General features: G+C 33.6%; 60 protein-coding genes (2 of these 60 cut by a window edge). 23 read left to right on the forward strand and 37 right to left on the reverse strand.

Annotated elements, in window-relative coordinates:
- The 7 genes from AST99_RS11650 to AST99_RS11680 form a co-directional block, all read right to left on the reverse strand.
- A protein-coding gene (locus AST99_RS11650) for an Lcl domain-containing protein (RefSeq protein WP_198151508.1) crosses the window boundary here: on the reverse strand, window positions 1–1,012 show its 5' portion. 344 nt of this gene lie to the left of the window's left edge; 1,012 of the gene's 1,356 nt are visible here — the first part of the coding sequence; the start codon lies at window positions 1,010–1,012; its stop codon lies off the left edge, out of view.
- Between the two features lie 23 nt (window positions 1,013–1,035).
- Window positions 1,036–2,232, reverse strand: a complete 1,197-nt coding sequence (locus tag AST99_RS11655) for an Lcl C-terminal domain-containing protein (RefSeq protein WP_057782011.1) — start codon at window positions 2,230–2,232, stop codon at window positions 1,036–1,038.
- A 45-nt stretch (window positions 2,233–2,277) separates the two neighbouring features.
- The gene (locus tag AST99_RS11660; RefSeq protein ID WP_057782012.1) at window positions 2,278–3,498 is read right to left on the reverse strand and encodes an ABC transporter permease; all 1,221 of its coding nucleotides are present in this window, start codon (window positions 3,496–3,498) and stop codon (window positions 2,278–2,280) included.
- Window positions 3,499–3,500: 2 nt separating this feature from the next.
- Window positions 3,501–4,244 carry an ABC transporter ATP-binding protein gene (locus tag AST99_RS11665; RefSeq protein WP_057782013.1) on the reverse strand — a complete coding sequence of 248 codons (744 nt, stop codon included), beginning with the start codon at window positions 4,242–4,244 and terminating at the stop codon, window positions 3,501–3,503.
- Between the two features lie 2 nt (window positions 4,245–4,246).
- Entirely contained in the window at window positions 4,247–5,488 is a 1,242-nt protein-coding gene (locus AST99_RS11670) for an efflux RND transporter periplasmic adaptor subunit (RefSeq protein WP_057782014.1), read from the reverse strand.
- Window positions 5,489–5,493: 5 nt separating this feature from the next.
- Complete coding sequence (locus AST99_RS11675) at window positions 5,494–6,825, reverse strand: TolC family protein (RefSeq protein ID WP_057782015.1); 1,332 nt, start codon at window positions 6,823–6,825, stop codon at window positions 5,494–5,496.
- 252 nt (window positions 6,826–7,077) lie between these two features.
- Window positions 7,078–8,574, reverse strand: coding sequence for a BCCT family transporter (locus AST99_RS11680; RefSeq protein WP_232301618.1), 1,497 nt, complete (start codon window positions 8,572–8,574; stop codon window positions 7,078–7,080).
- A gap of 341 nt (window positions 8,575–8,915) precedes the next feature.
- Here AST99_RS11680 and AST99_RS11685 point away from each other — a divergent pair, with 341 nt between their 5' ends.
- The 4 genes from AST99_RS11685 (at window position 8,916) to manD (ending at window position 14,105) form a co-directional block, all read left to right on the forward strand.
- Window positions 8,916–10,055, forward strand: coding sequence for a Gfo/Idh/MocA family protein (locus AST99_RS11685; protein WP_057782016.1), 1,140 nt, complete (start codon window positions 8,916–8,918; stop codon window positions 10,053–10,055).
- Between the two features lie 8 nt (window positions 10,056–10,063).
- Entirely contained in the window at window positions 10,064–11,821 is a 1,758-nt protein-coding gene (locus tag AST99_RS11690; RefSeq protein WP_198151510.1) for a sodium:solute symporter family transporter, read from the forward strand.
- A 2-nt stretch (window positions 11,822–11,823) separates the two neighbouring features.
- Window positions 11,824–12,660: a hypothetical protein gene (locus tag AST99_RS11695; protein WP_057782017.1), complete on the forward strand. Its 837-nt coding sequence runs from the start codon at window positions 11,824–11,826 to the stop codon at window positions 12,658–12,660.
- A 227-nt stretch (window positions 12,661–12,887) separates the two neighbouring features.
- Window positions 12,888–14,105, forward strand: a complete 1,218-nt coding sequence (gene manD / locus AST99_RS11700) for a D-mannonate dehydratase ManD (protein WP_057782018.1) — start codon at window positions 12,888–12,890, stop codon at window positions 14,103–14,105.
- 350 nt (window positions 14,106–14,455) lie between these two features.
- On the opposite strand, the gene AST99_RS11705 is transcribed toward manD, so the two are convergent.
- The 3 genes from AST99_RS11705 to AST99_RS11715 all read right to left on the reverse strand — a co-directional run bounded on the left by AST99_RS11705 (window position 14,456) and on the right by AST99_RS11715 (window position 17,681).
- Window positions 14,456–14,902 carry a KTSC domain-containing protein gene (locus AST99_RS11705; protein ID WP_057782019.1) on the reverse strand — a complete coding sequence of 149 codons (447 nt, stop codon included), beginning with the start codon at window positions 14,900–14,902 and terminating at the stop codon, window positions 14,456–14,458.
- Between the two features lie 119 nt (window positions 14,903–15,021).
- On the reverse strand, window positions 15,022–16,335 hold the full coding sequence (locus tag AST99_RS11710; RefSeq protein WP_057782020.1) for a DEAD/DEAH box helicase: 1,314 nt from the start codon (window positions 16,333–16,335) through the stop codon (window positions 15,022–15,024).
- 5 nt (window positions 16,336–16,340) lie between these two features.
- On the reverse strand, window positions 16,341–17,681 hold the full coding sequence (locus AST99_RS11715; RefSeq protein ID WP_057782106.1) for a DEAD/DEAH box helicase: 1,341 nt from the start codon (window positions 17,679–17,681) through the stop codon (window positions 16,341–16,343).
- Window positions 17,682–18,205: 524 nt separating this feature from the next.
- Here AST99_RS11715 and AST99_RS11720 point away from each other — a divergent pair.
- Complete coding sequence (locus AST99_RS11720; protein WP_057782021.1) at window positions 18,206–19,243, forward strand: sensor histidine kinase; 1,038 nt, start codon at window positions 18,206–18,208, stop codon at window positions 19,241–19,243.
- Window positions 19,236–19,907 (forward strand): LytR/AlgR family response regulator transcription factor, encoded by a 672-nt coding sequence (locus AST99_RS11725; protein WP_057782022.1) that lies wholly within the window; start codon window positions 19,236–19,238, stop codon window positions 19,905–19,907. Before AST99_RS11720 ends, AST99_RS11725 begins: the two co-directional genes overlap by 8 nt.
- Window positions 19,908–19,929: 22 nt before the next feature.
- Here the strand turns inward: AST99_RS11725 and AST99_RS11730 are convergent, their stop codons facing one another.
- The gene (locus AST99_RS11730) at window positions 19,930–20,859 is read right to left on the reverse strand and encodes an EamA family transporter (RefSeq protein WP_057782023.1); all 930 of its coding nucleotides are present in this window, start codon (window positions 20,857–20,859) and stop codon (window positions 19,930–19,932) included.
- Between the two features lie 230 nt (window positions 20,860–21,089).
- Here AST99_RS11730 and AST99_RS11735 point away from each other — a divergent pair, with 230 nt between their 5' ends.
- The 7 genes from AST99_RS11735 (at window position 21,090) to AST99_RS11760 (ending at window position 26,395) form a co-directional block, all read left to right on the forward strand.
- Window positions 21,090–22,181, forward strand: a complete 1,092-nt coding sequence (locus AST99_RS11735; protein ID WP_057782024.1) for a sensor histidine kinase — start codon at window positions 21,090–21,092, stop codon at window positions 22,179–22,181.
- Between the two features lie 3 nt (window positions 22,182–22,184).
- Window positions 22,185–23,507 (forward strand): sigma-54-dependent transcriptional regulator, encoded by a 1,323-nt coding sequence (locus tag AST99_RS11740; RefSeq protein WP_057782025.1) that lies wholly within the window; start codon window positions 22,185–22,187, stop codon window positions 23,505–23,507.
- 198 nt (window positions 23,508–23,705) lie between these two features.
- The gene (locus tag AST99_RS18615; RefSeq protein ID WP_157486374.1) at window positions 23,706–23,876 is read left to right on the forward strand and encodes a hypothetical protein; all 171 of its coding nucleotides are present in this window, start codon (window positions 23,706–23,708) and stop codon (window positions 23,874–23,876) included.
- 22 nt (window positions 23,877–23,898) lie between these two features.
- Complete coding sequence (locus AST99_RS11745; RefSeq protein ID WP_057782026.1) at window positions 23,899–25,194, forward strand: Glu/Leu/Phe/Val family dehydrogenase; 1,296 nt, start codon at window positions 23,899–23,901, stop codon at window positions 25,192–25,194.
- 13 nt (window positions 25,195–25,207) lie between these two features.
- Window positions 25,208–25,624 (forward strand): GreA/GreB family elongation factor, encoded by a 417-nt coding sequence (locus AST99_RS11750; protein ID WP_057782027.1) that lies wholly within the window; start codon window positions 25,208–25,210, stop codon window positions 25,622–25,624.
- Window positions 25,625–25,629: 5 nt separating this feature from the next.
- Window positions 25,630–25,983 carry a hypothetical protein gene (locus AST99_RS11755; protein WP_057782028.1) on the forward strand — a complete coding sequence of 118 codons (354 nt, stop codon included), beginning with the start codon at window positions 25,630–25,632 and terminating at the stop codon, window positions 25,981–25,983.
- A gap of 4 nt (window positions 25,984–25,987) precedes the next feature.
- Entirely contained in the window at window positions 25,988–26,395 is a 408-nt protein-coding gene (locus tag AST99_RS11760; protein WP_057782029.1) for a hypothetical protein, read from the forward strand.
- Between the two features lie 15 nt (window positions 26,396–26,410).
- On the opposite strand, the gene AST99_RS11765 is transcribed toward AST99_RS11760, so the two are convergent.
- The 7 genes from AST99_RS11765 to AST99_RS11795 form a co-directional block, all read right to left on the reverse strand.
- On the reverse strand, window positions 26,411–27,283 hold the full coding sequence (locus tag AST99_RS11765; protein ID WP_057782107.1) for a DMT family transporter: 873 nt from the start codon (window positions 27,281–27,283) through the stop codon (window positions 26,411–26,413).
- A gap of 126 nt (window positions 27,284–27,409) precedes the next feature.
- Window positions 27,410–28,534, reverse strand: coding sequence for an MBL fold metallo-hydrolase (locus AST99_RS11770; RefSeq protein ID WP_083495674.1), 1,125 nt, complete (start codon window positions 28,532–28,534; stop codon window positions 27,410–27,412).
- 51 nt (window positions 28,535–28,585) lie between these two features.
- On the reverse strand, window positions 28,586–29,158 hold the full coding sequence (locus AST99_RS11775; RefSeq protein WP_057782030.1) for a TetR/AcrR family transcriptional regulator: 573 nt from the start codon (window positions 29,156–29,158) through the stop codon (window positions 28,586–28,588).
- 98 nt (window positions 29,159–29,256) lie between these two features.
- Window positions 29,257–29,874, reverse strand: coding sequence for a fumarylacetoacetate hydrolase family protein (locus AST99_RS11780; protein ID WP_057782031.1), 618 nt, complete (start codon window positions 29,872–29,874; stop codon window positions 29,257–29,259).
- A 34-nt stretch (window positions 29,875–29,908) separates the two neighbouring features.
- Window positions 29,909–31,177 carry a DUF2130 domain-containing protein gene (locus AST99_RS11785; RefSeq protein WP_057782032.1) on the reverse strand — a complete coding sequence of 423 codons (1,269 nt, stop codon included), beginning with the start codon at window positions 31,175–31,177 and terminating at the stop codon, window positions 29,909–29,911.
- Window positions 31,178–31,379: 202 nt separating this feature from the next.
- Complete coding sequence (locus AST99_RS11790; RefSeq protein ID WP_057782033.1) at window positions 31,380–32,234, reverse strand: universal stress protein; 855 nt, start codon at window positions 32,232–32,234, stop codon at window positions 31,380–31,382.
- Between the two features lie 114 nt (window positions 32,235–32,348).
- Window positions 32,349–33,200, reverse strand: a complete 852-nt coding sequence (locus AST99_RS11795; RefSeq protein WP_057782034.1) for a universal stress protein — start codon at window positions 33,198–33,200, stop codon at window positions 32,349–32,351.
- Window positions 33,201–33,388: 188 nt separating this feature from the next.
- Between AST99_RS11795 and AST99_RS11800 the strand changes: the two genes are divergently transcribed.
- The 5 genes from AST99_RS11800 (at window position 33,389) to nhaA (ending at window position 39,253) form a co-directional block, all read left to right on the forward strand.
- Window positions 33,389–34,087, forward strand: a complete 699-nt coding sequence (locus AST99_RS11800; RefSeq protein WP_057782035.1) for a response regulator transcription factor — start codon at window positions 33,389–33,391, stop codon at window positions 34,085–34,087.
- Window positions 34,077–35,465: a sensor histidine kinase gene (locus AST99_RS11805; protein ID WP_057782036.1), complete on the forward strand. Its 1,389-nt coding sequence runs from the start codon at window positions 34,077–34,079 to the stop codon at window positions 35,463–35,465. The genes AST99_RS11800 and AST99_RS11805 overlap by 11 nt, the downstream gene beginning before the upstream one ends.
- A 161-nt stretch (window positions 35,466–35,626) precedes the next feature.
- Window positions 35,627–36,112 (forward strand): hypothetical protein, encoded by a 486-nt coding sequence (locus AST99_RS11810; RefSeq protein WP_057782037.1) that lies wholly within the window; start codon window positions 35,627–35,629, stop codon window positions 36,110–36,112.
- Between the two features lie 38 nt (window positions 36,113–36,150).
- Window positions 36,151–37,830, forward strand: a complete 1,680-nt coding sequence (locus AST99_RS11815; RefSeq protein WP_057782038.1) for a SulP family inorganic anion transporter — start codon at window positions 36,151–36,153, stop codon at window positions 37,828–37,830.
- 91 nt (window positions 37,831–37,921) lie between these two features.
- Window positions 37,922–39,253, forward strand: a complete 1,332-nt coding sequence (gene nhaA, locus AST99_RS11820; protein ID WP_057782039.1) for a Na+/H+ antiporter NhaA — start codon at window positions 37,922–37,924, stop codon at window positions 39,251–39,253.
- 77 nt (window positions 39,254–39,330) lie between these two features.
- Here the strand turns inward: nhaA and AST99_RS11825 are convergent, their stop codons facing one another.
- From AST99_RS11825 to AST99_RS11860, 8 genes are all read right to left on the reverse strand, one after another.
- Entirely contained in the window at window positions 39,331–40,371 is a 1,041-nt protein-coding gene (locus AST99_RS11825; protein ID WP_057782040.1) for an agmatine deiminase family protein, read from the reverse strand.
- Window positions 40,372–40,373: 2 nt separating this feature from the next.
- Entirely contained in the window at window positions 40,374–41,261 is an 888-nt protein-coding gene (locus tag AST99_RS11830; RefSeq protein ID WP_057782041.1) for a carbon-nitrogen hydrolase, read from the reverse strand.
- 58 nt (window positions 41,262–41,319) lie between these two features.
- Entirely contained in the window at window positions 41,320–42,375 is a 1,056-nt protein-coding gene (gene arsB, locus AST99_RS11835) for an ACR3 family arsenite efflux transporter (RefSeq protein WP_157486376.1), read from the reverse strand.
- An 11-nt stretch (window positions 42,376–42,386) separates the two neighbouring features.
- Window positions 42,387–42,995: an arsenate-mycothiol transferase ArsC gene (locus AST99_RS11840; protein WP_198151512.1), complete on the reverse strand. Its 609-nt coding sequence runs from the start codon at window positions 42,993–42,995 to the stop codon at window positions 42,387–42,389.
- Between the two features lie 10 nt (window positions 42,996–43,005).
- On the reverse strand, window positions 43,006–43,479 hold the full coding sequence (locus AST99_RS11845; protein WP_057782044.1) for a DUF6428 family protein: 474 nt from the start codon (window positions 43,477–43,479) through the stop codon (window positions 43,006–43,008).
- A 49-nt stretch (window positions 43,480–43,528) separates the two neighbouring features.
- Window positions 43,529–43,864, reverse strand: a complete 336-nt coding sequence (locus AST99_RS11850; RefSeq protein ID WP_057782045.1) for an ArsR/SmtB family transcription factor — start codon at window positions 43,862–43,864, stop codon at window positions 43,529–43,531.
- A 104-nt stretch (window positions 43,865–43,968) separates the two neighbouring features.
- Window positions 43,969–45,516: an SDR family NAD(P)-dependent oxidoreductase gene (locus tag AST99_RS11855; RefSeq protein WP_057782046.1), complete on the reverse strand. Its 1,548-nt coding sequence runs from the start codon at window positions 45,514–45,516 to the stop codon at window positions 43,969–43,971.
- Window positions 45,517–45,675: 159 nt separating this feature from the next.
- On the reverse strand, window positions 45,676–46,392 hold the full coding sequence (locus AST99_RS11860; RefSeq protein WP_057782047.1) for a 3-ketoacyl-ACP reductase: 717 nt from the start codon (window positions 46,390–46,392) through the stop codon (window positions 45,676–45,678).
- A 325-nt stretch (window positions 46,393–46,717) separates the two neighbouring features.
- On the opposite strand from AST99_RS11860, the gene AST99_RS11865 reads away from it, so the two are divergent.
- From AST99_RS11865 to AST99_RS11875, 3 genes are all read left to right on the forward strand, one after another.
- Entirely contained in the window at window positions 46,718–47,551 is an 834-nt protein-coding gene (locus tag AST99_RS11865) for an OmpA/MotB family protein (RefSeq protein ID WP_057782048.1), read from the forward strand.
- A 144-nt stretch (window positions 47,552–47,695) separates the two neighbouring features.
- Window positions 47,696–47,986, forward strand: a complete 291-nt coding sequence (locus AST99_RS11870; protein WP_057782049.1) for a DUF3817 domain-containing protein — start codon at window positions 47,696–47,698, stop codon at window positions 47,984–47,986.
- Window positions 47,987–49,225, forward strand: coding sequence for a mechanosensitive ion channel family protein (locus tag AST99_RS11875; RefSeq protein ID WP_057782050.1), 1,239 nt, complete (start codon window positions 47,987–47,989; stop codon window positions 49,223–49,225).
- A 76-nt stretch (window positions 49,226–49,301) separates the two neighbouring features.
- On the opposite strand, the gene AST99_RS11880 is transcribed toward AST99_RS11875, so the two are convergent.
- From AST99_RS11880 to AST99_RS11890, 3 genes are all read right to left on the reverse strand, one after another.
- The gene (locus AST99_RS11880; RefSeq protein WP_057782051.1) at window positions 49,302–49,976 is read right to left on the reverse strand and encodes a YiaD family glycine zipper/OmpA-like lipoprotein; all 675 of its coding nucleotides are present in this window, start codon (window positions 49,974–49,976) and stop codon (window positions 49,302–49,304) included.
- A 12-nt stretch (window positions 49,977–49,988) separates the two neighbouring features.
- The gene (locus AST99_RS11885) at window positions 49,989–50,492 is read right to left on the reverse strand and encodes a lipocalin family protein (protein WP_057782052.1); all 504 of its coding nucleotides are present in this window, start codon (window positions 50,490–50,492) and stop codon (window positions 49,989–49,991) included.
- A gap of 87 nt (window positions 50,493–50,579) precedes the next feature.
- A complete protein-coding gene (locus AST99_RS11890; protein WP_057782053.1) occupies window positions 50,580–50,969 on the reverse strand; it encodes an acyl-CoA thioesterase in 390 nt (129 codons plus the stop codon).
- Between the two features lie 120 nt (window positions 50,970–51,089).
- Here AST99_RS11890 and AST99_RS11895 point away from each other — a divergent pair, with 120 nt between their 5' ends.
- Window positions 51,090–51,503: a hypothetical protein gene (locus AST99_RS11895; protein WP_057782109.1), complete on the forward strand. Its 414-nt coding sequence runs from the start codon at window positions 51,090–51,092 to the stop codon at window positions 51,501–51,503.
- 18 nt (window positions 51,504–51,521) lie between these two features.
- On the opposite strand, the gene AST99_RS11900 is transcribed toward AST99_RS11895, so the two are convergent.
- From AST99_RS11900 to AST99_RS11915, 4 genes are all read right to left on the reverse strand, one after another.
- Window positions 51,522–52,190 carry a DUF2461 domain-containing protein gene (locus tag AST99_RS11900; protein WP_057782054.1) on the reverse strand — a complete coding sequence of 223 codons (669 nt, stop codon included), beginning with the start codon at window positions 52,188–52,190 and terminating at the stop codon, window positions 51,522–51,524.
- Window positions 52,191–52,268: 78 nt separating this feature from the next.
- The gene (locus AST99_RS11905; protein ID WP_057782055.1) at window positions 52,269–52,808 is read right to left on the reverse strand and encodes a hypothetical protein; all 540 of its coding nucleotides are present in this window, start codon (window positions 52,806–52,808) and stop codon (window positions 52,269–52,271) included.
- Between the two features lie 95 nt (window positions 52,809–52,903).
- Entirely contained in the window at window positions 52,904–53,404 is a 501-nt protein-coding gene (locus tag AST99_RS11910; RefSeq protein ID WP_057782056.1) for a Dps family protein, read from the reverse strand.
- A 183-nt stretch (window positions 53,405–53,587) separates the two neighbouring features.
- A complete protein-coding gene (locus tag AST99_RS11915; protein WP_057782057.1) occupies window positions 53,588–54,370 on the reverse strand; it encodes a tRNA pseudouridine synthase A in 783 nt (260 codons plus the stop codon).
- Between the two features lie 103 nt (window positions 54,371–54,473).
- Between AST99_RS11915 and AST99_RS11920 the strand changes: the two genes are divergently transcribed.
- Window positions 54,474–54,887 (forward strand): hypothetical protein, encoded by a 414-nt coding sequence (locus AST99_RS11920; RefSeq protein WP_057782058.1) that lies wholly within the window; start codon window positions 54,474–54,476, stop codon window positions 54,885–54,887.
- 58 nt (window positions 54,888–54,945) lie between these two features.
- Here the strand turns inward: AST99_RS11920 and hisIE are convergent, their stop codons facing one another.
- The 4 genes in view from hisIE to hisH are tightly spaced (at most 25 nt apart) and all read right to left on the reverse strand, a layout consistent with a single transcriptional unit that may run on beyond the window.
- A complete protein-coding gene (gene hisIE / locus AST99_RS11925) occupies window positions 54,946–55,545 on the reverse strand; it encodes a bifunctional phosphoribosyl-AMP cyclohydrolase/phosphoribosyl-ATP diphosphatase HisIE (protein ID WP_057782059.1) in 600 nt (199 codons plus the stop codon).
- 25 nt (window positions 55,546–55,570) lie between these two features.
- Entirely contained in the window at window positions 55,571–56,326 is a 756-nt protein-coding gene (gene hisF, locus AST99_RS11930; protein ID WP_057782060.1) for an imidazole glycerol phosphate synthase subunit HisF, read from the reverse strand.
- A gap of 6 nt (window positions 56,327–56,332) precedes the next feature.
- The gene (gene hisA, locus AST99_RS11935) at window positions 56,333–57,061 is read right to left on the reverse strand and encodes a 1-(5-phosphoribosyl)-5-[(5-phosphoribosylamino)methylideneamino]imidazole-4-carboxamide isomerase (RefSeq protein ID WP_057782061.1); all 729 of its coding nucleotides are present in this window, start codon (window positions 57,059–57,061) and stop codon (window positions 56,333–56,335) included.
- A gap of 24 nt (window positions 57,062–57,085) precedes the next feature.
- Window positions 57,086–57,671, reverse strand: the 3' portion of a protein-coding gene (gene hisH, locus AST99_RS11940; RefSeq protein ID WP_057782110.1) for an imidazole glycerol phosphate synthase subunit HisH. Its footprint extends 2 nt past the window's final position; only the last 586 of its 588 coding nucleotides appear in the window; only part of the start codon is in view: it crosses the right edge, with 1 base visible at window position 57,671; the stop codon is at window positions 57,086–57,088.

Raw genomic sequence — 57,671 nt, forward strand, 5'->3', positions numbered from 1 at the left:
TAACATTAGGTAAACGCCAATCTGAATAACCTGCCAATTCTGAACCTTCAGCATACATTAAAGCATGTTTCCAATCTAAACCTTTTTGACTATCATTTTTAGACCACATTAATCCTGTAGCGTTATCTGTAATAGTTTCATCTCCATTATCATGAAAATCGTTAGTTCCATATACTGCACCACGAACAGCACGCACATGTTTTAACATTGGATTTCCTGATGGTCGTTCTCCATTACCTGGTGGCGGTGGTCTATTCTCATCGCGTTGTTCTCCTTCTTGACCTTGAGGTTTTTCTTGGTCTCTATCGTTATTTGTATCTGCAGATTCTCCTTCAGGTTTTTGATTTCCTGGTGGTGGACCTTTTCGATCTCCATGTCCTTTTGGTTCTTCTCCAGGATATGCTTTAATATGTCCCGTAGCATGATTTACTCCAAATGCCGCAGCATATTGTCCTTCTTCTGTGTGACCAACATAAGTATTACTAACCCAATATTGTTCACTTTTATCGACATGCTCGTTATCAACTAACGAGAAATAAGTAGTGTCTATATATGGCCAACCCTGACTGAAATCACTAATAGAGTATAATTCTTTAGCTGTTGGTAATCTCCAATCGTTATAACCTCCCAATTCTAGATTTTCAGCATAATCTTTGGCTCCTTGCCAATCAAACCCTTCAGATGTAGGAATTTCTTCCCACATTAATCCTGTGTTTTTGTCTGAAATGGTCCCATCATTGTTTTTAGTATACGCCATGGTTTCGCCTTTTAAATAATTGGCATCCTGACCAAAAAGAGAATCTCCTGGCTGTAGTCCCTCTAAAACTTCACCATCTTCACCGTAAGTCGCTATCTGTCCTGTAGCAACTTGCACATAGTTATTAGAACTCGTACTGGTATTTACTTCTTCTTTACTTTCTGTTTTTTTATCCTTACACGATTGTATAATAAACCCACATAACATGGCAAAAACAAATACGCGTGTCATGGTACTTATTTTTAATGTTTTCATAATTTTATGTTTTAACATTGATTTTAATTTACGTTTCTAACTAATCTCACATAATTATTAATTCTAATTGAGTCTGCAGCATTTACAGATTCTAAGACATAATCTTCAACTTGCCCAGATTTAGGATCTGAACGCTGTGCTCCTGCACCATGCCAATCGTAATACGTAGTCGCTGCACTATTATCTTTACTATAGGCTTTTCCAAATGCGATATAACAGGCAGTATATTTAAAATCGCCTTGTGTAGTACTGGTCCAAAACCAACTGTCTTTATTTGTACACGTAAACACACTCTCATCTATCGCCGGAATTGTTTTTTTATCGTAATCCACAATACTTTGTAACTCCTTAGTATTCGGTAAACGCCAGTCTGAATAACCTGCTAGTGTACTATTTTTAGCATAATTTAATGCCGCTTTCCAATTGTATGTTTGTCCGTTATCTGTTTGTTGCCACATTAAGCCTGTGGCCTTATCGGTTACTGTGCCGTCGGTATTCGCTTCAAAATCGTTAACACCATATACCTTTTCTTTTCCACGGACAGCTCTAATTAAATTACCAGGATTTCTAACGCCACCTTCCCCATTATAATATAAGCCCGTTTCATATGCTTTTATATGTCCGTCTGCAAAATTAAACCCGAAAGCACCTTCAATTTCTATATTCTGAATCGGACCTTTTACATATTTAGTACTTGACCAGTATTGACCTGCATATGGCATTCTTTTATCATATTTAAAATCGAAGTAATTGGTATCTATATACGGTTTTGACTCCGATAAATCTTTAGGATTAAGTTCGCCATTAGAATTAACTAAAGAATACAATTCCTTAATTGTTGGTAATCTCCAATCTGTATAACCTCCTATTTCTAATTCGTCTACATATGTAAATGCATCGTAAAAATTATGACGATTATTATCGGGGGTTTTCTGCCACATTAAGCCCGTATTTAAATCGGTAACAGTGCCATCTTCATTATCTTTATATGCTGAAGAAACACCTGTATATTGTGCATCTTGACCGTAATATTCTTCGTCTTTCTCTGGTTTAGAAATCACTTCTCCATCATCATCATAAAAGACATCTTGCCCCGTATCTGACAACACAAAATGAACATCTGTATTTGGTGTATTATCACTGCTTTTTTTAGAGCTATTACAGCCCATTACAACCAATAAAACACCACTACTCCAAACTTTAATGATACTTGTCTTCATAAGGTTAAATTTTATATTTCTAAAATGAAATTAAACTCTTAAAATTTACTCGTAACGCAAGGCGGTAATAGGATCTAAAGCCGCTGCTTTTCTTGCTGGATACCAGCCAAAAAATATTCCGGTTACGGCACAAACTGCAAATGAAATAATAATAGAATACATCGCTACACTTGTAGGCCAGTGAAGAAACTTCTCTATAAATACTGTGGCGCTCAATCCGAGGATTACCCCGAGCACACCTCCAGTAATACTAATTAAAATGGCTTCAATTAAAAACTGCATTAATATATCTGAGCCTTTACCACCCACAGCCATTCGCAATCCGATTTCTTTAGTACGCTCTTTGACCGACACGTACATAATATTCATAATTCCAATCCCTCCAATTAACAACGAAATACTCGCTACTGCCACTAAAAGGATGGTTAACATTTCACTGGTAGAACTAAAGGTTGAGATTAGTTCTTCCATAGAACGTACAGAGAAATCATCGTCTTCACTGTCTGCTAATTTGTGCTGATCTCGCAAAATAGCAGTAACCTGTGTTACCGCTTCTGGAGCATCTTCTTCACTTATAGCAGATGCCATAATTTGGTTTAAATACGTTATGGCTAAAATACGTTTTTGTACAGTTGTATAGGGTGCGATAACCACATCGTCCTGATCTTGCCCAAAGGTATTCTCTCCTTTTTCCTCCAATACACCAATCACTTTAAAAGGAATATTATTAAAACGAATCATTTGCCCTACAGGTTCTTCGCCATCAGGAAATACATTGTCTACAACAGTTTGTCCAATAAGTACAACTTTAGAAGCCGATTTTACCTCAGCATCTGTAAACATGCTTCCGCTTTGTAAGCCTAAAACCTTAATATCTAAATATTCTGGATTAACACCATAAATGGTAGACGGCCAGTTGTTAGCCCCACTAATAACTTGACCACTACCATTTACCATTGGTGTTATATAACTTAAGGTTGTTGCTTGTTCTTTTATCGCTAAATAATCGTCGAACTTTAAGCTTTCCATTGTACTTGCATCTTGTCTTACTCCTCCACGAACATCTGCACCTGGACGGATTGTAATCATATTAGATCCCATACTTGAAATAGTAGTTCTAATGCTTTCTTTAGATCCTTCACCAATAGCCAACATGGCAATTACTGAAGCCACACCTATTATGATTCCTAACATGGTTAATAAGGTTCGTACTTTATTAAGTACGATTGCCTTATACGCGATTTTTAATAAGTTTAATAATCTCATAATTAATGATCTTCTTTAGGTAATTTAGCTAACTCTGATGCTGCAGACTGAATATTAGTATTCATATAATCCTTAATAATATGACCGTCTTTCAATACTACCGTCCTACTACTAAACGTAGCGATATCTGGTTCGTGCGTTACAAACGTAATCGTAATGCCCTTTTTATTTAACTCCTGAAACAACGACATAATCTCGTAAGAGGTTCGTGTATCTAAATTTCCGGTGGCTTCATCGGCGAGAATCATAACCGGATTATTTACTAAGGATCTTGCTATGGCCACACGTTGTTGTTGCCCTCCCGATAATTGAGATGGTGTATGATGAATTCTATCTGCCAAACCAACCATTTCTAAGGCATTTAAGGCACGCTTTCTACGTTCTTCTGTAGATACTTTACTGTTGTATAACAAGGGTAATTCTACATTTTCTATAGCCGATGTTCTTGCTAATAAATTATACGATTGAAAAATGAAACCTATTTTTTCATTCCGAATAGTCGCCAATTCATTTTTACTTAAATCTTTTACAGATACGCCATCAATTTCATACAGTCCAGAAGTGGGCTGGTCTAAACATCCTAAAATATTTAGCATGGTACTTTTACCAGAACCACTAGACCCCATTATTGTTACAAACTGTCCTTCTTCAATAGTAAACGAAATGCCTTTAAGCGCATGGACCGTTTCCGTACCCATGGTAAACTCTCGTTTTAAATCTTGAATTTTTATAATCTCTTTAGCCATAATTATTTCTTTTTAGCTCCAGGTGGTTTTGGCATAAACGGACTCTCTGATGATCCGCCACCTTCTGGTAACTCTGCATTATTTTCAGCTTTTAAGCTATAAACTAATTGATCACCTTCATTTATGCCTTCAAGAATTTGCACATTTACACCATCGCTAGCGCCTAATTTTACGGGTTTTGGAGAAATCATGCCATTATCTTGTAATACCCAAACCTCAGCAGTACCATCATCTTCATCTTCTATTGGTGCTGGTCTTGGTCCCTCTTTATCTTCAGGATGTACCATTACAATTTTATTTTGTGCATCGTAAGCTTCCATAACTGGCGGAGACGGTTTAAAATTAATGGCTTTAGCTTCTGCTGTTAACACATCATTTAATTCTAATGTGTAAATAGAAATGGTTGTTGTAAGTCCTGGCTTTAATTTTAAATCTGGATTATCGGCTTTAATAATTACAGTATATGTAATTACGTTAGACGATTCTGTATAATCTAAACGCACTTGAGTTACGGTACCTTCAAAGGTTTTTCCGATATAAGCATCTACAGTAAAAGTTACACGTTGTCCTTCGGTAACGTTTCCTATATCGGCTTCATCTACGTCGGCTTCAACTTGCATTTCTTTTAAATCTTGTGCGATAGTAAATAATGTTGGTGTACTATAACTTGAAGCTACAGTTTGCCCTTCATCTATCTCTCTAGATAATACCACACCATCTATAGGTGAATAAATGTTTGCATATCCTAAATTGGTTTTAGCAGATTGTAAGTCTGATAAACGTTGGGTTACCGTTCCTTTTGCAGTTTCGTAATTGTATGTTGCATCATCAAAATCGGATTTACTAATCACTTTATTGTCAAACAATGTTTTTTGTCTGTTATAAATGGTTTGCATGTAATTTCTCTGACTTACTGCATTGTCGTAAGACGCTTGTGCTTGAGTTAATGCAGCTCTTAAATTTGTTTTGTCTAGCTCAGCTATAAGTTGACCTTCTTTAACTTCGCTATTATAGTCTACATATATTTTTTCTACAACTCCAGATACTTGTGTCCCAACATCTACCTGATTAATAGGTTCTATAGTTCCTGTTGCTGTAACCATAGTGGTCACATCTCCTTTTTTAGCAGCTACTGTTTTAGCTTCTATTAAAACGGTTTTATCACTACCTATAAAACTATAAGCAGCTATAGCAATTACGACAGCAAGAATGCTAATTATTATGATTTTGTTTTTAGTTTTCATTGTGTTTATAGTTTAATGTCGTTTCCTTGATAAAATTGAAGTAATTGGTGATATAAAATGTTTAAGTATTTGGCTTGAATATAATTTTGTTGCGCAGCTGTATAAGTGTTCTGATTTATAATTAAATCTGTTGTACTTAGCTCACCCAGTTCATATTTAATTTTAGCTAAATTATAAGATTGTAAAGCGGCTTCTTGAGAGGCTTCTGCAGCTATGATTTGCTCTTGAGCCGATAAGGCATTCTGATAAGCAGTTTCTACCTTTTTATAAATCTCTTTCTCTGTAGATTGTTTTTGTATTTGAGAGCGTTCAATATTTAACTCTGCTGTTTTTACAGCCGATTTCGTAATATTTCTATTAAAAATTGGCACTGATAAACTTAAACCAATACTCTGATTAAAGTTAATATCTAACTGTCTTGTAAAATCGATATTAGAAATACTAGTATATCCAGATCCCACACTTCCTACTAAAGATAAGGTTGGTAAATAAGCGCCTTTAGCAACATCTAATTCCTTTTCGTTTATAGCAATATCCAAATCGCTTGCACTCATTTCTGGCAAGATATTTAAGGCTTTATGGTAAATATTCATCTTGTCCATTTCTAAGTTTATCAACTGAATATTATCGTCAATAACCTCTACTTCTAAGGTGTCTTCAGGAGTTAATTCTAATAACTGTTTAAGCGCAATGATGTATTGTTGGTAATCGTTTTTAGCTGTAATTACAGCATATTTATTTGTAGCAGCCTGCGATTGTGCTTCGGTATAATCATTTAACGCAATTGAACCTGCTTCTAATCGTGCTTTTGCGCGAGCCACTTCTGTTTCAGAGGCTTTTAAATTATTTTCTGCTATGGTAATCCCTTCCTTAGAATATAATAACTGAAGATAATTTTCTAAAATACTGATGATGATATCGTTTTTCGCTTCTTCAACTAAGAATGAATTCTGATCTACAAGTAATTTACTTTGTTTGATTTGATTTGAAATCTGACTGCCTTGATAAAGCGTCATAGCACTAGAAATTCCCAAATTTGTGGAGTAAATCTGATCGGTAACATAATCGCTTGTAATAGGGTCTACTGTATTTCCATTTGAAAAACTTTCAGATGCACTCCCAAATAAATTAGGTAATCTAGAAGACTTTGTTTTATCGTAATCGACTTCAGCAATATTTTTTACTAAATCGGCATCTTTAACCGTAATGTTATTAGCTATGGCATAATTTATACAATCTTCTAGAGACCATATTTTAGGTGTATTAATAGAATCGTTTGTTTGACCCGATGCCACTAGCACACTAAAAAAGCATAGTATTTGTAAGACTATTTTCATTATTTTGAATGTGTTATTGATTTACAGTTCAAAATTGATGCTTTACACTTAGTATATAGAACGGAATAGAAGTTTACGCCTTTTGACTATACCAAACCGATGGTTTTATCGATGAAAATTTTTAAAAATTTCACATATAAATTATAGCACATGAAACCCGTTTTAAAACAATGATTTCTAATTATTTCACTAAAAAACACACATAGAACAAGACGTTAAGATCTATCTATTTTAACACTTTTAAATTGAATTTTATAAAGGTGTTTTCGTTTGAATACAGTCTTTTAAAAAGGCTACTATCATGACTAATATAAATAGTGCAAAGGGTAAAGATGTAATTATAAGTAGTTTTTGTACGGCGTCCAAAACATCTACATCAGCATTAACATTACCTAATAAAACTAAAGACATTGTGGCGAGTAATATAAATACAGACCAAATAAAACGGTGTTTTTTGTTCGGATTTTTAGAGCCATTATCTGTAAACATACTCAGTACAAAAACGGCAGAATCTACAGACGTGACTAAAAAACTAATGAGTAATAAAATGGTAGTGATATTTAATACTGTGGCCAACGGATAGTTTTGAAAAAACACAAATATGGAAGAAAAGACATTTCCAAACTCGTTATTATATACACCCCAATTTTCTATTAGCTGAAATGCGGAAGAACCAAAAACCGAAAACCAGAAGAATGTTCCTAAAGACGGTATAATTAACACACCCAAAAGTAACTGGCGTAAGGTTCGGCCTTTAGAAATGCGAGCTATAAAAATTCCTGTAAAAGGCGCCCAAGCCAACCAAAATGCCCAATAATAAAACGTCCATCCGGTTAAAAAATCTATACCTGGATTATAGTCGCCTAAAGCTAAACTCATCGGAATGAAATCTAACACATAATGAACTGTGCTTACAGCGAATAGTTTTAAAATATGTAACATATCACTGCTAATAAATATAAATAATAAAATTAAAAGCGTGAGAATGATATTGAGTTTAGAAAATAATTTTATACCTTTATTGACACCTTGCCAAGCCGAATAACAAGCTATAGTACAAATAAGCACACATAATGCTAGGGTTGTTAACACCCCGAATTGAGTGTGGAATACATGGTTTAATCCGCCATTAATTTGCGTTGTTCCTAAACCAATAGCTGCTATAAGTCCGAAAACAGTCGTTATTATTGTCACAACATCAACAGTGTTTTTAAGGGTTTTACTTTTAACGTGGTCTTCAATAGTGGCGCTTACACGTACATGTTTTTGTTTTACAAATAAGGCGTACCCTACAATCATGGCAAACAATCCGTAAAACGCCCAAGCGGTTAATCCCCATTGATAAAAGGTAAATTCTAAAGCTAATACATCTGCACTTAAAGAAGAAGCATATGGCGGATGTTGTTGCATAAACACAGGTTCCTGCACCGCACGTAATAAAATACCAGATCCCATACCTGCACTATACAGCATTGCCGTCCACGCCCAAAGGGAATGTTCGGGTTTAACATCTGGTGTGCCTAATTTAATTCTGCCAAGAGGCGACATCGCTACTGCTAATAATAAAAGCACACAGCCTAACCCCAGATATAAATAAAAATATCCAAAGTAATTTCTAACCCACAAAGAGGCTTGCTCAATAGCATTATAACTAGATGTTGTGGCAAAAAAAACGGTTAATGTACAGATGAATATTATTCCAATGGAAGCGAATAAAACGGCATGTTTTTGTATAGACTTTAAGATCAAACTCGATTGTTTTTTTACTAAAAATAGGCAATTGTTTTCATATCCAAAATTCGAATCAAATTGGTTAAATTATGAGTAATCAAAAAGATTACTGATTTGAGACTCCATTTGTTTACTTATTACGAATTTTATATGAATAAAAATAGATTTGATTTTAGTTCTACTATAGCGACTTCTTATAGTCTAGTTAATTAACCGAAAATCATTTGGAATGTTAACCTATAAAATTGGTTTACCAGATTGTTTTTTATTAAATTAACACTTTTAATATCTAAATATTTTCAAACCATTAATTTTTTAACTTCTAGAAGTTAATTTGATAACAAACATTAACTACTCATATGAATAATACATTAAAAGTTTTAGTCTCTGGAACAGGATTCGCTGGACAAGGTCATACAGATGCCTTTCGTGCTGTAGGTGCCGAAGTCGTCGGTATTGTTGGAAGAACACCAAGTATTGTAGAAGACGTCGCAAAGAAAATGAACATCCCCTACTTCGGTACAGATTGGCAACAAGCCCTCAAAGATTGTCAGCCAGATATTGTGTCAATTGCCACACCTGGAGGTGCACATTACGATGCCATTACCCAAGCAATAGAATTTGGTTGTCATGTGTTTAGCGACAAACCTTTAACTGTAGATGGTGATTTAGCAAAAAAACTATATGAGTTAGCCAAAGCAAAACATGTAAAAACGGCTTTCGCTTCCAGTTTCCGTTATATGCCTTGTATTATACATGCAAAGCAATTAGTAGCAGAAGGTCTTATTGGCCAACCTACTGAAGCTGAATTTATATCTCATTTCAATTTAGAACGTGATATTCCTTTCGGGTGGTCACATAGAAAAGAAGATGGTGGCGGACGCTTAAATAATAATTTCACGCACATGATGTCTATTGCAACTTCTGTGATTGGTGAAAACATTCTGTCGTTAATTGGTGAAGTCCGAGACGATTTAGGAAAAGCACCTATTGTAGAAGGTGTACATAATTTTAAAACCAGAAGAGATCATATTCCAAAAGATTTAAACGACCCCAACTTAAAATGGGGAAACAGTAATGTAGAATGGTCGTATACTGTACTTGCTAAATTAGAAAGTGAGTTGGCAACACAACCGGTTTCTGTATTATTCAAACATGGTGGATTAAACCCCAGATTTAACGAAGACCATATTGTATTCTATGGTACAAAAGGTGCGATTTATATTAAAGGGCATTATGGTATGGGCCCCCTTTATATTTGGGATGAAGATAAAACCTGGAAAGAATTGCCGTTACCACAAGCGATAATAGACGACCAACCTAAAATTGAAGGCGATACAGAACGCAATTGGCAATATTTAGCTAGAGAGTTTACAAGAGATATTAAAGGTGAAGATTTCAAAGCCTACCAATCCTTTAAAGAAGGAAGTTTATATCAACAACTTATCGATTTAATTCGAAAAAATAATAACTGGACAGATGTAAGCCAACTTCAATAAAATAACCTATGGAACATAATGCTATGACTTACGAGTACTTGGTTATTGCTGGGTACTTTTTGCTCATTATCGGAATTGGGTTTACCTTTAAAAATATGGCTAGTAAGTCCACCAGTGATTACTTTCGTGGCGGAGGAAAAATGCTTTGGTGGATGGTGGGTTCTACTGCCTTTATGATGCAATTTTCAGCGTGGACCTTTACAGGGGCCGCAGGAAAAGCGTTTACCGATGGATTTACCGTTTGCTTAGTCTTTTTAGCAAACACCTTTGCTTACTTCTGTGGTTGGGCCTATTTTGCCCAACGCTTTCGGCAAATGCGAGTTGATACACCCACCGAAGCGATAAAAGGTCGTTTTGGTGTACAAAATGAAACGTTTTTCTCTTACGCACTAGTTGTTTTTACGTTAATAAATGCTGGTATTTGGCTTAATGCACTTGGTGTATTTACAAGTGCTGTTTTTGATGCGGATATTGGTACAACAATAATCGTTACGGGATTAACAGTGGTTTTCGTTTCCGTATTATCGGGAGCATGGGGTGTTGTCGCATCAGACTTTATGCAAACCTTAGTGGTTGCTGTTATTTCTATTGCCTGCGCTGTAGTGGCCTTGGTAAAAGTAGGCGGACCAGTAGCATTGGTGTCTAAATATCCTTCAGATTTTATAATGGGTCCAGATATGAATTACGGACTCATATTAGTGGGAACCTTTGTGTTCTTTTTAGCCAAGCAATTAATTACCATCATGAACATGCATGATGCGTTTCGTTTTTTAAACGCTAAAGATTCAAAAAATGCGAAAAAAGCATCTTTATTAGCTATGATTCTTATGGGATTAGGAAGTATAATTTGGTTCATTCCACCTTGGGCTTCTGCCATTTTGTATCCCGAAGCCGCTTCTGCTTACCCTGAATTTGGAAGCAAAGCTGGAGATGCCATTTACCTTATATTTACGCGGAATGTAATGCCGGTTGGTACTGTAGGTTTATTACTCGCTGGATTATTTGCAGCGACTATGTCTTCTATGGATTCAGCCTTAAACAAAAACACGGGAATATTGGTTCGTAGTATATATCAACCTTTTCTAAGAAAAAGAGGAAAAGAAGTAGACGATAAAAAACTATTACGACTGAGTATGATTTTAAGTTTTATCAGTGGGATTTTAGTCATCGCTATGGCCCTATTCTTTAAATCGCTTAAGGAACACAGTCTTTTCGATTTAATGATGTCGCTTTCAGCTATGATACAAGTGCCTTTATTAATTCCGCTTCTCCTTGGTCTATTCATAAAGAAAACACCAAAATGGGCGCCTTGGGCAACTGTAATACTTGGTTTATTTATATCGTGGTTAATGACTTACATCATCACACCTAACGTATTTGCCAATTGGATAGGAATCCCTGAATTTACAGCACGAGAAGCCACAGATATGAATCTGATTCTCACGCTAGGTGCACACGTATTTATTACGGGAGGTTTTTTCTGTTTAACATCACTTTTTTATAAAAAAGCTAAAGATGATAATAAAGTAGAAACTAAGGAATTTTTCAGATTGTTCGAAACCCCTGTTATTGCTGCAGACGATCAAGATAAATTTGATCAACAACAACGAAATAAGTTGGGTACGATGGTCATGATTATGGGAGCTGGTATTTTTCTAATGATACTAATTCCTAATCCGTTATGGGGAAAACTCATTTTTGTATGTTGTGCTCTCATCATTTCAGGTATAGGTTATGTATTAAAACGAAGTTCAAAAATAACTTAGATATGACGCTCAACCTTAAAACATGGAACTTGTTAATATGGCTTTTGATGTCGTTGCATCTTTTTGCTCAAAATACGGGCACTACAGTGCAACTGACTTCAGGACCTGACGAATCGGCTGGTGGTGCAGAATCTTATATCATTACAACAGCTTTGGCCACATATTATTTAGATAAATCTGGAGGTGGATTATCGAGTATGATAGATAAAGACGGCGTAGATTGGATCGGATTTCATAATAAAAAAGGATCTGGACATAAAGGAGAATATAGAGGGTTTCCAAATGCTATACATAAGCAAGATGGCGATTATTTTCATGCCATGAATTCAGGAACGGAGCCTTCTCATGCTATGGCAGATAATGAACAAGCGTCACATATTCGAATTACATTTACGTCTGAAAATAAACAATGGGAAGGTCAATGGGATTTTTATCCAGAACGTTGCGATTTCACGATGACCAAAATTAGTAAAGGGTGTCACTATTGGGTGCAATATGAAGGTGTTCCGAATGGGACTATGGATACTACCGATTTTTGGTACGCTTCTGCAGATACAAAAAAACACCCCATAGAAGAACCCTTCTTAGGAGATTTACCAGAACCTGAATGGATGGCTTTTGGAGATAAACAGGCAACCCGCATTCTCTATCTTTTACATCATGAAAATGATGAACATCCCGATAATTATGTGAGCAGACCAGATATGACGGTTCTTGGCTTTGGAAGACAACATAAAGATAAGTTTCTAGATACCGTACAAACCTTTTCCATTGGTTTCATAGAATCTACAGACTATGCTGTTATTAGCGAAACCATCAACAAAACATTAGAAAAATAATAAAATTTAAATACGTGAAAGTTATATTTGTAGTGATTGATTTATGTTTAATTCACAATACGTTTTCAAACGTCATGCTGAATGTGTTTCAGCATCTCGTGACTGTTAAAATTTACACCATTACCAATGTGGCACTCAACTAAATTCAGTCTGACTAAACGTTTAAAATGAATAAAAAATCAAACTACATCATAAGCCAATTATGATACTCTAAAAAAATTATACTCATGAAAATAGTTGATATAAAAATATTTGTCAGTAATCCTGGACGTAATTTCGTTACTGTTAAAATAGAAACAGACGAAGGTGTTTTTGGTTTGGGAGATGCTACTTTAAATGGTCGAGAACTGGCAGTTGTTGCCTATTTAGAGGAACATATAAAGCCCTGCCTAATCGGTAGAGATCCGCATAAAATTGAAGATATCTGGCAATATTTATACAAAGGCTGTTATTGGAGACGTGGCCCTATTACCATGACTGCTATTGCGGGCATAGATATGGCACTATGGGATATTAAAGGAAAAGTAGCAGGTTTACCTGTTTATGAATTATTAGGCGGAAAAAGCCGTGAAAAAATTAGAGTGTATGGTCATGCAAATGGTCAAGATATTGATGATACTTTGCATCATTTAGACCAACTCATTTCTGAAGGTTTTACTGCGGTAAGATTACAATGTGCGATTCCTGGTTTGGAAGGCACTTACGGAACATTAGCCGGTAAAAAGGATTATTTTGAATTACAAAGCGACAGACCTTTACCGCCGGAGCAACTTTGGGACACCAAAGCCTATTTAGACTTCGTGCCAGAATTATTTAAGAAAGCGCGAGAAAAATATGGTAATAGTGTCGATTTATTACACGATACACATAGCCGTTTAACACCTATAGAAGCCGCGCGATTAGGTAAAATTCTGGAACCTTATAATCTTTTATTTTTAGAAGATAGCGTTACCGCAGAAAACCAAAGCGGTTATAAATATGTGCGCGAACATACCACGACGCCACTTGCGGTTGGTGAAATTTTTAATTCTATTTGGGATGCCAAGGAATTGATAGAAAATCAGTGGATAGATTATTTGCGAACAGCAGCCACACATTCCGGAGGGATAACACCTATGAGACGTATGACCGATTTTGCCTCACTGTACCATGTGAGAACGGCACCTCACGGTCCGCCAGATATTTCTCCTATCGGACATGCCGCTCATGCGCATTTAAATTCATGGACACCAAACTTTGGTATACAAGAATTTATCGGATTTGGAGGCGAAGCATTAAATCGTGTTTTTAAACATCCCATGACATTTGAAAACGGCCATTTACTTGTGAATAATAAGCCAGGATTAGGAGTGGAATTTGACGAAGAAGCGGCTTCTCAATTTCCATATAAACGCTCTTATTTACCTGTGAGTCGTTTAAAAGACGGCACACTGTGGAATTGGTAGATAGTTGTTAGTGAAAATAGGATAAATAGCCTTTAAGTTTGACCTCTTACTTAATGTGGCTGTTTAAAAAGCTTCCGACTCCGTTCAAACATCCTATTATCGTAATATAACATGCCTGATGGTTTACACTAAATTTAGTATAGGCTTGGCTTGCTTTATCTATATCTCATAAACTAAATAGTTGGACTAGTTGTGATATGCTAAAACACGTTAAGTATATCGAATATTTTATAACCTATCACAGGCGATCAATAACATAAATCACTCAAATTACCCTATGAAAAAAGCACGAACCTCAATTGAGATTCGTGCTTTATTATATTTTAAATAACATTCTTAAAACGGACTAATTATGCCGTTTCAACTGTACGTTTTGATTTTCTATAAATGTATTTTGGAAAGATGTTACGCTTCGCAAAACGACTCACTTTATCACTATTAATCATTTTAATATAGATTGGTTTTGTAACCCCGAAGTATTCGTAAGTCGAACCATCTACAAATGTAATTTCTAAAACTAAACTGTTCCACTGAAAATCGGCTACACCAGAATTAATAGTTTCATTGTAAGTGTCTTTATTTGCTTCTCTAGTTTCAGGAGCAATGCTCACTAGAAAATGGTAACCATCTGTAATTTTACGTGTTTTAGCTTCAGCTTCTTCCACTAACGGATCTCCAGCTTGAAATTTATCTGGATGCCATTCCTTTGCAAGATTGCGATACTGTTTCTTTAAAGTCTTTAAATCGGCATCTTTATCAACTTCGAAAAGTTTTCTGTATTCCGTTATGCGTTTCATATTCAATTATTTTTTGAAGCGGCGAAAGTACATCTTAATTTTATAGTAAACATCATCTTTTCAAAATAAAAAACAACTATAAATCAACACGTTACCAAATCGTTAGCTGCAAATTAAATTTACAATACGTAAATACGCACTTTTTTCTTTTTTAAGCGTGAATTATTTAAGGTTGAAACCAAGTTGTCTGCCATACTTTTAGGCACCGCAACAAAAGCACAATCTTGTTTTAGCTCAATAGCTCCCAACTGATCTTTATTTAATCCACCTTGTTTAAAAAACAACCCTGCAATATCTCCTTTCGAAATTTTATCTTTTCGTCCACCCGAGATGAATAAAGTCTCCCAAAACTGGGGTTTAAACGGTACTTTTTTAGAAATATCTATCGCCTTATCTTTCTCAATAAATTCAGGTAATTGCTCGTTACTCCCTTTTAAAATATAGGCTGTCCCTTTTGCGTTTACACGTGCTGTTCGTCCGTTTCTATGTGTAAATTCTTCTACAGCGTACGGCAATTCATAATGAATAATAAAATTAAGTTCAGGGATATCTATACCACGAGCGGCTAAGTCGGTTGCCAATAATACTTGACTGGTTCCGTTTCTAAACGTAATTAAAGCCCGTTCGCGATCTTTTTGTTCCATACCTCCTGAAAAGCAAGAATGACTAATCCGTTTTTTCCTTAGCGCTTCACTTACATTTTCTATACTATCTCTTAAATTACAGAATACAATACCTTGTTTATGTCCGATATGCAACAATAAATCTATAAGCGTTTGTTCTTTATCTGGCGTTGGAGACACCACAGTTTTAATGACTAATTTTGAAGGTACTTTAGCATCTAAAAAATCAATAATAACTGGTTGATGTAGATTTACGAAATTCGGAATTTTAACTCCTTGTGTTGCTGAGGTTAACACCCGTTTTTCGATGTTTGGTAATTGCGTTAAGATGCCACGCATTTCTTCTTCAAAACCTTGTTCTAATGATTTATCGAATTCGTCTAAAATAAGATATAAAATTGAATCTCTTGAAAAACGATTCGCACTAAAATGATCTAAAATACGTCCAGGCGTTCCAATAAGAATGGCCGGATTATGTTTTAGTTCTATTTTATCCTTAGACATTGGGCGTCCGCCATAAACGGCATTGACTTTAAATCCGGTGCCCATTTCGCGAACCACTTGTTCTATCTGAATTGCCAATTCGCGTGTTGGCACCACAATTAATGCTTGAATCTCGTCTACTTCGGGATCTAGCATTTTTATAATAGGCAATAAAAAAGCTAATGTTTTCCCCGTTCCTGTTGGCGAAAGTATAATGGTGTTTGTTGCATTTTCAATAGCTAAAAGCGCATCTTCCTGCATCGGGTTTAACGCTTTGATATTTAATTTGTTTAAAATATCTTGTTGTTCTTTTAATATGTTTGCCATTGCAACTATTTATTTTTTTTCTTTTTAGACGGTTCCGATTTTTGATTTGCCGACGTATTTTGAAGTAAATACTGTGCCAAAATTTTATCGACCAATTCGTCTTTTGTTAAGTGATGAAATGTGGTATGTATTTTATTTCTGAAGGTTTCAGAAACATCGCGATTGGGTTTTGTTTTAAATATCTTATTTGCCCAAATCAGTGCATTGTTTTCTTCTATGCTTTCTGCATCGGCTTTCTTTAATTCCGAAAAGCTAATCCCCAATTCATTCTCGAAATCGGCTACATCTTGGACTTCTTCTTCCTGTAATATGGTTAACGATAGCCCCTTTGCTCCTGCTCTAGCTGTACGTCCGCTTCGGTGCACATAGGCATCATAGGTATCAGGTAAATGATAATTTACAACAAAGGCAACATCTTTTACATCAATTCCACGTGCCGCTAAATCGGTGGCAACTAACAAATCGATATACCCTTCACGGAATTGTCCCATAATACGATCACGAATCCCTTGCGTTAAACTTCCATGAATGGCGCCAGAAGAAAATTTATTAATTGCTAAATTCTTTGCTAATTTATTTACTGCGGCTTTTGTTTTACAGAAAATAATACCACGCTGACCTTCTTTTGACTTTAAGAAGTGTAGTAAAACCTCTAATTTCTCTATAGGTTCTACAACAATATATTGATGATCGATCCCCTGATGTCCAACCGTTTCCATATCCGCTTCTACCTGAACCACATGTTTAGACATATAGTTTTGGATGAGTTGCTTTATAGTTCCTGGCATAGTTGCAGTAAACAAAAGCGTACGTCGCGTTTTCGGAATTTCTTTGATAATAAAATCTAAATCTTCTTTAAATGCACTTACCATTTCATCGGCTTCATCTAACACAAAATACGTCAATTGTTTAATGTCAATAGCATTACGCTTTACCAAATCGACTAAACGTCCTGGTGTTGCAATAACAATTTGTGTAGGTGTTTTTAAACGCTCTATTTGAGGTTTTATAGGTATACCGCCACATATAGAAGCGATAGAAATCTCGGGATTATGAGCTACTAAATCTGTTAGATTAGCAAATATTTGTTGGCCTAATTCGCGCGTTGGAGCTAAAACTAGCGCTTGAATATTAGAATTATTAGTGTCTATTAATTGTAATAAAGGCAGTCCGAAAGCGGCTGTTTTACCTGTTCCTGTTTTCGCTAAAGCAACAACATCTTTAGTTTCATTTAAAATTAATGGAATGGTTTTGGTTTGAATATCTGTAGGTACAGTAATCTTTAAATTGGCTAAACTCTGTAATAAAGTTTGTTGTATTCCTAATTCAGAAAAGGATTTTGACATAATGTAATTTTCGGCAAAGATAATGACACTTTTCTCGGGAATACACTCTATTGGCATTTATTCCATTTCGAACAGGTTTTCAGAATATGTAAAAGTAAAATTATATTGTGAATTTAATTTAAGTCTTAAAAATAACTTTGATTCTATAATGAGAATTTTGCGTACTAAAAAGGCCTGTTTATAGGGTTAAACAAGCCTTAAATTTGCTATTAGCTGGACTTTATCCTTAGGGAGGGTATAAAGTTCATGTCTTAAAAAAAATAGTTTGACTAATTTGAATCTATTTTTAATTGCGTTTAGATTACGAATATCAGCATAACTATAATAGTATTTTATAGTTTTCAATGATTGCCACAACCTTTTAAGTGAATGGGTGACACTATTAGGTAAAGTGTTTGTTTTACTGTTGTAAACGCCCCAATATTAGACTTCTATTCATTTTAAAATACTTTAATTTGTATACGCAACCACATTAAGGACATTTTTAGTGGTTAAATTGAAGTTTTAAAGAGACGAAATTAACAATGAATAAATTTAAACGCTTTAGTGCTCAGATCGGGCTATTACTCACCATTTGGCTTATTTTATGGTCTGGACAATTTTGGGCTACGCGTTTTCTATTAGAGAACACTTCTGCTTTTATCGCACAGATTATAGTAATATTATTTCTTATTTTCTTTGCCGCTCCAAAATATTTATTCACCAAAAAATATATGATTTTTATAGGCTTGTCAGTAATAATTTTGATATTAATGACATTAGCGGCATCGTATTTTATGCCACAAATTATGGAGCCTTTGCCACATCCTCGTGGTATGCGTCCTGAAGGCATAAATCCGAGAGATATGCATAAGCCGCCTTCAGAATTTCTTACACAAAGTTTGCTTATTGTGTTGTCTTATATTCTTGCTACCGTTATTGAAGTGGTGTATTACAATCAAAAAAATGAAGAAGCCTTAATTAAAAGTAAAGCGCAAACTTTAAATACAGAACTTAAGTTATTAAAATCTCAAATTAATCCGCATTTCTTATTTAACGCATTAAACAACATTTATGCGTTATCTGGTATAGATACAGAAAAAACGCAAAAAAGTATTAGTTATTTATCAGATATGCTACGCTATGTGTTGTACGAGTGTGAGCAACCATTAGTTTCGCTTCAAAAAGAGATGGATTATATCGATAATTACATTAAATTATTCAGATTAAAAAGTAGCAAAACATATCCCATTAGTACACAATTTAATGTGACTAACCCAAATATTATGTTATCACCTATGCTTTTAATTCCGTTTGTAGAAAATGCCTTTAAACATTCGAATATTGAAAAAATAAAAGATACATTTATAACCATTTATATTGAAACCACACCACAAAGTATACTTTTCAAAGTAGAGAATAGTATCCCTGAAGCACCTATAAACAAAGATGCTATGGGCGGAATTGGTTTAGAAAATGTAAAAAAACGTTTGGCTATATTATATCCGAACACACACGATTTAAAAATAACCACAGTAAATAATACTTTTAGTGTGTCTTTAAAACTAGAACAATATGTTTAAGTGCTTAATCATTGACGACGAAGAATTAGCAAGAGCTTTACTAGAAAGTTATGTAAAAAAACTTGATTTTTTAGAATTACATGGCAGTTATGAGAGTCCGTTAGATGCTATGGTGACTTTGAAAGAGCAAGCTATAGATGTTATATTTTTAGACATACAAATGCCAGATTTAAAAGGAACAGATTTCGCAAAAATGATTCCTGCTGAAACTAAAGTGATTTTTACTACAGCCTATTCTGATTATGCCATTCAAGGCTTTGAACTTGATGCATTAGATTATTTATTGAAACCCATCACCTTCGAGCGTTTTTTAAAAGCAGTAAGCAAACTAAAAGTAACACATACTGAAGTGTCTAAAACAGAATACATCACCATTAAATCGGGTTACGATTTACATAAAATAAAGTTAGAAGACATAGATTATATAGAAAGTGATAGCGAATATGTAGTGTTTTATCTTAACGGACGAAAAATTATGAGTTATCAAACTCTAAAATCTTTAGAAAAAACCTTGCCAACTTCCATGTTTTTAAGAGTTCATCGGTCTTATATTGTAAACAAAGCCAAAGTAACGGGTTTAAAAGGTCGCGATTTACTTTTAAATGAGATTATTATACCCGTTAGCGATTCGTATTACAACACCGTTAAATCAGAGTTGTTTTAAGTCAAACGAAGTTCAAAACATCTTATTGTTTCAAATTCTTTTTAAATCGTGAAAAGATCACAATCTTTTTCTTAGAATTAATAAAATATACACCGGTTAACAATACACCTGCTGCAATTAGAGATTGTGTGCTTATATTTTCGTCTAACACATACCACCCCAACAATAGTGCAATAACGGGATTAACATAAGCCGAAGTTGCTACTTTTTCTGTAGACACTTCTTTTAATAGAAAGTTGAAAGCTGTAAAAGCGACAATGCTTCCAAATAAAATAAGTAAAACCATTGCAATTTGCGCCCTCGAACTCCAGACTAACGGACTGGTCCAAGTTTCTCCTAAAGCTAAACTTCCAAAAAGCAAAAGTGTTCCTGCTGTTAACATTTGATAGCCTGTACTAACAAAAAAGTGAGACGGTAAATTGGCTCTAGACACAAAAATACTAGCAAAACTAATTCCTAAAACACAAGAAAAAATAACGGCTATGCCAATCGTGCTTTCTTTAGTTAAGACTAAAGTATCCTGACTAATTAGCAAGTACATCCCTATTAATCCAAGCCCCACACCCATTAACGATTTTGGTTGTATTTTTTTTCCTTGAAGTATGCGCATTAAAAAAATCACAAATAAAGGTTGTGTGGCCACTATTAAAGCCGCAAAACCACTATCTACATACTTTAACGCCCATACAAAAATCCCATTTCCATAAAACAAAAATAAAAATCCAGCGATTATACAATTAAAAAACTGCGCTTTCGTAATACGTATGGGTAATTTTAAAACCTTAGCTATAATCATAATTAAAGTACCCGCACATAAAAAACGAATGGCCGCTAATAAAAACGGAGCAACTTCAGTCACTACAATTTTATTCATTAAATAGGTCGATCCCCAAATCACATAAATGGCGAAAAACGAAAGAATAATTAAAATGCCTTTGCGAGGTTTACTCATAGTATAAAAAACTTGATATTATAAAAATAGAAAGTAAACAATATTAAGCAATAAAACTAAAAGAGATTCTATGGTCTTTATAAAAAATCACAAACAATTTTAATGTGTTTTAAAAAATTTGAAATGAAAGCATACAAACCATCACTTTAATAAAAAAGGAAGCAAATATTATGCAACCACTCAAAATATAGGCTTGATTTTTGATTAAATTTATAGATTAAATAATTATTATGAATCGGACTGAATACGCATTACAAGAACGCATTAAGGAATTAACCTGTTTGTATGAGGTGTCCTCTATAATAGTGAATGCCAATTACGAACAAATTGAATCTGTGTTCTATGCCATTTCGCACAGTTTAAAAAAAGCGTTTCAATATCCTGAGCATACAGAAATTAGTATAAAGTATGATACCACATATGTAGCAACTGCTAATATAAATACAGATTTACCTAGCATAAAAGTGCCTATAAAACTTTTTAATGTAAAAAACGGTAGCATACAAGCCAAGTATAACTCTAAAGAACTTCTTGAACATCCGTTTTTAAAAGAAGAACAGCAATTACTACAAAGTGTTGCATTAAAGTTAGGAAGTTTATTAGAACGTTTTCAAATTATTAAAAATGAAGCCGCTTTAAAACGCCAAATGGAACATAACGATCGTTTAACCATTTTAGGTGAAATTACAGCCGGTATCGCGCACGAACTAAATACACCTCTTGCCAATATTCTTGGTTTTGCAGAGCTATTAGAATCTAAAATCACTGAGAAAGACGATAAAAACGATTTAGAAAAAATTATACATAGCGCCATGTATTCCAGAGAAGTGGTAAAAAAACTCATGTTTTTTGCATGCGAAATGCCACAAGAAATGACCACTGTCAATATGGTACCCGTTATAAAAGACGCCTTAAGTTTATTATCGCCTACTTTTAAAAAAAATGACGTAAAATATGTCTTAAAAATAGATCAGGAAAACCTTTTACTTAAAGCTGATACCATACAGCTGACTCAAATTATTTTCAATTTAATTTTAAATGCCATTTACTATTCTCAGCCTCAAGATTTGGTCACTATTGAAGCCTCAGAAACCAAGCAAAATATCCGTCTAAAAATAAGTGATCAAGGTCAAGGTGTATCAAACAAAAATTTAAATAAGATATTTCAACCGTTTTTTACTACAAAACCCGTTGGTCAAGGTTCTGGTCTTGGATTAAGCGTAGTACATGGCATTGTATCCAGCCATAAAGGCTCTATTATTGTTAAAAACAATACACCTAAAGGCGCAATATTTATTGTTAACTTACCTAAATACCATTAATTTATGGCTTTCTTAAAAGAAAATGTTTTACTTGTAGATGATGATGTTCATATTCTTGAACTTTTGCAAAGACACCTTCAGGCTTTAGATTATCATACCTTTAAAGCTGTATCTGTTCGCGAAGCTGTCACAATACTAAAAGACACCAAAATAGACGTGTTAATTACAGATTTGAATATGCCCGAAATAGATGGTTTTGAGCTCTTAAAATTTACAGCAGAGCATTATCCGAATATGGGAAAATTAGTGATTACAGGCTTCCCTTCTATTCAAGATTCTTTGACAGTTATACAATCTGGTGTTGTAGAATACTTAACTAAGCCCTTTACAAAACAAGAATTAATTGAGGCTTTGCATAAAACATTAGCTCAAAATACGTCGGCTTCTAAAACCATTAAAAATCACGTAGAAGTAGATGAGCCTTACGGCGATATTATCGGGAAATCTAAAGGCATAAAACATGTTATTCAGCTTATAGAACGTGTAAAAAACAATAAAGCTACCGTTTTTATTTCTGGCGAAAGTGGTACCGGAAAAGAACTTGTAGCCCGTTCTATCCATTATCAAGGGCAATTTTCAAGAGGCCCTTTTATAGCCGTAAACTGTGGTGCTATTCCCGAAAATTTACTGGAAGCCGAACTCTTTGGTTATGTTAAAGGGGCATTTACAGGAGCAGATACCAACCGTAACGGATTCTTTCAGGCAGCAAATGGTGGTACTATATTTTTGGATGAAATAGGCAATGCCTCTTTGGCCGTGCAATCTAGATTATTACGTGTGCTTCAAGAAAAAGAAGTGGTAAAAGTTGGATCTCAAAAGGCTGAAAAAATAGACTTAAGAATTATTACTGCAACAAACAGTAATCTAAAAGAGATGATAAAAAATCAGACTTTTAGAGACGACTTATATTACCGTTTAACAGTTGTAGAAATTTACGTGCCACCATTAAGAGATAGAAAAGAGGATATCGCACATTTAGCTGAAAAATTTCTCTACAAATACGGTTTAGAATATAAAGACAGACTTATAAAAATGGATACCAACGTGCTACCCATTTTAGAACGTTATGCTTGGCCAGGAAACATTAGAGAATTAGAAAACATTTTACAGCGCGCTATTATTTTAAGTGATAAATTAGTAACCGTAGATGCCTTGCCTGAAAGTTTAAAATATAACATTTCATTCTCCGACTCAGATTTTGTACCGCTTAAAGAGATGGAAAAACAATACATTTTAAAAGTGTTACACGCTTGTAATCAAAATAAAACCAAAGCCTCCGAAATTCTTCAAATTAATAGAAAAACACTGCGTGAAAAACTGAAATAAGCCTCATATTATTCCGGGTAGTTTCTACCCTATCGGGTAATTTTGTACCAGTATTAAATTCATACTCAATTCACACATATCTATCCAACCCTTTTAAAAATCAGTGTTTTAAAGGGGTTTCTACTTATAGCGCTTTTTTAAATTTCGGATATGGCACAACACTTGCCTTTTCTTAGATAGAAATAGAAATACAATGCTATGAAAAAACCAAACTATAGTATCTGTGCAGAATGTGTGCACTGTAATGCCTGTGTATTAACCACAGAAAAAGAGAAAGTATCGTCTTGTAGTGAGTTTGAAAGCGCTTTGTTTTTAGACCTAGTGAATAGGCCTAAACAGCAAATAAAATCAACGCATCTACAATATTAATTTCAACCTTAAACATCTTAATATGATTACAAAAGATATACAGTTACCAGTAAAAAAAACAGAGACTGGTATGGTTGCCAATGTGCTAGAACAATTTAATAAAGCCGCTCATCACATTCAATTAAATCCGAATATACAACGCATACTCAATGTTACAAATAATGAAATTATCATTCATTTTCCTGTAAAAATGGATAATGGAGATGTAGAAATATTTACGGGATATCGTGTACAACACAATAATGCATTGGGACCATATAAGGGTGGTTTACGTTATCATGAAACTGTAGATATTGATGCTGCTAAAGCTTTAGCGATGTGGATGACATGGAAAACATCTTTAGCGGGTTTACCTTACGGTGGCGCTAAAGGTGGCATTAAAATTAATCCGAAGTTATATTCTCAATCGGAGTTGGAACGTATTACACGCAGATTTACCTATGCATTGGGCGATAATATTGGTCCAGAACACGATATTCCTGCACCCGATGTAAACACCAACGCACAAACTATGGCATGGATTGCAGATACGTATATGTCGACTAAAAGTCCGTCGGAACGTTCTACATATCAACATGTCGTTACAGGAAAACCTGTGGGTTCAGGAGGTATTGAAGGTCGAGATCGTTCTACGGGTTACGGGGTATTTTTAACCATTAAATTATGGGCAGATAAACGTAATATATCACTAAAAGGACAACGTTTTATTGTGCAAGGTTTTGGTAATGTAGGCTATTGGGCTTCATATTTTATGGATCAAGAAGGCGCTATTTTGGTTGGTGTTCAGGATGCTTTTGCGAGTATCTATCAGCCTAATGGTATTGATGTTAATCAACTTCAATCTTATATTAATCATAATGAAGGTAGCGTGAATGATTTTGCCGATTCTAAAACCATTAAAAAAGAAGATTTCTTTGCGTTAGACTGCGACATTATTATACCAGCCGCTTTGGGTAATCAAATCACAGAAGAAAATGCGTCTCTTATTAAAGCTAAGCTTATTGCTGAAGGTGCAAACGGACCAACTAATGTAAGTGGCGAACGCATTTTATTGGCAAATGGCATTGAAATTATACCTGATATTTTATGTAATTCTGGAGGTGTAATTGGGAGTTATTTTGAATGGTTACAAAACAGAAACGGCGAGCTCTGGCATATGGATGAAGTTTTACTAAAACTAGAAAAAACACTTCAAGATTCGTTTAATAAAGTGTACAATTTCGCTATCGCAGAAGATATAGACATGAGAACGGCAGCTTATTGCATAGCCATTCAGCGCATTGAAAAAGCATATATACAACGTGGAATTTTTCCATAAATAAAAATATAATATGAAGTACGGACAATTAATACTTGAAAAAAAAGAGTATGTGTTTTTAAAACGCATACTCAACCTTACAGGATATTCTAAAGATATAGAAACAAAAAAATCATTACAAAAACTTAATCATGAACTGTTAGAAGCAGCTATTATTGATCATGAAAATATGCCTCTGGATGTCATCCGATTTAATAGCATTGTTACAGTAGAACAAGGCCAATGGCAGAAAACCATACAAATTGTAATTCCTCAGAACAAAGACTTAAAACAGAATAAAATTTCAATATTAACACCTATGGGATCTGCCCTATTTGGATATGCTTTGGGAGATTGCATTACATGGGAATTTCCCAATGGTATTAAAGAATTAAAAATTGTAGCTGTAGAACAGGAATTCAGTTATAACGGTTTAGACATCTTAATTTGAAGCTTATGCATGTACATTATTTAAATATCAGTCGTCAGGACATGCCTAACGATAGTTCACGTGAATTGAATTATTGGATCCGGCATTTGAAAACGATACAAAAAGAACTGAAACATTTGTATTCTGAAACAAAAGCGGCAAAACACACGCTTATTAAAAAGACTATATCAACTCAAGTATCACTTACCCAATCTATTTTAAATGCATTACTAACGTATAAAGAATTTAGAGATTGGATGCATGATGATGATTTGCAAAATGACAACGCTTTTATTTTTGAACACAAAAAACACAAAGACAACTATTTGCAACATGTAAAAAGATATTGCATGTTCAGGTCTAAACTTTTAGCTCACTAAACACATGACACATGCTAACCCCGTAAATACACATATGCATTATAAAGCAGATGAAAATAGACGTTTATTCATTAAAAAAGATATTATTGAAATTTCGTTATGGACGGACGATTTAGAGTATAAAAACACAGAAATTAACAGTTTTAGTATATTAAACAGGCAATTAATTAAATCTGAACGTCTTCAAAACACCATTCAGGATTTTAGACGTAGAAACACGCTTATTATGGGAAATATATGTAAATATGAGCAACATTTACGTCAGGAATTAGAATTTGGTACTATTGAATATGACTTAAACCGTGCTAAACTTCATGAAAAAAGACGTGCAGAATATGTAAACTTGGATAAGGAATATCGTGCTTTAAAAACAGATATTTTTAATCTGTTATCAAAATTTAAACGCGAATAAGTGAGTAACCGCAGACTAAGATTTAGCATCCTGTAAGGCTAATTTCTTAGTCTTTTTATCTTTATATATAATGTTCGCTATTAGCGATACAATGATTAATAATATACCAAATAGTGACCAAAACGGATAAGATTCATTAAAAATAGCAACGCCAAGAATCATGGTAAAAATAACTTCAACATATTTTATAGGCGCAACTTGATTAGTTTGTGCATTCTGAAATGCTTTTGTCATTAACAACTGTCCGAAATACCCAAACACACCTAAAAGTCCTAAAAACAACCACTCTAAACCAACTGGAGTTACCCAACTATTAATGCTAACTAATCCTCCGACAATTGCCGAAATAATCATAAAATAATTCACTACCACAACCGGATGCTCCGATTTCCCTATTTTACTAATTATGATATAAACTAGTCCACTAAATATTGCAGAAACAAGAATCAAAGTCAATCCAAAAGTATCTAAATCAGAATCAAACCCCTTCAATATTACAACACCTAAAAACGCAAACACAAAGAAAATCCATTGTAAAGGAAATATCTTTTCTTTTAAAATTAATACCGCAAAAATGGCTGCGAAAATGGGTGCTAAATAACGTAATGACACTGCTGTACCAATAGGTAAATATTTTGTAGACATAAAGAAAAGCGACATAGATGTTAATCCCACAACTCCTCTTAAAATTAACAACTTATTATTTTTACCGACTAAAGGAATTTTATTTTTTAATAAATATCCGAAAGTAAAAAACAATGACCCTAACGATCTAAAAAAAACAATTTGGAAGGCTCCAATATTATCTAAGTATTTTACAGCGCCGTTCATGCACGCAAAAGCTAGCGTACTTAGTAACATTAATTTTATAGAGTCTTTTAATTGCATTGTGCTTGGACATTTAATTTCGGAACGCATTCAATTCCTAAAATTTGAAGTCGCAAAAATATACATTTATAAGAAGAAACATATCGTATACCTATACGATTTACTTATACTAGTTATTAATAGATCTTATTTCCACCAATGTGTTGAAGATTTGCTGGCCTTATCCAAAATTACAGGCGACCCTATAAGTGGTGTTATAAGTTCAAAAGGCGTTGTTTTAGCGGCTTCAGTTAAGCGTTCTACAGGATCTGTCCATTCGTGCATGGCCAATTTAAATGCTCCCCAATGTATAGGCATTACGCGCTGTGTTTTAATATCTATAGCAGCTTGTGCCGTTTCTTCTGGATACATGTGTATGTCGTGCCACAAAGTATTGTATTGTCCACATTCTATCATAGCAAAATCAAACGGACCGTATGCCTCTCCTATTGCTTTAAAATGAGAGCCATAACCACTATCGCCACTGAAAAATATATTATCGGTTTCAGACTTAATTACCCAAGAGCTCCATAAGGTTTTCGCTTTATCATTAAAACCTCTACCTGAAAAATGTTGAGCAGGTGTACAAACTAATGTTATATCCTGAAACATTATATCTTCCCACCAATCTAGCTCGTTAATTTTATCTTTAGACACACCCCAAGCTTCGAGATGAGTTCCCACACCTAAAGGTGTATAAAACGCTTTCACTTTATCTTTAAGTTTTAAAATACTCCCATAATCTAAATGATCGTAATGATCGTGCGAAATTATTACAGCATCAATAGTGGGTAAATCTGCTATTGCAATTGGCAAATGGCCACTAAACCGTTTAGTTCCTAACCAAGGATGCGGAGCAGGGACATCGCCAAACATCGGGTCTATAAGAATGTTTTTAGATGCTATTTGAAGTAGAAATGCAGAATGACCAAACCAAAACAAACGTGTGGGCCCATTGTAATCTATTAACTCTGAAGGATGAATCGTTTCTATGGCTAACGGATGATTAGGCACGACTCCTTTAGGCGGATTAAAATACCCGACAAGACTTTTCCCCATATCTTTAAGTCCCATATTTAAATCGACTTGTCCGTTGTTTACAAATTTTCCGTTTTGATAATGACTGCTTAATGCATGTTTGCGTTGGTGTTCTGCCGTTTGTTTGCCTCCAAATTCTGGACTTATATTTACAAATACTATTGTAATTACTACAAGTACTAATATAACTATGCCTATTATAATTCCCATTTTTATTAATATACGTTTAATCATGATTTTCAATTAATATAACCGAATAAATATTCGCTTATAACTTAAATTTTTTTAATTTTTTATGGCATCCCAAGCCATTGAAAACACAGTATCTATAGTTTGATCATTTAGCGGTAATGCTTTAGTGTCTATCAGTTTAACGGCTTCAGTAAGAAACGCGCTTAAGAGGCCGGATAAGATGGTATTGTTTAAGTTTTTAATTAAACCTTGCTCCTTGCCTTCATCTAATAAATCTAGAATTAAAGCAGATTTTAAGCTTCTTAAGGACTGAGGAATCTTATCGTAATACGGAGACTGTTTTACCTGATTAATAAAGCTCATTTCCTTTCTATTGTTGATACCAAAGTTGATATAAAATACCCAAATTGCTTTAAATTTCAGTTTAAAAGGTAAATTAGCTTGTAACTGATTTTGATTGGTTTGGGTTATGTTTTGTAAAATTTCTGTGGCAATTGTACTAATTAAATCCTCTTTGCTTTTAAAATATACATAGAGTGTTGATGGAGAAATAGTCACTTTTTTAGCAATGTGTGCCATCTTTACTCCAGCAAAACCTTTGTCGTAAACTATAGCTATAGTTTCGTTAATAATCGCTTCGCGTTTTAATTCGTCTTTCTGTTTCACTTTGCAAATATAATTATATAACCGAATAAATATTCGTTTATAATAAAAAAATTAAACTCGAAATTAACATTCCGAGTTTAACTATAATCGATTAAGGATTAAATCATTTTAAAATCTAACAATAATTCACCTTCAATAGAAGCTTGTAAATGATCACCTTTATGAATTTGTCCAGTTCCGTAAGCAGGTGTTCCTGTAAAAATTAAATCTCCAGGTTCTAGAGTAAAATATTGAGAAACAAATGCAATAATTTCTTCAAAATTATAGATAATTAAACTTGTATTTCCTTCTTGAACAGTGTCTCCATTAATTTTTAAATCGAAATTAATATTTTTTAAATCTGCGAAATTAGAGACTGCTTTTACTGGCGAAATAGGCGCTGCACCATCAAAACCTTTAGCTAAATCCCAAGGCCCTTTACTTTCTCTTACATCGTTTAATACATCTTTAGCTGTATAGTCAATACCAACTGCAATTCCAGAAATATAAGACGCTGCATCTGCTTCGGCTATATTTTTTCCTGTTTTACCAATCTCGACTACTAATTCTACTTCGTATACTAAATTTTCTGTAAATGCAGGATATGCTACATCTTTATTATCTTTAGTTAAACTAGATTCTGGTTTAGAGAAAATAAGTTGTTTTCCACTTTTAGTTGTGGTTTTTAAGTCTTCAGCATTAAGAACATAATTTTTACCAATTGCTAGTACTTTCATGTGTTTGTATATTTAATAATTTGTTTTTTTGTTGTTATAAATCTAATAGGTTGTCGTCTTCGTCTCCAGGTAATTCTAAGGCCTTAACAGATTGTATGGCATTTCCTGCAATCCCTTTGATGGACCCGTACATATCTATAGTGTTGGTAACCACTTTTTCAATTTGTTTTTCGCGTTGTTTCCAAATGCGTTGCATAGAACGTTTTTCGCTATCTAAATCAGATTTCATTTGTGTAAAGCCTTCTACTATAGCTTCTATTTGCATTCTAAACGTTGTACTGGTTAAATAATCGTAAAGCAGATCCATTTTATCGCCTTTATTATCTTGAGCAACCATAGCACGATTGAGTTGAATTATAGATTCACGAAGCACGGCACATAAACCTTTAAACTCGTCGTAATTACAAATCCAAATACCATCTTTTAGTCCCAAACGGTCCATGTCTGACGGCATAACTTCGGTTACTAAAACGCCAATATTTGCGCCTCGATCGCGAATATCTGCTTTAAATTTTTCTATCCAACTGGGCTGAAAATCTTTAGTACGTTTACTTTCGTAATAGATAGAACCGCAGTTTTGATCGGTTCTGGTGTGTACAATCTGAATACAATCGCCTCCACGAGCTCCTTTTTTAATCTCTTCAATAGTATCTAAAGGAAACTTAGCAGCCAACCATTCTTCTATTGCCAATTCTTGTGCTTCACCTTGCAGTTGCATAGATCCTTGCTCCTGCTTCCGCTTCATTTCTTCAGTAAGTTTTTTTTGCGCTTCAAGTTGCATTTGCATTTCTTTAAAACGCAACTCGTTTTTATCTTCTTCTAGTTTTCTGATTTTTTCTTTTTCGGCAACTAAGGTTTCATTTAACTGTTTTTGCGCATCAGCTTCTGCTTGTGCTTTCAATTCACCTTTTTCACGTTTTAACTTTTCAATTTCAGCTTTAGAGCGGTTTAATTCTTTTACCTGCTCAGACTTTTCATTTAATTCGGTTTGTAACGCTTTAAATTGATCGGATTGCTCTTCGATAATTTTATGCTTAATTCTTATTTCAATCTGACGTTTTTCTTCTTTTAAAGCCGTTTCTAAACGATTTTGAAACAATTCATTTTCCTTTTTCTTCTTCTCTTCAAAAGCAGCACGTTCTTTACTAAGTTGTTCCTGACTAGCATCGTATCGTTTTTTTTCATGTGCTAATTGTGCCTGATACTTCTGCTTAATTTCATCTTCTAATTGATGCGATAATATATCTTGTACATCGATGGTCGTACCACAATTGGGACATTTTATTTGTGATTCTTGTTTCATGTATACGTTTATATTATGGAGTCTTTTCTTTTAATACGTCTGTAAACCAAAACTTCATTTTTTTGATTTAAAAACATTGTAAATATAATTAAATTATAACGTTTTAATTGTAGAGTCTGAAGCTGATTTTTGAACAATTATCCACAATAAATATCTAGAAGGTACCCAAACTGATGCGCTGAATTAGTTTTAAAATTCTTTATTAATTGAAGTTTTTAATGTTTAAAATTAATAACGGTACATTAGAATGATTGCTAATGGATTTACTGTAAGACTGATTTAAAATACGTTTTAAAAAATCCTGTTCTTTAGCTATCACACAAAGCATATCAAGTTTTCTGCTTTCTACAAATGCATGCACACCAGAAGAGACTCCGATGTCTGTAAGCGTGAAGAAATCTGATTGTAACGGGTTTAAAATTGAGTTTAAAACCTCTAAAGCCTCGTGTTGTTTTGCTGTTAATTGTTTATCACGATCCATTATATGTAATATAGAAACCTTAGACTTATTAGCTGTTGCTACACGTAAAAGCGGATCTAATCCATGTGTTGTAAAGGTGAGATCTAAATCTGTAGATAAACCAATCTCTCTTATAGTTACATAGTTTTTTTGTTTAGGTACTGCTATTATCGGACAATTAATTACACCAATTAAAGACGCGGTATTGCTTCCTAAAGTCATCTCTTTAAATGTACTAGCTCCTTTTGTACCCATAACAATACAATCTATATGTAATGTTTTTACAACATCTATAACTGCAGTCGCAAACATCTCGTATTTAGATAAACTAGTAAACGTATGTTTCGGATTGTTAAATTTATCATGAATGGCTTGCATGACATCTTCTAAACCAGCTTTACTATTTTCTACTTGTGCATGGTAAATGGCTTCTCTTGCTTTAGCCGATGTAATTCCTGTATATGGTCCAGATGCAGGCTGATTATACACATTAAAGACATGAAAAGTACACTCCTGATCTGTGTATAAATTTAGAGCATACTCAATTGCATTCCATGCATTTTTAGAAAAATCTGTGGGTAAAAGTATATGTTTCATGATGCAAAAAATTAGGATTTAATGTTGTAATAAAAACGCTTTAAAAAAAGGCAGTAATTGTAAAACTACCACCTTTTATTACATTATATTTTAACGCATTACAGAGTTAATCGATTAGAAATTCTTAACGTTTAAAATTAATAAGGGCACGTTAGATTTACTACTAATGGTTTTACTGTAAGACTGATTTAAGATGCGTTTTAAAAAGTCTTGCTCTTGAGCGATAACACATAACAAATCTAAATTTCTACTTTGCACAAAAGCACGCACACCTGTAATTACTCCAATATCTGTAAGTGTAAAATAGCTAGTCGCATGATCTTTGAGTACCGTTTTTAAAATTTGAGCTTTGTCTTCTTGCTGGGACGTTAATTTTTTAACCCGATCCATAATATGAAATACCGAAATTAAAGATTCATTAGCCTTTGCTAAATCCATAAGCGGTTGTAAACCTTTAGTTGTAAACTCAATATCATAATCTGTAGAAATACCAATTTCTTTAATTCTTTTAAATTGAGTGTGTTTCGGAATTGCAATAATCGGACAATTAACCATCCCAATTAATCCGGCAGTATTGCTACCAACGGTAATTTCTTTAATGGCACCAGCTCCTTTAGTTCCCATAACAATACAATCTATATTAAAGTCTGCGACCATTTTTTTAATCGCTTCTGGAAACGTTTTATAAATAGAGACACATTTAAATGTATGGTTTGTATTAGAATATGTGCTCTTAATTTTGTCCAAAACGTCTCGTAATCCCTGTTTACTATATTCAACTTGGGCATTATAAATAGATTCTTTTGCCATAGCAGAAGTCACGCCCATATAAGACCTTGAATCTGGCTGATCAAAAGAGTGAATAATATAAAATTTACATGTTTCGTCTTTTAAAAGCTGTAACGCGTATTCCACTGCATTCCATGCATTTTCAGAAAAATCTGTAGGTAAAAGTATGTTTTTCATAATATTTAAATTCTATATTAAAAATAATGAATTTTCATAAGTAAAACAATGATTTCAAACATATATTAATTGACTATTTTTGAAAATAAAATACGGAATATAAAATCTAATTTATTTTAAAGGATTTTTAATATAACTTGCAATTCTGTCACCGTAGATACACCAAAAATTAGCAGAATACTTATTACATGATACAAAATATACTTATTGTTGAAGATGAATATAACGTCGCTACTTTTGTTAAGAAGGGGCTAGAAGAAGTGGGATATAACGCTTTTATTGCGTACGATAGTGAAACTTGTTTTGAACTCATCCTTCAAGAAAACATCGATTTAATTTTGTTAGATGTTATACTACCAGGTATGAATGGTTTTGATATTGCTGCTAAAATTAAAGACTTGGGTTTTGCATCTACCCCTATAATATTTTTATCGGCTTTAGGAAGCACAGATAATATTGTAAAAGGCTTAGATACTGGTGCAGACGATTATTTAACTAAACCCTTTAAATTTAAAGAACTCTTAGCCAGAATTAGAGCCGTTGCACGCCGCAAAAATATTAAAACACCTAACAAGGCAATACTAAAAATAGCCGATTTAGAATTGAATAACGATACTAAAATTGTAAAAAGAAATGCTATTGAAATAAAATTGACTTCTACAGAATTTCGCTTACTAGAATATCTTTTAAAAAATAAAAACAAAGTCTTATCGCGTATCGATATATTAGAACATGTTTGGGATATTAATTTTAATATGGGTACCAATGTGGTAGATGTATATGTTAACTATTTACGAAATAAAATTGATAAAAAATTCACACCAAAACTTATTCAAACCGTTGTAGGAATGGGCTATATTTTGAAAGATGCTGTAGATGAAAATTAAAAATAAAATCACCTTTATATTTGTCATTCTAGTCGCAACCATGCAGCTGGTTATCTTTACTGTAATTTACCTTTTTGCTGTAGATTATACAACAAGCGCGTTTTTTGATAAATTAAAAAAGAGAACTATAATAGCAGAACAATCTTATTTTGAAAAAGACACGCTTAATGTCGAAATCTACGAAGATTTAAGACGCAAACATTTACAAACACTTCCTGAAGAGCAAGAGTTTATTTTTCCTATAAATACCGAATTAAAAGCCATTAGCGAAGAACTTAAAATCGCTCTTCCCGAAACATTTTACAGCAGTTTAATCACTAATAATTATGCAGAAGCTAAAGTTGGTAAAACATTCTTATCCGGAATTAATTATAACGATCACACGGCTAATTACCTTATAATTTTAACCGCTCAAGATCATGATGGTGTAAACGAATTATCTAATTTAAGAACCCTACTCTTCTTTTTATTTTTACTGAATATCATAGTATTGTTATTACTTGGGCGCTTTTTTGCCAAGCGTACACTAAACCCTTTAACTCAAATTATAGAAAAAGTTAATACCATTAGAGTCACAAATTTACATGAGCGTTTACAAACCACGCATAACCGAGATGAACTTAGTCAGCTTGCTAGTACATTTAACGATATGCTAGACCGTTTAGAAACTTCGTTCGACATACAAAGTAACTTTATAAACAATGCCTCTCACGAGTTAAAGAATCCGTTAACAGCCATTTTAGGGCAGACAGAAATTGCGTTGTTAAAGGAACGATCTCCTGAGGAATATATTAAAGTTTTGGAAGGTGTAGAAACAGAAGCGCTTCGCTTAGACGCCCTAATAAATAGTCTTTTAAAGTTCGCACAAACAGAAAATGATGAAAAAGGCTTACTAATTTCTCCTATGCGTTTAGACGAATTGATACTAGAAGTTAAAGGCAACATCGACTTAATAAACCCAGAAAATAAAATTGAAATCGATTTTAACGATTTTCCAGAAAACCCAGATTTATTGGTTGTAGAAGGGAATTACGGCTTAATAAATATTGCCTTAAATAATATATTAGACAATGCTTCAAAATTTTCAGAAAACAAAAAAGTTATTGTGAAAATTGTAGCCAATAATTCGGTTATAAAAATTGTAGTTACAGATCAGGGCGTGGGTATTCCTGCAGACGAGATTAAAAATATTTATCAGCCTTTTTATAGAGCTGCAAATGTTAGAAACGTAAAAGGGTACGGTTTTGGCTTACCGCTTACCTATAAAATTATGAAGTTACACAGCGGCACCATAGAAGTGTTTTCTGAACATAAAAAGGGAACCATAGTCACCGTAATATTTCCTAATAAACACCAGAGAACTTCTATTTCTAAATAAAAAAACAATCCATCAGTAAGTGTTTTTCTTCAAAAATACAACACACATAACTGGTTTTTAGGTGATTAAAAAATATACAAAATTCTAATCTCATTCTAATCTCGTTCTTAGACGACTCTAATACGGTAATATTATGTTTGTCTTAATTAAATTTAGAATGCATGAAAACAGTCCTTATTCCAACTGATTTTAGCGAGAAATCTTTACAGCTCATTAAAAACGCTGTATTACACTATCCTGAAGAATCTATACATCTTGTATTAGCTATTGGCTATAAAATGCCATTAATAAGTACTTTAAGCAAGTCTAAACTGGTTTCAAACTTACCTAATGATGCATTTAAAACTAGACTTTCTGAATTACGATTAGAACATGGCAGTAAGATTACCGATGTAAAAATTGAAATGTACACCGGAGAATCTAATGAAGCATTTAAGTCCTTTTTAAAAGTAAATCATATTGACGATGCTATAATTCCGAAAATGGGATTACATCAATTTCCTAATAAAAAATGTTTCGGACTTTGTACTTTAATACGTGCGTATTCACCACAAGTATCTAGTGTAGATTATCAAGCTGGAGACGATAATGAAACTATGCGGTCACCAATTTTCAACTTAAAATATCAATTCAATTTTAATAAATAAACAAACTGATAATAATTAAAAATTTAATAAAATAACCTATGAAAAATTTAAGTACTAAATATTTAAAATCCGATTTAAAGGCTGGTTTAGTGGTCTTTTTAGTCGCACTACCCTTATGTTTAGGGATTGCACTTGCCAGTGGCGCTCCATTATTTGCTGGTATTATTTCTGGTATTATTGGTGGTATTGTTATTGGGTTCTTTAGTGGCTCTAATTTAAGTGTCTCTGGTCCTGCTGCAGGATTAACAGCCATAGTGTTAACAGCTATCGCAACTTTAGGGTCTTGGGAAGCCTTCTTATTAGCAGGTTTAATTGCTGGTGGATTTCAATTAATTTTAGGATTTTTAAAAGCCGGTATCATTTCAAACTATTTGCCTTCAAATGTTATTGAAGGTATGTTGGCTGCAATCGGAATCATAATTATCTTAACACAATTACCACACGCCGTTGGATTTGATGCCATAAACGAAGGAGACTTCTTCCACATTAACAAAGCAGGGAAACACGATATGTTTTCAACATTAATAGACAGCATTAATTACATGCATTTAGGTGCTATTATTGTGGTTATGGTTTCTTTAGGAATCATTATAGCCTTTAATAAAGTTCCTGCTTTAAAAAAGATTAAAGCGATTCCAAGTTCTTTAGTCGCTGTAATTGCAGGGGTTGCATTAAATGAAACGTTTATCGCTATAGGATCACCTTTAGCCATAACACCTGCTCACTTAGTAAGTTTACCGGTTCCGGAATCTTTTGAAGCATTTAAATCACAGTTTAGTTTACCCGATTTCTCTCAAATTGGAAATGTAGATGTTTGGATTGTAGCATTAACCATTGCTGCGGTCGCGAGTATTGAAACCCTATTATGTATTGAAGCTACAGATAAATTAGACCCTTTAAAAAGATACTCTAACACCAACACAGAATTAAAAGCGCAAGGTATTGGTAATATAATAAGTAGTATGATTGGTGGTTTACCAATGACCTCTGTAATTGTAAGATCTTCTGCCAATGTAAATTCTGGTGGTCGCACTAAACTATCTGCTATTTCGCATGGTATATTCTTATTGGTAGCTGTCGTTGCAATTCCTAGTTTACTTAATAAAATACCATTGGCATCGCTAGCAGCAATTTTAATTGCAGTAGGGTTTAAGTTAGCCAGTCCAAAAGTATTTGTACATATGTGGAATAACAGTAAAAAATTCCAGTTTATTCCCTTTGTTGTAACTGTAATCGCAGTAGTCGCTACAGATTTATTAAAAGGGGTTGGAATTGGTTTAGCTGTAAGTATTTTCTTTATTTTAAGAGGAAATTTAAAATTAGCATATTTCTTTAAAAGAGAAAATCACACTGAAGGAAAAACCATACAAATGGAACTAGCACAAGAGGTCTCTTTCTTGAATAAAGCCGCTATTAAGCAAACGTTTGCACACTTACCTAGTAATAGTCGCATAGTTATAGATGCCTCAAACACAGTATATATAGATCATGATGTGCTACAACTGATAAAAGACTTTGTCAATTATGGTTGTAAGGATAAAAATATTAATGTATATTTGATAGGATTTCGAAAAGAATATAAAATTGAAAATTCCACTAACCATGTAACTACAATTCTATCTGATAACGAAGATAAAGTTGCATTACATGAAATAGAAGAAGGCTTTAAAATTCCTTCGAATATTTTAAAAGTTAAGGAGTTGACCAACGCAGGATAATGTTTTTAAAACGCGCAATATAAAAGTCTATAGCTATCGAAATTTTGATAGCTATAGACTTTTTTTTTATATACAGATTTAATAATAACACATGAGAAATAAGTTAAATAATTTAGTCAGGCCAATTACCAAATTTGTACAAGTAGAAAGTTTCGGCGGAATACTTTTATTTTCTGCTGCTGTTATCGCTTTAATATGGGCTAACTCTCCCCTATCCGATTCTTATATTGCCCTCTGGCATTATGAAATTGGTTTTGAATTTGGAGATTTCCATTTGTCGCATCACTTATTACACTGGATTAATGACGGTTTAATGGTGATTTTCTTTTTTGTTATAGGTTTAGAAATAAAACGAGAAATTTTACTCGGGGAATTAAATAGCTTAAAAAAAGCATCGCTCCCCATTTTCGCAGCCTTAGGAGGTGTTTTTATTCCAATTGGTATCTTCTTAGCTTTAAACACAAATCCTGAAACTCACGCAGGTTGGGGAATACCAATGGCTACAGATATTGCTTTCTCTTTAGCTATTCTACAGTTATTAGGAAATCGTGTACCTATTTCTTTAAAAATCTTTTTAACCGCATTCGCTATTGTAGACGATTTGGTTGCTGTATTAGCTATCGCTTTATTTTACAGCAGTAATATAGACTGGAATGCGATTTTATATTCATTAATTCCTTTAGCATTCTTAGCTTATTTAGGATGGAAAGGCTTTTATTACAAATACGTCTTTTTATTTCTAGGTATCGTGATTTGGTTTTTATTCCTAAAATCGGGAATTCACCCTACTATAGCAGGAATATTAATTGCACTGACTATTCCTATTAAGCAAAAATTAGAAATGGATCTTAGCATGTTTAAAATAGAATCTATTGCTACCACTTTAATTAATAAACCAAAACGCAACAGCCCAATATTGACACACGATGAAATTAGCTTGATTGGAAGTATTCAAAAGTTATCGGGTCGTGTTCAATCGCCTTTACAGCATTTAGAACACAAATTCCATGGTTGGGTTGCGTATTTTATTATGCCAATATTCGCATTATCTAATGCAGGAATCGTGTTTAATGATATCGCGCATTTAGACTGGGCGCTATCGTCTCACATTTCTGTCGCATTAATATTTGGTAAATGTATTGGTGTCGTTTCATTTTCTTATTTAGCTGTTAAGCTTGGTATAGCTGCATTCCCTGGAAATGTTAGTTTTAAACACATATTAGGTGTTGGATTTTTAGCCGGAGTTGGATTTACAATGTCCATCTTTGTCTCGAACTTAGCGTTTAAAAATAGTCTGATGTATCAGGATGCTGCTAAAGTTGGTATTTTTATAGGGTCGACTGTTGCTGGTTTAATTGGATACTTTATATTGAAGTCTATTAAACCTTCTGACGATACCACACCGGTTGAAGATGTACATTAAATCATTACAACTCTATATATTCACAAAAAAAAGCGACCTATTGGGTCGCTTTTTTATTATAATTCATTTTAAAGGTTTTAAGACGGTATTTGCTGACTCAAACAATGCAAGGTACCAAATCCCCAAATAAGATCAATAGCGCTCATCCCAATCACTTCTCTATCCGGAAAACAATCTGCTATAATATTTAAAGCAATGCGATCGTTACTATCATTAAATGTTGGAACCAAAACAGTCTTGTTCAAAATTAAGAAGTTAGCATAACTCGCTGGTATTTGAAGTCCATCAAAAAACAACGGTTTTGGCATAGGTAAGGTTACTATATTTGGCGTTTTACCCGTTTCTAAATGTGCCGCCTGTAATCGCTTTAAATTATCTTGTAAAGCCTTATAGTTACTATCTTCTGGATTTTTTTCTACAACAGTGATTATTGTGTCTTCATTTATAAAACGACATAAATCGTCAATGTGTCCATGCGTATCATCTCCCACAATGCCATCTCCTAACCAAATTACGTTAGTAATGCCTAAATAGGTTTTAAAAATAGCTTCGTAATCTGCTTTAGTGAAGTTTTCATTTCTGACTTGTATTGTTGGATGTAACAAGCATTCTTCAGACGTTAATAAAGTTCCTTTTCCATTAGTATCAATAGCGCCACCTTCTAAAACTACAGGTTTTCCATTATACATTACTTGAACTAAATCGGCTTTTATCGTTTCTGAAACAATTTTAGGAACACCACGGTCCAACGTATAGTTTGCATACTTTGCCCACCCATTAAAGTTGAAATTTAGTGCCACACGCTTACCGTTTCTCTTAACAATAATTGGCCCTGAATCCCGCATCCAACTTCTGTTAGTTTTATGCATTATATAATTAATATGATGCATATTAACATGTGCTAATTCAAGTTTTTCATGAACACTTAATTTTTGCTCGTCGCTAGTTATAACTAAGAACACCTTTTCTACTTGAGCTATCTTTTTTATAAACTCTACAAACGCCCATTGAATCGCTTGAAATTTTCCTGGCCAGTCCTTTCCGTTATAAGGAAAACACAACAACACCCCTTCTTGGTCTTCCCATTCTGCTGGAATCCTATAGTCTAAAGGTGCCATACTTAATCTATCGCACGTTTAGTAATATCTCCAAAAGCATCAATACGGCGATCTCTAAAAAACGGCCAATTTTGACGTACATTTTCCTGCAAATCTAAATCGACTTCAGCAATTAGAATTTCTTCTTTATCGTGAGATGCTTGTGCTAAAATTTCACCTTGAGGTCCCGCTATAAAAGATGATCCCCAAAACTGAATACCATCTGTATCTGGTAAATAGTGTTCTAACCCAATACGGTTCGCTGCAGCAACAAATACACCATTAGCTACGGCATGACCTTTCATAACATTCATCCATGCTCCGTGCTGATTTTCGCCATACTCTTCCTTCTCTTGTGGATGCCAACCAATGGCTGTTGGATAAAACAAAACTTCGGCGCCTTTTAAAGCTGTAAGACGCGCTGCTTCAGGATACCATTGATCCCAACAAATTAAAGTTCCTACCTTTCCTTTTTTAGTTTGAATGGCTTGAAACCCTAAATCACCTGGCGTAAAATAGAATTTTTCGTAAAAATGAGGATCGTCTGGAATGTGCATTTTTCTATATAAACCAGCTTCTGTTCCATCAGTATCAATTATATAGGCACTATTATGATAAATACCTGCCATACGTTTCTCGAAGAATGGCACAATTATAACTACGCCTAATTCCTTCGCTAAAGCACTAAACGCTATAAACGACGTGCTGTATAAAGGTTCTGCTAATGCGAAATTATCTACATCTTCACTTTGGCAAAAATAATGACTGCTATATAATTCTGGTAAAAGAATAACTTCTGCACCTTTATTGGCGGCATCTCTTACCCAACTTAAACATTTCTTTAAGTTGTTTTCAGCAACGTCGTTCAGGTTTAACTGAACGACGGCTATTTTATATTTTCTTAATGACATAACTCTTATAATTATGGGATAAATGTAACCTTTTTATAAAAGTGAAATTAAAAAAATATTATGACTTTAAATCAACTTTATTTGCTGTGCTGAAATATTTCTTTTTGAACCAAAAAGAGACTCTAACTAATAAAATTAAAGCAGGAACTTCTACTAAAGGCCCGATAACACCTGTAAACGCCTGACCAGAATTTAAACCGAATACTGCAATCGCAACGGCTATGGCTAATTCAAAATTATTCCCAGCTGCGGTAAATGCTATTGCTGCTGTTTTATCGTAAGTTGCACCGGCAGCTTTGCTTACAAAAAAGCCGATAATAAACATTAAAGCGAAGTAGACTAATAAAGGTACTGCAATAATTACAACATCCATTGGTATTTCTACAATAAGCTCTCCTTTTAATGAAAACATCACCACAATAGTGAATAATAAAGCCACTAATGTAAGCGGTGAAATAGCTGGGATAAACTTAGTATTATACCACGTTTCTCCTTTGGCTTTCACTAGTATAAATCGACTTAAAAAGCCTAATACAAACGGAATTCCTAAATAAATAGCAACACTTTCTGCAATGGTAGCTATAGAAATATCAACTATTGCACCTTCAAAACCAAAAAATGGCGGTAAAACGGTTATAAAAATCCATGCATAAAAACTATACCCAAAGACTTGAAATATACTATTTAACGCGACTAAACCGGCACCATATTCACTACTGCCTTCAGCTAAATCGTTCCAAACTAAAACCATCGCGATACATCTTGCCAAACCAATTAATATAAGTCCTACCATGTATTCTGGGTAATCTCTTAAAAATGTAATGGCTAAAAAGAACATTAAAAACGGACCAATAATCCAATTTAAAACTAAAGAAATAGACAATACTTTTACATCTTTAAACACTTTAGGTAAAAGCGCGTAATTTACCTTAGCTAAAGGCGGATACATCATTAAAATTAACCCAATAGCGATGGGAATATTTGTTGTACCTTGACTGTACGAGTTTATAATATTGGGGATTTGAGGAAAAAAATTACCTAAACCTACTCCTATTAACATGGCAAGGAAAATCCATAATGTCAAATAATTATCTAATACACTTAATTTTTTCATAGCGCTCATAACTAATTTATTTTAGAAAACACATAAAACATTTCTTGTGCAATTTGTAAACTTCTCTCGTTGTATTTCTCTGCTTGTTGCGGAGTATTATCAAATGCTTTTGGATCTTCAAACGTAATTGGAATACGTTTTTCTGCTCCTCCAATAAACGGACAACCTTGATCTGCCTGAGAACATGTCATGATCGCTGCAAATTCAGATTCCGGGTTAAATGCATCATCAAAACGCTTAGAAAATCCAATAACTGCTGCCTGATTACCATCAAACTTCACAGCATATACTGGATTACTGTCTTCTGATAATTTCTGAATATCAAATCCATTATTTACTAAAGTTTCTGCAACCATAGGAAACATTGCCGTGGCTTCTGTTCCGCCTGAATAACAATACACTTGTTTAATATTAAAATGATGTGCTGCCGCCTGAGACCAAATTTGAGATAAATGACTACGTCTGGAGTTGTGCGTACAAATAAAGTTTAATCTTATCTCTGATTGTGTTGCATATTTACCTTGTATATAATCTACTAAAGGTTGTAACGTTTGCTTACGCGCTTCGCTTATCTGCGAAAAATCGAAGCTTTCAATGTGGTTAGAAATTTTTGCGTTCATAATTTATAATTTAGCAACATCCAGATCCTGGAGTACATGTATTTACAGGTGTAGTGAGTTCTTTTAAGTTCTGTTTTGGTTTTTCTTGAGGAATTCCACAATTATCTTTAGCTAAACAATCTGTGAATTTTGAAGTTAATTGAAATACGCCTTCAGTAATATCTAAATTATATTTTTGAATGGTTTCTCCTTGGTATTCTACTTCAATCTCCAAAGCGTCGTCTAAACCTAAAACACGTTCAGATAATTCTATTATTGAAACTAATTTTTCTGGATGCAAACGGTGATCATAATCATTAGCTTCCCATAATTGAAAATTTGCTACAGATTCTTGTCTAACCGTTCCGCCACAGTCAATGAAATTTTTAACAACCTGACCAACTTCTGTCACATGAAAATGACTAGGCACTAAACCACCATTTGGTAATTGAAATGCGATTTGGTCTAAATTTTTTAAATGATTTTTAATCTCTAATAAAGTCATAATTAAATTGTATTAATAGTAATATTACGATGAATGATTTTAAATTTTTTTAACAACACTCGGTATTTTCACAAGGTAAACCCTGATCGAAAAACAGATTTAACATAGATTGAATAGATTTCCATTTTTCAATATCTATACAGTAACACACACTTGTACCTTCTATGGTGCCTTTTATAAAACCTGCATTTTTTAATTCTTTTAAGTGTTGAGAAATGGTAGGTTGTGCTAATCCAATTTCGCCTACCAAATCGCCACAAACACAAGAATTGGTTTTAATTAAGTATTCTAAAATACTTATTCTAGCAGGATGCCCTAAGACTTTAGCAATCTTAGCCATTTCGTTTTGTTTAGCTGTAAAAATTTCAGATTTAGTAATTCCCATACCTCTTATATTTATTCATTGCAATATTACGATAAATAAAATTTGTGCCAAAAAAAAGATAGCTAATTAACTATCTCTTAATATTTAAATTTTATAAGAATTGACTACCAATCTATAGGCATATAATCTTTTAAAAACTTACCACACCAGTGTTTACCGGTGTTTATACCATCTATTAACGGATCCATAACACGTGCTGCACCATCTACAATATCTAATGGTGGCTGAAAATCGTGTTCTTCTACTTTACGTTTAGATAACTCTGCAGGATCTTCATCTGTAACCCAACCTGTATCTACAGCATTCATAAAAATACCATCTTTTGCTAAAGTCGCTGCAGCAGTATGTGTCATCATATTTAAAGCTGCTTTAGCCATATTAGTGTGCGGATGGCGATCTTCTTTATGAAAACGATGAAATTTACCTTCCATAGCCGTAACATTAATAATGTGCTTTTGTCCGGTATTTTCCTTCTGCATAATCGGAGACAAACGGTTACATAACACAAAAGGTGCTACAGCATTTACCAACTGAACCTCTACCATTTCAGTGGTTTCAATCTCTCCTAACTTTAATCGCCAACTGTTTGTTTTACGTAAATCTACTTGTTGTAAATCGACATCCAACTCCCCTTCTGGAAAGACTTCACTGGCTTGTAATGAATTATCGAAACTATAAGGAATTTGAGATAATTTAGCAGATGCTCTTAATCCTATTCCTGGTTCCGGACCATGCCATGTTACTGGCATATTTTTATTATCTGAAGCCGCTTGTGTAAGTGTTTTTAATTCGGTAATACAATCGATATGATCTTTTAGTAAACCTTGAGCAAATTTAGGTAGTTGCTCTACAGGTAATTCCTCATTAGCCATTAAATGTTTATAAAAACCAGCAGGACGTCTTACTGTTTGCGCCGCATTATTAATTAAAATGTCTAATCTATCGTATTTCTGTTCTATATAATTACAGAAAATCTCTACACTTGGTATATGTCTTAAATCTAAACCGTGGACATGTAATCTGTGTCCCCAAGATGTAAAATCACTTTCTTTTGAAAAACGCAGTGCAGAATCTGCAGGAAAACGTGTTGTTGCCACTACGGTCGCTCCTGCTCTTAATAACATTAAGGTAATATGGTATCCTATTTTTAACCGCGAACCTGTAACTACTGCAACTTGATTCTTTAAATCGGCTGTTTGAAAACGCTTGGCATAATTAAAGTCGCCACATTCTGTACACATCGTATCGTAAAAATGATGAAGCTTGGTATACACTTTTTTACAGACGTAACAGTTTCTTGGCGATTCTAACTCTAATTCTTTTTCTTCTTTTTTAGTCAGATCGATTAATTTAGGAGCCACAAAAACCGGATTTTCACGTGCAGAACGAATTCCTGTTTCTTTACGTGCATGTTTATCACGCTCAATCATTTTACGTTTAGCTGCCTTTTTAGCATCCTTACGCCTTTTTTGAAATTCGTCTCTATTCGGACGTGTAATTTGTCCAGCCGCTTTCATTAAAGCGATACGTTTTTCTTCAGGAAGTTCAAACAATTGGTTTGTATTATCTACCAGCTTTTCTAACATCGCAATACAAACATCAAGTTGATCTTGATCTAAATCTGTATGTTGTCCTTCAGTTTTTTCGTTCATGTTGTGTGACACTTTAAGCCCGCAAATATAGTTTTAATTTTAGTTGAATACTGAATTTAAGAGACACTAAATCTACTTTATTCACCTAAAAAAAGCACAGTCTTTATAACTGTGCTCTTCTTTTAATAGTTCAAATTGAAATGTATGTGTCTAAAAATCTTATGGGTTTGTAGACCAAATACTAGATTCTTTAATAAACACACGTCTATTTAATTTAAGTTGAGAAACTACGAGTTCTGCAAAATCTTCTGCTTGCATTACCGTTTCTGGATTCCCGTCTGTTAATTTTAAATCGACTGCCATATCTGTCGCAATTGTACTTGGCGTAATAGCTGTTACACGAATGTTGTGCTTTCTAACTTCTTTCATTAAAGATTCAGAAAGTCCTAATACTGCAAATTTCGATGTACTATAAGCACTAGTCATGGCGTTACCATTTAAACCAGCTGTAGAAGATACATTTATAATATCTCCAAATTTATTATCTATCATTTGTGGTAAGAATGCTCTAGTAACATAGTACATTCCCATAACGTTAACATTAATAATCTGTTCCCATTCGCTTACCTCTAACTCCATAAACGAACCAAATTTTGCAATTCCAGCGTTATTAATTAAAATATCGATAGATTTAAATTGACTTAAAACAGTTTTTGCTGCTGCGTTCACTTCATCAATAGAAGACACGTCTGCAGTAACGGTTATAGCTTCTACTCCTAAAGCTTTTACTTCTTCTGCTACAGCTTCAATATCTTTTGTTGTACGTGCTAATAGTGCAATATGCACTCCTTCTTCTGCTAAAGCTAAAGCCATTGCTTTTCCAAGACCTTTACCAGCTCCTGTAATTAACGCGTGTTGTCCTTTTAATGATTTCATATCTATAATTTAAATTCTTATTATATTCTATCTCAAAAGTAGACATAAAAACACTTTTTAAAAAGCATTTAACGTTGTGATTGCGTTAAAAATTGGCGAGATAGAAGACATGTGCGAAAGATTTCTTCTTTAGTTTTGACCAAGCTTATAAATAATTGATGTATTTCATCGATAAAATTATATACAGGTTTTTTTTTATTGATTTTTTTAAAGCGTTATCCTACAACAAATCAAATATTTAGACTATTAATGTTAAAAACCTGTAGTTTTACAAGATCTATAAGCTTATTTTTTGCGTAGATATTATAAATCAAAATAAACAATTATGAAAAGAATTTCAATCGGAGTAATCACTTTATGTTTAATGGCCTCTTGTGTTTCAAAGAAAAAGTATGTTGCTTTAGAACAAGAAAATGGTGAAATAAAAAGTGAGTTAACTAAAACCACAGTTGAAAAAGAAGAATTAGAAGCTAAGTTTAGCGAAATACAATCTCGTGTTGATGCTTACAACTCTAAAATAAGTTCATTAACAGAAGAAAATGATGCCAAATTAGTTGCCGTTGGAGATGCTGCTGTTATTTCTAACGATACTAAAAAACGAATGCTAAAAACCTTAGAAAATGTAGATCCTGCAAAACTAAGCGAAGCAAAAACACTTAAAGATTCTATGAATCTTGCAGTATCTTATAACTTACAAAAATCTTTAGATACAAGTTCTTTTGATGAAGACGATGATATCGCTATCGATATTAACGAAACTGTTGTAATGATTTCTATTTCAGACAAAATGCTTTTTAACACAGCAAGTTATAGAGTAAGTAGTAAAGCAAACAACATTTTACAAAAACTAGCTGATGTTATTAATTCTGAACCAAGCATTGAAGTTATGGTTGAAGGACATACAGATGCAAGAAGCATAAATACTGGTGCAATTAAAGACAACTGGGATTTAAGTGTTTTAAGAGCAACATCTGTAGTGCGTAAATTACAAGACGATTACGCTGTAGCTCCAGAAAAAATGATTGCTGCAGGACGTAGTAGTTACCACCCTATTGCTGAAAACGATACTAACGATAATCGTGCTAAGAACAGAAGAACTCGTATAGTAATTCTTCCAAACATTAATAAATTCTTTGCCTTAATGGATTCTAACGAATAATTTAGTGATCACATATTATATTAGAAAAAGACTGCCTAGAGCAGTCTTTTTTATTTTAGTGACGTGACTAGTATAATACCGGATTTCATTAAAAATATATGACTACCTATTTTAGCTTTAGTATATTTGTCAAAATTATTTTTTATGAATTCATTATTGAAAACCCTGCGTATTGTTGGCTTCTTAGAAGGAATATCTTATATCCTTTTATTAGGTGTTGCAGTGCCCATTAAATATATATTACACGATCCGCAATATGTAAAACTATTAGGTATGCCACATGGTTTACTTTTTGTAGGTTATGTTGTTTTAGCCATTTTAGTTGGTGTAGAATTAAAATGGAGTATAAAAACAATAGCCTTCGTTTTACTAGCCTCTATTGTTCCTTTCGGAACCTTTATTGCAGATAAAAAATATTTTAAAACAGCTGTATAAATGGAAAAATTTACACACTTTTTTTACGATTATTTTATTCAATTTGATTTTACTGAAACCTCTGCTAAGTATTTAAACATGCTTGCGCTTTTGGTTATTTTATTGGTCATTGTCTTTCTGTCCGATTTCATTGCGAGAAGAATTTTACTACAAACCTTTGCCACATTCGCGTCCAAATCTAAAACTAAGTTTGACGATTTATTGGTCAACCATAAAGTTCCAAGACATGTTGCTCATGTGGTACCATTAATTATAACATTAAAATGTTTACCTATTGTTTTTGCAGACTTCCCTCCTTTTGAGAGTGCTGTAGAACTTCTGTTACAACTCTACTGTGTTGTTTTAGTTATATGGATTATAAGAAGTGTATTTAACACTTTAGCTTCGTTCTTTAAAACATTACCTAGATTAAAAGACAAACCCATAGATAGTTATATACAAGTTATGATGCTGTTTTTATGGGTTGTTGGAATAGCATTAATTTTTGTAATGTTAACTGGAATAGAACTCAAAACATTTTTCACCACTTTAGGAGCCGCTTCCGCAGTCCTATTACTGATTTTTAAAGATACTATTTTGGGATTTGTAGCGAGTATACAAGTTGCTATTAATGACACCGTACGTATTGGAGATTGGATTTCTATGGAGAAATTTGGTGCAGATGGTACCGTTATTGAAATTAACTTAAATACGTTGCAAGTTCAGAATTTTGACATGACTATTACTAACATTCCAACTTATGCTTTAATTTCTGAATCCTTTAAAAACTGGCGAGGAATGAGCAATTCGGGAGGAAGACGAATTAAACGCTCTATTATTATTAAAGCAAAAAGTGTTCATTATTTAACAGATGATAAAGTTGAAGATTTAAAGAAAATCCAAATCTTATCAGATTATTTAACGCAGCGACAAGACGATATTGTTACGTATAACACCAATAACAATGTCGATAAATCTGTACTAATTAATGGCCGTAATATGACTAACTTAGGGGTCTTTAGAAAATATATTCAAAGTTATATAGAACAACATTCGGCCATAAATAAAGACATGACTATCATGACGCGTCAATTAGCTCCAACACCCCAAGGATTACCTTTAGAGATTTATGCTTTTAGTAGCGACAAACGCTGGCAAAATTACGAATACATTATGTCTGACATTTTTGACCATAGTATTTCTGCAGTGCCATATTTTGACTTAGAAATCTATGAACTATCTAATTATGTTCCTGAATAGATTATACCATAAAAAAGTCGAGCAATATGCTCGACTTTTTTTATTGTTACAATCTTTTTAATCTGTGATCTCCAGACTAATTTGCTTGTGCTTTCGCGTCTTCAATCATCTCTTGGTTTGCAGAAACACCAATTTCTACACGTCTATTTTTAGAACGTCCATCTTCGGTTGTATTATCAAATCTTGGTCTTGTTTCTCCATAAGCATTTACTTCAAAACGATCTCTTGTCACTCCTTTTCCTTGTAAATAAGTCACTACAGATTGCGCTCTTTTTTCAGAAAGCGTCATATTGTAAGCATCATTTCCTGTGCTATCTGTATGTCCTTCAACTAATAAATTAGTGTCGGGAAATTCTATAAACACATCAGCAATAGCATCCAAATTTTCTTTGGCTTCGGCGGTTAAATCTGCTTTATTGGTCGCAAAAGTAACTCCACTCTTGTCGTCAAACACCACTTGAATACCTTCACCTACACGCTTCACTTCTGCTCCAGGTAATGCTTCTTCAATTTTATCGGCTTGTTTATCCATACTGTTTCCTATAATTCCACCTGCTGCACCACCAACTGCTGCACCAATTAAGGCTCCGGTTATATTTCCACCAATAAGACCTCCAATTAAAGCGCCTCCTGCAACTCCTGCTCCAGCACCTTTTTGAGTGTTATTTGCATTTTGAAGTGCATCGCAACTTACAAACGATAATGAAAACATTAAAGCCACTGCGAGTAATATACTTGTTGATTTTTTCATGTTTTTCTGTTTTTATAAATCTATACTATCTGATGTTTTATTGAACGTCATAATCACGTCAAAAGGATTCCCTTCATATTCAGAAGGTACTTTAAGAAGCATCATATTATCACTAATTTCTAAAATTGTTGCGCGGTATCCTGACTTTACATTTTTAGCTTTAATATCGTCTCCAACATATTTAAACTGAAACTGTGTATACCCGTCTGCCGACTCTAAAAACGACCAATGAATGGTTTGAGTGTAAGCATCGCAAATAGAACTATTTACATTAGTAGAAAATTTTCCTGAGCCGTTATTAGGAATAAAAACCCATTCGCTCCCTTTAAAACAAGACGAATCTGCTAAATCAAACAAAAAGGCTTTATATAAACCTTTATCTCCTACAAATTTAATATTGGTTACTTCCCATGTCCCTTTTAGCATTTTTTTGCTTGGCTGACTGGCCGTTGTTGACTTGGTTCCTGAGCACGAAAATACTAGGACCGCTAAAGTCAGATAAATTAATTTTTTCATTTGGTTTATTTATTTGATTAATATATCTCTAAGTTAATACTATTACTTCAATTTTAACACCAAATATAGTGCATAATTGACAATATACTATTCAGCTAAACGGTCCTTTACAAATTCAATTTCCGTTTTTCCGTGTGGTTTAGATTTACCATCTTCGCCTAAGTTTACCATAATAATATTGTCTACACGGATAATAGTTTCTCTAGTCATTTTATTCCTCACTTCACATTTTAAAGTTAAAGATGACTTTCCAAAATTTTCAACTGCAATACCTATTTCAACAATATCTCCTTGCCTAGCTGAACTCATAAAATTAATTTCGGACATGTACTTAGTTACAACCTTACTGTTTTCTAATTGAATGATGGAATACAGCGCTGCTTCTTCATCAATCCATGCTAAAAGTTTACCACCAAAGAGCGTCCCATTTGCATTTAAATCTTCTGGTTTTACCCATTTTCTAGTGTGAAATCTCATAATTATTATTTTTGATGTAAAGATAATTTAATAATTGTTCATAACAAGGTTAACAAGTAATAGGCTTAACAAAAAAATGGATAGAGATAATTAATAATTTTAGTAAAAATGTTTAATATTATGACAACAAGACACAACAATCTTAAAGCTATTCGTCCATCTTCCTCTTATGGAAAACTTAGCGAAAACATGAGTAGTGACGAACGTTTTCAAAACGAAACATTACGCCCAATTATTAAACTCCAGGAACATTTATTTGTAGAGGTGCTAAAAAATTATTTTAAGAAACATAAAAGCATGTTCTATGAGTTATCTATTCCTAAAAAAATTATCTACGTTGAAAATAGCATTCAAAAAGACATCAAATTTAGAAATTCTATTAAAGGCATGATCATAGGCCAATTTACTATTGAAGAGTATTTAATTTACATCGAAAACTCTTCAGCATTAAATAAACGCATGATGAATATTGTAAAAGATCAGCTTATTAATAACATACAGATGTTTGATGTGCAGCTTAGTGAAGTTGTATAATCAAATTTAAACTTTTTTTTATATGAGCGATTCGCCATTAATATTCGTTGTTAAGACATCGCTCATATAATCAAAATACGGTCTAATAACCTTAAACGAACCATTAACTTGCTCTAAAAAGTCTGGCGCAAGCACTTCCTTATCTGTATATTTTTTAGTAAATATAAATTGTTTTTTTCTGATTAAATCAATATCAGGATGCGTTTTATCAAAGCCTTTAGGTGACGTTTTAAGCTCATCACCTTCTATAATACCCCAAGTAGATTTAAATCTGGAATCGTTTATAATATCTCTAACCTCTTGCGCATCTACTTCAAACTCTTTCCGTATACGCAATAAATCTTCTTTATTTGGATCCCAAAAACCAGTCGCAATAAAAGATTTATTATTAGGCTCTACATGCAAATAATAACCACCACGTAATTGTGGTTTTACACGATGTATAGTGCCTCCAAAATGTGTTTTATATGGCACTTTGTTTTTTGAAAACCTTACATCTCTATAAATTCTAAACACCTTAACGGCATCCACATCATCATGAGTTTTTAACAACGTAAAAAGTTCGTTAAAAACAGCTTTCATTTCTTTTTCTACAGTTCTAAACTCCGTTTTATGATCCTGAAACCATACTCTATCATTATTCTTTTCCAGTGCATTTAAAAAATCTAGTACTTGTTCTGAAATCATGTGTGTTTATTTTATTGGTATAAAGATATAAAAAAGCCCCAGTAAACTGAGGCTTGATATTATTAAAACGATATGAAATTACTCTACTAAATGATATGTTTTAGATATAACTTCGTTTGATTTTTTATCGAATCTTTGTACTACAAAATTACCGTTATCATCGAAATATCCGATACCCGTATTCCCATTGTCTTTCATAACAAATTGCGAGTGATCTCCGTCTGATTGTTTTACGGCAGTTATGCTGGAATTATTAGGATTTGTAATTGTAAATCCGTCATCACTCATATTAAACTCCATTACTTTATCATCTAATTTATAAACCATAGATTTTTTTTGAGATGAAAAAGGACTATTATCAGTAATCTTAATGGTTTCCTGAACTTGAGCTTCTGTTGGGACTCTATTCTGATTCAATTTGTTTTTATCAGCTTCATCCAACTTCACTTCCTGTTCTACACGCCTATTGATTTCGACTGTATTTTCTTTAATTTCTTTACCATTATTTGTTTGGGTGGTAATCGTCTTTGTTTCGTCTAAGACATCTTTCGTTACCGTTTGAGCTTGTACCGAAACATATCCTAAACACAAGAGTACCCCTAAATATATTGATTTCATAATTTTAGTTATTAAGCATTAAACTAATGTTTTTCGAGGTCTAAATTCCTTCCTCTTAAAAGAAGAAAATTATTAGAATCTGAAGTTATATCAGATTACTCTACAATGGCACGGTTTAAATGCTCTGTTGGTTTCTTAGACCAAGAGTCTAACATCCAACTTGCTTTTTCTAACTCTCTAATGTATGCTCCAATAAGGTCAATTGTACCTTCATCTGTAGCTGCTTCAGCTTTATTTACCACAGCTTTCATTTGTTTTAAAAGCAATTGGTGATCATTAAGTATTTCGGCAACCATTTCTTTATCAGATTGAATTGGAGATACTTCTTTTATTGCAGAGAGTTCTAAATAATCTGAAAGTTTACTCATTGGATGATAGCGTAGTGTTAAAATACGTTCAGCTATTTCATCAATTTTTGTTCGAGCATCTGTATATAATTCTTCAAATTTATTATGCAAATCGAAGAAATTCTCTCCTAAAATATTCCAGTGAAAATTTCTAAGTTTTTGGTAGTAAATATGGTAATCAGCTAAAAGTGTATTTAGCTCTACAACTACAGGTAGTAGTTTTTCATCTTTTATATTTAAATAGTTCATTATAATTGGTTTTATTGATTAAACTTAGTATGAATGTACAATGTTTAATCAATACCAATCGACTTATTAACTGACTTTAACCTATTTACGGATTAGTTAAGTTAATTTATGTTAATATAGAAACCTAAATCTTAAAAAGCATTAACAAAGAAAAGGCTACGTTTTTAATAATACCACTTAGGATTAAGATTCAAACTCGACTGCGTTTAGAATCAAGCCTGAAGCAGGCGCAATATAATCCATAACCTCTGCACTTTCGGGTTTTAAACTATCTTGAATATATTCTAATGTAATCTCGTGTTTACCCAATTTTATTAATGCGCCCATCATTAATCTAATTTGGTTACGCATAAACCCTTTTCCTTTAACGCGTAACATATATGACTGTTCTGGAAAGAAACTCGCAGTAAAAATGGTGTTTTCTACCAATTCGCAAGTATCTATCGCTCTATTAAACACACCCGTTTCTGTGGGCTTATAACAATAGGTTTTAAAATTATGAGCACCTTCAAATAATTTGGCTCCTAATTTCATTTGGTCTATATCTAACGGATCTAAAATGGTTGTCATTAGTGGAGCACAAAACGGATGATACTTTGCACCATGGGCAAATACATAGACGTATTCTTTCATCTTAGATGCATTAATCACATTGAAATGCTTATCGACTTCTGTAATAGACAATGCTCTTAAGTCTTGTGGTAAATTGTAATTAAACAACTCTAGAAAAGCGACTTCATCCTCAATTTTATCTTCTAAAAACAGCTCAAAAGCCCCTTGTTGTGCAGATACCATAGCATCTGTTCGCCCTGAGCCTAAAGTTTTGAAGGGTTTCCCATCCATAATATAGCGCATGGTTTTATCAATCATTAGATGTACCGTTTTTAGTTTTGGTTGTTTTTGCCAACCATGAAAACGATAGCCTAAATACTGGATTTCGATAAGATAAAAATAACGTTTATTCAACTGAAAGTGTTTTTATAAAGAGCATGCAAGTAACCATTTTTAGTAGACTTCTCAAAAAATTCACTACTTTTAAACCGAATTAAATGTACTAATTTTTCAATTTATGACGCACGTAAAGAAGCTTCCTGTTTGGTATTGGATTGTAACCGGATTTTATTTATTATGGAATGGTTTAGGTGTTCAACAATATTTTATACAAGCCAATAATACAGAAGCCTTTAGAGCAAAGTATACCGCAGCTCAATTAGAAGAAATAGCCGCAATGCCCACTTGGGTTATGCGTGCCTATGCTGTTGCAGTAATGGCCGGATTCTTAGCCAGTATATTTTTAATGGTGCGTAAACGTTTTGCTTATCCTGTAGCATTAACCTCATTAGTTGCCGTAATTGCACAAATGAGTTATTTGTTTTTTGAAGTAAAACCACCAAGCATAATTTTGCCAATATTAGTACTAGTATTTTCAGTACTACTGCTTTTATTTTCCAAATATGCCGTTTCAAAAAAGTGGCTTGCCTAACACGATATAAACAAAAAAGGAGCATTTTTACTTAAAAAATGCTCCTTTTTCGTTGCTCTTATTTTTCTCTGCCTTTTAAGATGTCTACTACATCTTTAATTTCAAAACCTTTGGCTTGCAATAAGATTAGATAGTGAAACAATAAATCGGCACTTTCGTTTAAGAATAAATCAGCGTCGTTATCTTTTGCTTCAATAACCACTTCAACAGCTTCCTCTCCTACTTTCTGTGCAATTTTATTAATACCTTTTTCAAATAAAGAAGACACATACGATTTTGATGCTGAAGCGTTTAAACGTCTATCTTTAATCACATCTTCTAAATGCGAAATAAATCCGTATGCTTCATTATTAGTCTCTCCCCAACACGTATCGGTACCCTTGTGGCACGTTGGGCCTTTCGGATGTACAGTGACTAATAAGGTGTCGTTGTCACAATCTAATTTAATATCGACTAAATTTAATACATTGCCACTCTCTTCACCTTTAGTCCATAACCGATTCTTAGTTCTGCTAAAAAAGGTAACTAATTTTGTTGTTTTAGTCTTTTCAAATGCTTCGGCATTCATATACCCTAGCATCAACACTTCTTTAGTTAATGCATCTTGCACGATTGCAGGCACTAATCCATCGTTATTTTTATTGAAATCTATATTCATCACTATTGTTTTGACATGTAAAATTTTACAATCTTACAGCTATGTTATTTGTTTTTAATTCTGCTTTTAATTCTGAAATTGGAATTTCTCCAAAATGAAATACACTTGCGGCCAAGGCGGCATCTGCTTTTCCCTCTTGAAACGTATCTACAAAATGTTGTATGGTTCCTGCTCCACCTGAAGCGATAATTGGAATATTTAGCATATCTGACAATTTCGCTAAGGCTTCATTTGCAAAGCCGTTTTTTGTCCCATCATGATTCATAGACGTGAATAAAATTTCACCAGCGCCTAAATCTTCAACTTGCTTGGCCCATTCAAACAAATCAATTTCAGTTGGAATACTTCCTCCTGCCAAATGCACTTTCCATTGTCCATCAACTTCTTTCGCGTCTATAGCAACTACGACACACTGACTTCCAAATTTTTCTGATAATTCCTTGACCAATTCCGGACGTTTTACAGCCGAAGAGTTAATGGAAATTTTATCTGCGCCACATTGTAATAACGCGTCGACATGTTCTATAGAGGAAATTCCACCACCTACTGTAAAGGGAATATTTACTTGTTCTGCAACATGTAATACCATATCTAGGGTTGTTCCTCTTCCTTCTAAAGTAGCTGAGATGTCTAAAAACACCAGCTCGTCTGCACCTTTTAAGGCATATTGTTTCGCCAATTCTACCGGGTCTCCAGCATCAATTAAATCGACAAAATTTACACCTTTTACGGTTCTTCCATTTTTAATATCCAAACAAGGGATAATTCGTTTTGTAAGCATATTAATTTATTGAGAGTTTACAACCAGTTTTTCTAAATCCTTCATACTGATTTTGTTTTCGTAAATCGCTTTTCCGATAATTACACCTTCGCAACCTAATTCCTTAAGTTTTGGTAATTCCTCTTTACAAGAAATTCCACCAGAAGCTATAAGTTTAATACTTGGATTTTCGGTAATTATCTTTTTATATAAGTCGAATGATGGTCCTTCTAACATACCATCTTTAGAGATATCTGTACAAATAACGTACTGAATACCTTTACTCATATATCCTTTTATAAAGGGGGTAACTTCCAAGCTACTTTCTTCCAACCAACCACTAATGGCTACTTTTTCGTTCTTAGCATCTGCACCTAGAATAATTTTCTGACTGCCGTATTTTTGAATCCAACTTTCGAACATGGCGCTATTTTTTACTGCAATACTTCCGCCAGTAATTTGTTTTGCACCAGAACTAAATGCAATATGTAAATCGTCGTTTGTTTTTAATCCACCTCCAAAATCAACTTTTAAATTGGTTTTTGAAGCTATCTGATCTAAAATCTTGTAATTTATAATTTTGCTCGCTTTAGCACCATCTAAATCTACAAGGTGCAAATATTCTACACCGGCATCTTCAAAACTTTTAGCAACTTCTAAAGGATTTTCGTTATACACTTTTTTGGTATCGTAATCGCCTTTAGTTAAACGCACACATTTTCCGTCTATAATATCTATGGCTGGTATAATTCTCATAATTAAATGTTGATCGGTTTAAGTTTAAGATTCTAGATTTAAAAAATTTTCAAGCAGTTTAGCGCCTGCAATACTACTTTTTTCTGGGTGAAATTGCACACCGTAAAAATTATTATGTTTTACAGCCGTAGTATAATTTCCATTATAATTGGTTGTCGCAATGGCTTCTTTACAATCTTCTGCATAATAGCTATGTACTAAATACATATACGACTCTTCCGAAATACCTTTAAATAAATCGGACTTCAAATTGGTAATGGTATTCCACCCCATTTGCGGTACTTTAACTGTATTAGGAAAGCGTTTTACATGGACTTGAAAGATACCCAAACCTTTAGTATTTCCTTCTTCTGAAGACAAACAAAGCAATTGCATACCCAAACAAATACCTAAAACTGGCTGAGTTAAGGTAGGAATTAATTCGTCTAATTTAGTGCTTTTTAGCATTTTTAATGCCGAGCTGGCTTCACCAACGCCTGGAAAAATAACACGATCTGCATTTTTAATAGTCTCAGGATCGTTGGACAGTACAGCATCTACACCTAAACGTTTAAATGCAAACTGAATACTTTTAATGTTACCTGCTCCGTAATCTATTATTACAACAGAA

The organism is Formosa algae (assembly GCF_001439665.1).
Lineage (GTDB): Bacteria > Bacteroidota > Bacteroidia > Flavobacteriales > Flavobacteriaceae > Formosa > Formosa algae.

What these genes read in the sequence shown, in the direction of transcription:
- AST99_RS11655 (WP_057782011.1), bottom strand. Translation starts at nt 2,232, where the DNA reads ATGAAGACAAGTATCATTAAAGTTTGGAGTAGTGGTGTTTTATTGGTT.
- AST99_RS11660 (WP_057782012.1), bottom strand. Translation starts at nt 3,498, where the DNA reads ATGAGATTATTAAACTTATTAAAAATCGCGTATAAGGCAATCGTACTT.
- AST99_RS11665 (WP_057782013.1), bottom strand. Translation starts at nt 4,244, where the DNA reads ATGGCTAAAGAGATTATAAAAATTCAAGATTTAAAACGAGAGTTTACC.
- AST99_RS11670 (WP_057782014.1), bottom strand. Translation starts at nt 5,488, where the DNA reads ATGAAAACTAAAAACAAAATCATAATAATTAGCATTCTTGCTGTCGTA.
- AST99_RS11675 (WP_057782015.1), bottom strand. Translation starts at nt 6,825, where the DNA reads ATGAAAATAGTCTTACAAATACTATGCTTTTTTAGTGTGCTAGTGGCA.
- AST99_RS11685 (WP_057782016.1), top strand. Translation starts at nt 8,916, where the DNA reads ATGAATAATACATTAAAAGTTTTAGTCTCTGGAACAGGATTCGCTGGA.
- AST99_RS11690 (WP_198151510.1), top strand. Translation starts at nt 10,064, where the DNA reads ATGGAACATAATGCTATGACTTACGAGTACTTGGTTATTGCTGGGTAC.
- AST99_RS11695 (WP_057782017.1), top strand. Translation starts at nt 11,824, where the DNA reads ATGACGCTCAACCTTAAAACATGGAACTTGTTAATATGGCTTTTGATG.
- manD (WP_057782018.1), top strand. Translation starts at nt 12,888, where the DNA reads ATGAAAATAGTTGATATAAAAATATTTGTCAGTAATCCTGGACGTAAT.
- AST99_RS11705 (WP_057782019.1), bottom strand. Translation starts at nt 14,902, where the DNA reads ATGAAACGCATAACGGAATACAGAAAACTTTTCGAAGTTGATAAAGAT.
- AST99_RS11710 (WP_057782020.1), bottom strand. Translation starts at nt 16,335, where the DNA reads ATGGCAAACATATTAAAAGAACAACAAGATATTTTAAACAAATTAAAT.
- AST99_RS11715 (WP_057782106.1), bottom strand. Translation starts at nt 17,681, where the DNA reads ATGTCAAAATCCTTTTCTGAATTAGGAATACAACAAACTTTATTACAG.
- AST99_RS11720 (WP_057782021.1), top strand. Translation starts at nt 18,206, where the DNA reads ATGAATAAATTTAAACGCTTTAGTGCTCAGATCGGGCTATTACTCACC.
- AST99_RS11725 (WP_057782022.1), top strand. Translation starts at nt 19,236, where the DNA reads ATGTTTAAGTGCTTAATCATTGACGACGAAGAATTAGCAAGAGCTTTA.
- AST99_RS11730 (WP_057782023.1), bottom strand. Translation starts at nt 20,859, where the DNA reads ATGAGTAAACCTCGCAAAGGCATTTTAATTATTCTTTCGTTTTTCGCC.
- AST99_RS11735 (WP_057782024.1), top strand. Translation starts at nt 21,090, where the DNA reads ATGAATCGGACTGAATACGCATTACAAGAACGCATTAAGGAATTAACC.
- AST99_RS11740 (WP_057782025.1), top strand. Translation starts at nt 22,185, where the DNA reads ATGGCTTTCTTAAAAGAAAATGTTTTACTTGTAGATGATGATGTTCAT.
- AST99_RS18615 (WP_157486374.1), top strand. Translation starts at nt 23,706, where the DNA reads ATGAAAAAACCAAACTATAGTATCTGTGCAGAATGTGTGCACTGTAAT.
- AST99_RS11745 (WP_057782026.1), top strand. Translation starts at nt 23,899, where the DNA reads ATGATTACAAAAGATATACAGTTACCAGTAAAAAAAACAGAGACTGGT.
- AST99_RS11750 (WP_057782027.1), top strand. Translation starts at nt 25,208, where the DNA reads ATGAAGTACGGACAATTAATACTTGAAAAAAAAGAGTATGTGTTTTTA.
- AST99_RS11755 (WP_057782028.1), top strand. Translation starts at nt 25,630, where the DNA reads ATGCATGTACATTATTTAAATATCAGTCGTCAGGACATGCCTAACGAT.
- AST99_RS11760 (WP_057782029.1), top strand. Translation starts at nt 25,988, where the DNA reads ATGACACATGCTAACCCCGTAAATACACATATGCATTATAAAGCAGAT.
- AST99_RS11765 (WP_057782107.1), bottom strand. Translation starts at nt 27,283, where the DNA reads ATGCAATTAAAAGACTCTATAAAATTAATGTTACTAAGTACGCTAGCT.
- AST99_RS11770 (WP_083495674.1), bottom strand. Translation starts at nt 28,534, where the DNA reads ATGATTAAACGTATATTAATAAAAATGGGAATTATAATAGGCATAGTT.
- AST99_RS11780 (WP_057782031.1), bottom strand. Translation starts at nt 29,874, where the DNA reads ATGAAAGTACTAGCAATTGGTAAAAATTATGTTCTTAATGCTGAAGAC.
- AST99_RS11785 (WP_057782032.1), bottom strand. Translation starts at nt 31,177, where the DNA reads ATGAAACAAGAATCACAAATAAAATGTCCCAATTGTGGTACGACCATC.
- AST99_RS11790 (WP_057782033.1), bottom strand. Translation starts at nt 32,234, where the DNA reads ATGAAACATATACTTTTACCCACAGATTTTTCTAAAAATGCATGGAAT.
- AST99_RS11795 (WP_057782034.1), bottom strand. Translation starts at nt 33,200, where the DNA reads ATGAAAAACATACTTTTACCTACAGATTTTTCTGAAAATGCATGGAAT.
- AST99_RS11800 (WP_057782035.1), top strand. Translation starts at nt 33,389, where the DNA reads ATGATACAAAATATACTTATTGTTGAAGATGAATATAACGTCGCTACT.
- AST99_RS11805 (WP_057782036.1), top strand. Translation starts at nt 34,077, where the DNA reads ATGAAAATTAAAAATAAAATCACCTTTATATTTGTCATTCTAGTCGCA.
- AST99_RS11810 (WP_057782037.1), top strand. Translation starts at nt 35,627, where the DNA reads ATGAAAACAGTCCTTATTCCAACTGATTTTAGCGAGAAATCTTTACAG.
- AST99_RS11815 (WP_057782038.1), top strand. Translation starts at nt 36,151, where the DNA reads ATGAAAAATTTAAGTACTAAATATTTAAAATCCGATTTAAAGGCTGGT.
- nhaA (WP_057782039.1), top strand. Translation starts at nt 37,922, where the DNA reads ATGAGAAATAAGTTAAATAATTTAGTCAGGCCAATTACCAAATTTGTA.
- AST99_RS11825 (WP_057782040.1), bottom strand. Translation starts at nt 40,371, where the DNA reads ATGGCACCTTTAGACTATAGGATTCCAGCAGAATGGGAAGACCAAGAA.
- AST99_RS11830 (WP_057782041.1), bottom strand. Translation starts at nt 41,261, where the DNA reads ATGTCATTAAGAAAATATAAAATAGCCGTCGTTCAGTTAAACCTGAAC.
- arsB (WP_157486376.1), bottom strand. Translation starts at nt 42,375, where the DNA reads ATGAAAAAATTAAGTGTATTAGATAATTATTTGACATTATGGATTTTC.
- AST99_RS11840 (WP_198151512.1), bottom strand. Translation starts at nt 42,995, where the DNA reads ATGAACGCAAAAATTTCTAACCACATTGAAAGCTTCGATTTTTCGCAG.
- AST99_RS11845 (WP_057782044.1), bottom strand. Translation starts at nt 43,479, where the DNA reads ATGACTTTATTAGAGATTAAAAATCATTTAAAAAATTTAGACCAAATC.
- AST99_RS11850 (WP_057782045.1), bottom strand. Translation starts at nt 43,864, where the DNA reads ATGGGAATTACTAAATCTGAAATTTTTACAGCTAAACAAAACGAAATG.
- AST99_RS11855 (WP_057782046.1), bottom strand. Translation starts at nt 45,516, where the DNA reads ATGAACGAAAAAACTGAAGGACAACATACAGATTTAGATCAAGATCAA.
- AST99_RS11860 (WP_057782047.1), bottom strand. Translation starts at nt 46,392, where the DNA reads ATGAAATCATTAAAAGGACAACACGCGTTAATTACAGGAGCTGGTAAA.
- AST99_RS11865 (WP_057782048.1), top strand. Translation starts at nt 46,718, where the DNA reads ATGAAAAGAATTTCAATCGGAGTAATCACTTTATGTTTAATGGCCTCT.
- AST99_RS11870 (WP_057782049.1), top strand. Translation starts at nt 47,696, where the DNA reads ATGAATTCATTATTGAAAACCCTGCGTATTGTTGGCTTCTTAGAAGGA.
- AST99_RS11875 (WP_057782050.1), top strand. Translation starts at nt 47,987, where the DNA reads ATGGAAAAATTTACACACTTTTTTTACGATTATTTTATTCAATTTGAT.
- AST99_RS11880 (WP_057782051.1), bottom strand. Translation starts at nt 49,976, where the DNA reads ATGAAAAAATCAACAAGTATATTACTCGCAGTGGCTTTAATGTTTTCA.
- AST99_RS11885 (WP_057782052.1), bottom strand. Translation starts at nt 50,492, where the DNA reads ATGAAAAAATTAATTTATCTGACTTTAGCGGTCCTAGTATTTTCGTGC.
- AST99_RS11890 (WP_057782053.1), bottom strand. Translation starts at nt 50,969, where the DNA reads ATGAGATTTCACACTAGAAAATGGGTAAAACCAGAAGATTTAAATGCA.
- AST99_RS11895 (WP_057782109.1), top strand. Translation starts at nt 51,090, where the DNA reads ATGACAACAAGACACAACAATCTTAAAGCTATTCGTCCATCTTCCTCT.
- AST99_RS11900 (WP_057782054.1), bottom strand. Translation starts at nt 52,190, where the DNA reads ATGATTTCAGAACAAGTACTAGATTTTTTAAATGCACTGGAAAAGAAT.
- AST99_RS11905 (WP_057782055.1), bottom strand. Translation starts at nt 52,808, where the DNA reads ATGAAATCAATATATTTAGGGGTACTCTTGTGTTTAGGATATGTTTCG.
- AST99_RS11910 (WP_057782056.1), bottom strand. Translation starts at nt 53,404, where the DNA reads ATGAACTATTTAAATATAAAAGATGAAAAACTACTACCTGTAGTTGTA.
- AST99_RS11920 (WP_057782058.1), top strand. Translation starts at nt 54,474, where the DNA reads ATGACGCACGTAAAGAAGCTTCCTGTTTGGTATTGGATTGTAACCGGA.
- hisIE (WP_057782059.1), bottom strand. Translation starts at nt 55,545, where the DNA reads ATGAATATAGATTTCAATAAAAATAACGATGGATTAGTGCCTGCAATC.
- hisF (WP_057782060.1), bottom strand. Translation starts at nt 56,326, where the DNA reads ATGCTTACAAAACGAATTATCCCTTGTTTGGATATTAAAAATGGAAGA.
- hisA (WP_057782061.1), bottom strand. Translation starts at nt 57,061, where the DNA reads ATGAGAATTATACCAGCCATAGATATTATAGACGGAAAATGTGTGCGT.